The sequence below is a fragment of the Ruegeria sp. BHSC043 genome, from assembly GCF_059612985.1.
Genome location: NZ_JBXWRS010000004.1, coordinates 1 through 54571 on the forward strand (window position 1 = coordinate 1; position 54571 = coordinate 54571).

Annotated in this window: 62 protein-coding genes and 1 pseudogene (1 of these 63 cut by a window edge); 37 read left to right on the forward strand and 26 right to left on the reverse strand. The window is 62.9% G+C overall.

Annotation, left to right across the window (positions count from 1 at the left end; all coding sequences use genetic code 11):
• The 4 genes from hflC to rpiA form a co-directional block, all read right to left on the reverse strand.
• Window positions 1–721, reverse strand: a 721-nt coding sequence (gene hflC, locus AC2FMM_RS08485; RefSeq protein ID WP_496796319.1) for a protease modulator HflC, incomplete at its 3' end; no start/stop codon positions are given.
• A gap of 3 nt (window positions 722–724) precedes the next feature.
• The gene (hflK, locus tag AC2FMM_RS08490) at window positions 725–1873 is read right to left on the reverse strand and encodes an FtsH protease activity modulator HflK (RefSeq protein WP_496680296.1); all 1149 of its coding nucleotides are present in this window, start codon (window positions 1871–1873) and stop codon (window positions 725–727) included.
• Between the two features lie 72 nt (window positions 1874–1945).
• Entirely contained in the window at window positions 1946–3304 is a 1359-nt protein-coding gene (gene gor / locus AC2FMM_RS08495) for a glutathione-disulfide reductase (RefSeq protein ID WP_496796320.1), read from the reverse strand.
• A gap of 109 nt (window positions 3305–3413) precedes the next feature.
• The gene (gene rpiA, locus AC2FMM_RS08500) at window positions 3414–4199 is read right to left on the reverse strand and encodes a ribose-5-phosphate isomerase RpiA (protein WP_005982205.1); all 786 of its coding nucleotides are present in this window, start codon (window positions 4197–4199) and stop codon (window positions 3414–3416) included.
• 125 nt (window positions 4200–4324) lie between these two features.
• Here rpiA and AC2FMM_RS08505 point away from each other — a divergent pair, with 125 nt between their 5' ends.
• The 4 genes and pseudogenes from AC2FMM_RS08505 to AC2FMM_RS08520 all read left to right on the forward strand — a co-directional run bounded on the left by AC2FMM_RS08505 (window position 4325) and on the right by AC2FMM_RS08520 (window position 7827).
• Entirely contained in the window at window positions 4325–5122 is a 798-nt protein-coding gene (locus AC2FMM_RS08505) for a methyltransferase domain-containing protein (protein WP_496713504.1), read from the forward strand.
• A gap of 80 nt (window positions 5123–5202) precedes the next feature.
• Window positions 5203–5415, forward strand: a pseudogene (locus AC2FMM_RS08510) (thioredoxin domain-containing protein); the annotation flags it as partial.
• Between the two features lie 74 nt (window positions 5416–5489).
• Window positions 5490–6863 carry an L-serine ammonia-lyase gene (locus tag AC2FMM_RS08515; RefSeq protein WP_496680292.1) on the forward strand — a complete coding sequence of 458 codons (1374 nt, stop codon included), beginning with the start codon at window positions 5490–5492 and terminating at the stop codon, window positions 6861–6863.
• 49 nt (window positions 6864–6912) lie between these two features.
• Window positions 6913–7827, forward strand: a complete 915-nt coding sequence (locus tag AC2FMM_RS08520) for a DMT family transporter (protein WP_496796321.1) — start codon at window positions 6913–6915, stop codon at window positions 7825–7827.
• On the opposite strand, the gene AC2FMM_RS08525 is transcribed toward AC2FMM_RS08520, so the two are convergent.
• Window positions 7772–8479 (reverse strand): thiamine diphosphokinase, encoded by a 708-nt coding sequence (locus AC2FMM_RS08525; RefSeq protein ID WP_496680288.1) that lies wholly within the window; start codon window positions 8477–8479, stop codon window positions 7772–7774. The two genes, AC2FMM_RS08520 and AC2FMM_RS08525, sit on opposite strands and share 56 nt — an antisense overlap.
• Before the next feature lie 122 nt (window positions 8480–8601).
• On the opposite strand from AC2FMM_RS08525, the gene AC2FMM_RS08530 reads away from it, so the two are divergent.
• On the forward strand, window positions 8602–10311 hold the full coding sequence (locus tag AC2FMM_RS08530) for a hypothetical protein (protein ID WP_496713510.1): 1710 nt from the start codon (window positions 8602–8604) through the stop codon (window positions 10309–10311).
• Between the two features lie 130 nt (window positions 10312–10441).
• On the opposite strand, the gene AC2FMM_RS08535 is transcribed toward AC2FMM_RS08530, so the two are convergent.
• The 5 genes from AC2FMM_RS08535 to nthA form a co-directional block, all read right to left on the reverse strand.
• Window positions 10442–10684, reverse strand: a complete 243-nt coding sequence (locus AC2FMM_RS08535; RefSeq protein ID WP_496713512.1) for a DUF2842 domain-containing protein — start codon at window positions 10682–10684, stop codon at window positions 10442–10444.
• On the reverse strand, window positions 10684–11979 hold the full coding sequence (locus AC2FMM_RS08540) for an adenylosuccinate synthase (protein WP_496775302.1): 1296 nt from the start codon (window positions 11977–11979) through the stop codon (window positions 10684–10686). The genes AC2FMM_RS08535 and AC2FMM_RS08540 overlap by 1 nt, the downstream gene beginning before the upstream one ends.
• Before the next feature lie 212 nt (window positions 11980–12191).
• Window positions 12192–12527, reverse strand: a complete 336-nt coding sequence (locus tag AC2FMM_RS08545) for a nitrile hydratase accessory protein (protein WP_496796322.1) — start codon at window positions 12525–12527, stop codon at window positions 12192–12194.
• The gene (nthB, locus tag AC2FMM_RS08550) at window positions 12524–13201 is read right to left on the reverse strand and encodes a nitrile hydratase subunit beta (protein ID WP_496796323.1); all 678 of its coding nucleotides are present in this window, start codon (window positions 13199–13201) and stop codon (window positions 12524–12526) included. The genes AC2FMM_RS08545 and nthB overlap by 4 nt, the downstream gene beginning before the upstream one ends.
• A complete protein-coding gene (gene nthA / locus AC2FMM_RS08555; RefSeq protein WP_496796324.1) occupies window positions 13198–13812 on the reverse strand; it encodes a nitrile hydratase subunit alpha in 615 nt (204 codons plus the stop codon). Before nthA ends, nthB begins: the two co-directional genes overlap by 4 nt.
• Window positions 13813–13961: 149 nt before the next feature.
• Here nthA and secG point away from each other — a divergent pair, with 149 nt between their 5' ends.
• From secG to AC2FMM_RS08605, 10 genes are all read left to right on the forward strand, one after another.
• Window positions 13962–14327 carry a preprotein translocase subunit SecG gene (gene secG / locus AC2FMM_RS08560; protein ID WP_496680278.1) on the forward strand — a complete coding sequence of 122 codons (366 nt, stop codon included), beginning with the start codon at window positions 13962–13964 and terminating at the stop codon, window positions 14325–14327.
• A 158-nt stretch (window positions 14328–14485) separates the two neighbouring features.
• A complete protein-coding gene (gene pyrG / locus AC2FMM_RS08565; RefSeq protein WP_496796325.1) occupies window positions 14486–16129 on the forward strand; it encodes a CTP synthase in 1644 nt (547 codons plus the stop codon).
• A gap of 78 nt (window positions 16130–16207) precedes the next feature.
• Complete coding sequence (locus AC2FMM_RS08570) at window positions 16208–16501, forward strand: DUF1330 domain-containing protein (protein ID WP_496711860.1); 294 nt, start codon at window positions 16208–16210, stop codon at window positions 16499–16501.
• A 42-nt stretch (window positions 16502–16543) separates the two neighbouring features.
• Window positions 16544–16993: a tellurite resistance TerB family protein gene (locus AC2FMM_RS08575; protein ID WP_496680273.1), complete on the forward strand. Its 450-nt coding sequence runs from the start codon at window positions 16544–16546 to the stop codon at window positions 16991–16993.
• Window positions 16994–17013: 20 nt separating this feature from the next.
• Window positions 17014–17451 (forward strand): tellurite resistance TerB family protein, encoded by a 438-nt coding sequence (locus AC2FMM_RS08580; protein WP_496688894.1) that lies wholly within the window; start codon window positions 17014–17016, stop codon window positions 17449–17451.
• A gap of 5 nt (window positions 17452–17456) precedes the next feature.
• Complete coding sequence (locus AC2FMM_RS08585; protein WP_496742361.1) at window positions 17457–18200, forward strand: phosphate/phosphite/phosphonate ABC transporter substrate-binding protein; 744 nt, start codon at window positions 17457–17459, stop codon at window positions 18198–18200.
• A gap of 128 nt (window positions 18201–18328) precedes the next feature.
• Window positions 18329–19105 (forward strand): ABC transporter ATP-binding protein, encoded by a 777-nt coding sequence (locus tag AC2FMM_RS08590; protein ID WP_496680271.1) that lies wholly within the window; start codon window positions 18329–18331, stop codon window positions 19103–19105.
• Window positions 19106–19137: 32 nt separating this feature from the next.
• Window positions 19138–19887, forward strand: coding sequence for a transporter substrate-binding domain-containing protein (locus AC2FMM_RS08595; RefSeq protein ID WP_496680270.1), 750 nt, complete (start codon window positions 19138–19140; stop codon window positions 19885–19887).
• A gap of 81 nt (window positions 19888–19968) precedes the next feature.
• Window positions 19969–20856: an ABC transporter permease gene (locus tag AC2FMM_RS08600; protein WP_480633320.1), complete on the forward strand. Its 888-nt coding sequence runs from the start codon at window positions 19969–19971 to the stop codon at window positions 20854–20856.
• Window positions 20853–21659: an ABC transporter permease gene (locus AC2FMM_RS08605; RefSeq protein WP_496680269.1), complete on the forward strand. Its 807-nt coding sequence runs from the start codon at window positions 20853–20855 to the stop codon at window positions 21657–21659. Before AC2FMM_RS08600 ends, AC2FMM_RS08605 begins: the two co-directional genes overlap by 4 nt.
• Window positions 21660–21670: 11 nt before the next feature.
• Here the strand turns inward: AC2FMM_RS08605 and AC2FMM_RS08610 are convergent, their stop codons facing one another.
• Window positions 21671–22060 carry a MerR family transcriptional regulator gene (locus AC2FMM_RS08610; RefSeq protein ID WP_496742354.1) on the reverse strand — a complete coding sequence of 130 codons (390 nt, stop codon included), beginning with the start codon at window positions 22058–22060 and terminating at the stop codon, window positions 21671–21673.
• Between the two features lie 88 nt (window positions 22061–22148).
• On the opposite strand from AC2FMM_RS08610, the gene AC2FMM_RS08615 reads away from it, so the two are divergent.
• The 7 genes from AC2FMM_RS08615 (at window position 22149) to AC2FMM_RS08645 (ending at window position 28835) form a co-directional block, all read left to right on the forward strand.
• On the forward strand, window positions 22149–22481 hold the full coding sequence (locus AC2FMM_RS08615; protein WP_496711863.1) for a hypothetical protein: 333 nt from the start codon (window positions 22149–22151) through the stop codon (window positions 22479–22481).
• A gap of 4 nt (window positions 22482–22485) precedes the next feature.
• A complete protein-coding gene (locus AC2FMM_RS08620; protein ID WP_496711864.1) occupies window positions 22486–22710 on the forward strand; it encodes a GDCCVxC domain-containing (seleno)protein in 225 nt (74 codons plus the stop codon).
• Window positions 22711–22775: 65 nt separating this feature from the next.
• Entirely contained in the window at window positions 22776–24095 is a 1320-nt protein-coding gene (locus AC2FMM_RS08625) for a glutamine synthetase family protein (RefSeq protein WP_496796326.1), read from the forward strand.
• A gap of 58 nt (window positions 24096–24153) precedes the next feature.
• Window positions 24154–24834, forward strand: a complete 681-nt coding sequence (locus tag AC2FMM_RS08630) for a type 1 glutamine amidotransferase (protein WP_496796327.1) — start codon at window positions 24154–24156, stop codon at window positions 24832–24834.
• Window positions 24834–26192 carry a glutamine synthetase family protein gene (locus AC2FMM_RS08635; protein WP_496688905.1) on the forward strand — a complete coding sequence of 453 codons (1359 nt, stop codon included), beginning with the start codon at window positions 24834–24836 and terminating at the stop codon, window positions 26190–26192. The genes AC2FMM_RS08630 and AC2FMM_RS08635 overlap by 1 nt, the downstream gene beginning before the upstream one ends.
• Before the next feature lie 12 nt (window positions 26193–26204).
• Window positions 26205–27509 (forward strand): NAD(P)/FAD-dependent oxidoreductase, encoded by a 1305-nt coding sequence (locus AC2FMM_RS08640; RefSeq protein ID WP_496796328.1) that lies wholly within the window; start codon window positions 26205–26207, stop codon window positions 27507–27509.
• A gap of 111 nt (window positions 27510–27620) precedes the next feature.
• On the forward strand, window positions 27621–28835 hold the full coding sequence (locus AC2FMM_RS08645; protein WP_496743584.1) for a DegT/DnrJ/EryC1/StrS family aminotransferase: 1215 nt from the start codon (window positions 27621–27623) through the stop codon (window positions 28833–28835).
• A 48-nt stretch (window positions 28836–28883) separates the two neighbouring features.
• Here the strand turns inward: AC2FMM_RS08645 and phaR are convergent, their stop codons facing one another.
• From phaR to AC2FMM_RS08660, 3 genes are all read right to left on the reverse strand, one after another.
• The gene (phaR, locus tag AC2FMM_RS08650) at window positions 28884–29438 is read right to left on the reverse strand and encodes a polyhydroxyalkanoate synthesis repressor PhaR (protein WP_496680260.1); all 555 of its coding nucleotides are present in this window, start codon (window positions 29436–29438) and stop codon (window positions 28884–28886) included.
• Window positions 29439–29573: 135 nt separating this feature from the next.
• Window positions 29574–30020: a phasin, PhaP gene (locus AC2FMM_RS08655; RefSeq protein ID WP_490361999.1), complete on the reverse strand. Its 447-nt coding sequence runs from the start codon at window positions 30018–30020 to the stop codon at window positions 29574–29576.
• A 130-nt stretch (window positions 30021–30150) separates the two neighbouring features.
• Complete coding sequence (locus tag AC2FMM_RS08660) at window positions 30151–31953, reverse strand: PHA/PHB synthase family protein (RefSeq protein ID WP_496711869.1); 1803 nt, start codon at window positions 31951–31953, stop codon at window positions 30151–30153.
• A 111-nt stretch (window positions 31954–32064) separates the two neighbouring features.
• Between AC2FMM_RS08660 and phaZ the strand changes: the two genes are divergently transcribed.
• Together phaZ and AC2FMM_RS08670 are read left to right on the forward strand one after the other, a co-directional pair.
• On the forward strand, window positions 32065–33336 hold the full coding sequence (gene phaZ / locus AC2FMM_RS08665) for a polyhydroxyalkanoate depolymerase (protein WP_496688913.1): 1272 nt from the start codon (window positions 32065–32067) through the stop codon (window positions 33334–33336).
• Complete coding sequence (locus tag AC2FMM_RS08670) at window positions 33336–33920, forward strand: DUF6151 family protein (protein WP_496742191.1); 585 nt, start codon at window positions 33336–33338, stop codon at window positions 33918–33920. The genes phaZ and AC2FMM_RS08670 overlap by 1 nt, the downstream gene beginning before the upstream one ends.
• On the opposite strand, the gene AC2FMM_RS08675 is transcribed toward AC2FMM_RS08670, so the two are convergent.
• The 4 genes from AC2FMM_RS08675 to AC2FMM_RS08690 all read right to left on the reverse strand — a co-directional run bounded on the left by AC2FMM_RS08675 (window position 33917) and on the right by AC2FMM_RS08690 (window position 37111).
• Window positions 33917–34627, reverse strand: coding sequence for an alpha/beta fold hydrolase (locus tag AC2FMM_RS08675; protein WP_496796329.1), 711 nt, complete (start codon window positions 34625–34627; stop codon window positions 33917–33919). The genes AC2FMM_RS08670 and AC2FMM_RS08675 overlap by 4 nt on opposite strands.
• An 81-nt stretch (window positions 34628–34708) precedes the next feature.
• Window positions 34709–35323: a hypothetical protein gene (locus AC2FMM_RS08680; RefSeq protein WP_496689015.1), complete on the reverse strand. Its 615-nt coding sequence runs from the start codon at window positions 35321–35323 to the stop codon at window positions 34709–34711.
• A gap of 46 nt (window positions 35324–35369) precedes the next feature.
• Window positions 35370–36362, reverse strand: coding sequence for an alpha/beta hydrolase (locus AC2FMM_RS08685; protein ID WP_496796330.1), 993 nt, complete (start codon window positions 36360–36362; stop codon window positions 35370–35372).
• The gene (locus tag AC2FMM_RS08690; protein WP_496796331.1) at window positions 36362–37111 is read right to left on the reverse strand and encodes an alpha/beta fold hydrolase; all 750 of its coding nucleotides are present in this window, start codon (window positions 37109–37111) and stop codon (window positions 36362–36364) included. The genes AC2FMM_RS08685 and AC2FMM_RS08690 overlap by 1 nt, the downstream gene beginning before the upstream one ends.
• Window positions 37112–37331: 220 nt before the next feature.
• Between AC2FMM_RS08690 and thrS the strand changes: the two genes are divergently transcribed.
• The 5 genes from thrS to AC2FMM_RS08715 all read left to right on the forward strand — a co-directional run bounded on the left by thrS (window position 37332) and on the right by AC2FMM_RS08715 (window position 42032).
• Window positions 37332–39290, forward strand: coding sequence for a threonine--tRNA ligase (thrS, locus tag AC2FMM_RS08695; RefSeq protein ID WP_496796332.1), 1959 nt, complete (start codon window positions 37332–37334; stop codon window positions 39288–39290).
• 222 nt (window positions 39291–39512) lie between these two features.
• The gene (locus tag AC2FMM_RS08700; RefSeq protein WP_496680247.1) at window positions 39513–39815 is read left to right on the forward strand and encodes a BufA1 family periplasmic bufferin-type metallophore; all 303 of its coding nucleotides are present in this window, start codon (window positions 39513–39515) and stop codon (window positions 39813–39815) included.
• Between the two features lie 77 nt (window positions 39816–39892).
• On the forward strand, window positions 39893–40747 hold the full coding sequence (bufB, locus tag AC2FMM_RS08705) for an MNIO family bufferin maturase (RefSeq protein ID WP_496680320.1): 855 nt from the start codon (window positions 39893–39895) through the stop codon (window positions 40745–40747).
• Window positions 40744–41508, forward strand: a complete 765-nt coding sequence (locus AC2FMM_RS08710) for an HvfC/BufC family peptide modification chaperone (RefSeq protein WP_496711875.1) — start codon at window positions 40744–40746, stop codon at window positions 41506–41508. The genes bufB and AC2FMM_RS08710 overlap by 4 nt, the downstream gene beginning before the upstream one ends.
• On the forward strand, window positions 41505–42032 hold the full coding sequence (locus AC2FMM_RS08715) for a DoxX family protein (RefSeq protein WP_496711876.1): 528 nt from the start codon (window positions 41505–41507) through the stop codon (window positions 42030–42032). The genes AC2FMM_RS08710 and AC2FMM_RS08715 overlap by 4 nt, the downstream gene beginning before the upstream one ends.
• Window position 42033: 1 nt before the next feature.
• Here the strand turns inward: AC2FMM_RS08715 and AC2FMM_RS08720 are convergent, their stop codons facing one another.
• Complete coding sequence (locus AC2FMM_RS08720; RefSeq protein WP_496680243.1) at window positions 42034–42402, reverse strand: hypothetical protein; 369 nt, start codon at window positions 42400–42402, stop codon at window positions 42034–42036.
• 42 nt (window positions 42403–42444) lie between these two features.
• Window positions 42445–42762 (reverse strand): ArsC/Spx/MgsR family protein, encoded by a 318-nt coding sequence (locus AC2FMM_RS08725; RefSeq protein WP_496688930.1) that lies wholly within the window; start codon window positions 42760–42762, stop codon window positions 42445–42447.
• A gap of 214 nt (window positions 42763–42976) precedes the next feature.
• On the opposite strand from AC2FMM_RS08725, the gene AC2FMM_RS08730 reads away from it, so the two are divergent.
• Entirely contained in the window at window positions 42977–43183 is a 207-nt protein-coding gene (locus AC2FMM_RS08730; RefSeq protein WP_496680240.1) for a cold-shock protein, read from the forward strand.
• Between the two features lie 156 nt (window positions 43184–43339).
• Here AC2FMM_RS08730 and thyX read toward each other — a convergent pair whose 3' ends face one another.
• Window positions 43340–44251, reverse strand: coding sequence for an FAD-dependent thymidylate synthase (thyX, locus tag AC2FMM_RS08735; RefSeq protein ID WP_496796333.1), 912 nt, complete (start codon window positions 44249–44251; stop codon window positions 43340–43342).
• A 175-nt stretch (window positions 44252–44426) separates the two neighbouring features.
• On the opposite strand from thyX, the gene AC2FMM_RS08740 reads away from it, so the two are divergent.
• From AC2FMM_RS08740 to AC2FMM_RS08750, 3 genes are read left to right on the forward strand one after another with little or no spacing between them, the layout of a single operon-like run.
• Complete coding sequence (locus AC2FMM_RS08740) at window positions 44427–44855, forward strand: VOC family protein (protein ID WP_496796334.1); 429 nt, start codon at window positions 44427–44429, stop codon at window positions 44853–44855.
• The gene (locus tag AC2FMM_RS08745; protein WP_496680236.1) at window positions 44852–45553 is read left to right on the forward strand and encodes a DUF1194 domain-containing protein; all 702 of its coding nucleotides are present in this window, start codon (window positions 44852–44854) and stop codon (window positions 45551–45553) included. The genes AC2FMM_RS08740 and AC2FMM_RS08745 overlap by 4 nt, the downstream gene beginning before the upstream one ends.
• Window positions 45550–46275, forward strand: coding sequence for a DUF1194 domain-containing protein (locus AC2FMM_RS08750; protein ID WP_496796335.1), 726 nt, complete (start codon window positions 45550–45552; stop codon window positions 46273–46275). The genes AC2FMM_RS08745 and AC2FMM_RS08750 overlap by 4 nt, the downstream gene beginning before the upstream one ends.
• Here AC2FMM_RS08750 and AC2FMM_RS08755 read toward each other — a convergent pair.
• From AC2FMM_RS08755 to AC2FMM_RS08765, 3 genes are all read right to left on the reverse strand, one after another.
• Window positions 46269–46766 (reverse strand): MarR family winged helix-turn-helix transcriptional regulator, encoded by a 498-nt coding sequence (locus AC2FMM_RS08755; RefSeq protein WP_496688938.1) that lies wholly within the window; start codon window positions 46764–46766, stop codon window positions 46269–46271. The two genes, AC2FMM_RS08750 and AC2FMM_RS08755, sit on opposite strands and share 7 nt — an antisense overlap.
• A 78-nt stretch (window positions 46767–46844) precedes the next feature.
• Complete coding sequence (locus AC2FMM_RS08760; protein ID WP_496680230.1) at window positions 46845–47102, reverse strand: succinate dehydrogenase assembly factor 2; 258 nt, start codon at window positions 47100–47102, stop codon at window positions 46845–46847.
• On the reverse strand, window positions 47099–47488 hold the full coding sequence (locus AC2FMM_RS08765) for a helix-turn-helix domain-containing protein (RefSeq protein ID WP_496796336.1): 390 nt from the start codon (window positions 47486–47488) through the stop codon (window positions 47099–47101). The genes AC2FMM_RS08760 and AC2FMM_RS08765 overlap by 4 nt, the downstream gene beginning before the upstream one ends.
• 91 nt (window positions 47489–47579) lie before the next feature.
• Here AC2FMM_RS08765 and AC2FMM_RS08770 point away from each other — a divergent pair, with 91 nt between their 5' ends.
• Window positions 47580–48782, forward strand: a complete 1203-nt coding sequence (locus AC2FMM_RS08770) for a pyridoxal phosphate-dependent aminotransferase (RefSeq protein WP_496796337.1) — start codon at window positions 47580–47582, stop codon at window positions 48780–48782.
• Window positions 48783–48795: 13 nt separating this feature from the next.
• Window positions 48796–49197 carry a hypothetical protein gene (locus AC2FMM_RS08775; protein ID WP_496680225.1) on the forward strand — a complete coding sequence of 134 codons (402 nt, stop codon included), beginning with the start codon at window positions 48796–48798 and terminating at the stop codon, window positions 49195–49197.
• 4 nt (window positions 49198–49201) lie between these two features.
• On the opposite strand, the gene AC2FMM_RS08780 is transcribed toward AC2FMM_RS08775, so the two are convergent.
• Entirely contained in the window at window positions 49202–50566 is a 1365-nt protein-coding gene (locus AC2FMM_RS08780; protein ID WP_496796338.1) for an MATE family efflux transporter, read from the reverse strand.
• An 80-nt stretch (window positions 50567–50646) separates the two neighbouring features.
• On the reverse strand, window positions 50647–51576 hold the full coding sequence (gene ppk2 / locus AC2FMM_RS08785) for a polyphosphate kinase 2 (RefSeq protein WP_496680221.1): 930 nt from the start codon (window positions 51574–51576) through the stop codon (window positions 50647–50649).
• A 133-nt stretch (window positions 51577–51709) separates the two neighbouring features.
• Here ppk2 and AC2FMM_RS08790 point away from each other — a divergent pair, with 133 nt between their 5' ends.
• Together AC2FMM_RS08790 and parE are read left to right on the forward strand one after the other, a co-directional pair.
• A complete protein-coding gene (locus tag AC2FMM_RS08790; protein WP_496796339.1) occupies window positions 51710–52588 on the forward strand; it encodes an alpha/beta fold hydrolase in 879 nt (292 codons plus the stop codon).
• 166 nt (window positions 52589–52754) lie between these two features.
• A protein-coding gene (gene parE, locus AC2FMM_RS08795; protein WP_496796340.1) for a DNA topoisomerase IV subunit B crosses the window boundary here: on the forward strand, window positions 52755–54571 show its 5' portion. The gene runs 142 nt beyond the window's last position; the window shows 1817 of its 1959 coding nt (coding positions 1–1817); the start codon lies at window positions 52755–52757; its stop codon lies beyond the right edge, outside the window.

Consider the following 54571-nt stretch of genomic DNA (forward strand, 5'->3'; position numbering starts at 1 on the left):
CAAAAATTGCGTTGCGCTGCGCATCGGCCTCACCGCGGACGATCTCGGCCTCGCGGCGTGCTTCTGACACCAGTTCGACCACGGTCCGATCGGCCTGAGCGCGGATCCGCTGTGCGGCTTCCTCACCACGGGCCACTTCGTCGGCCGCCTCGCGTTCCCGCTCGGCGCGCATCCGGGCGAAGGTCGCCTCGAGGTTGGCCTGCGGCAGGTCGGTGCGTTTCAGGCGCACGTCGATCACCTCGAGGCCCAGATCGCGGGCCTCGGCGATCGCGCCGTTGCGGATGCGCAGCATCAGCGCCGCCCGGTCCGAGCTGAGGATGTCATTCGAGCTGACCGAACCCAGAACCTCGCGGGTTTTGGCGCGCAGGATCGAGTCCAGACGCTGCTCGGCAGTGTCGATGCCACCGGCACCCACGGCCTCGCGGAACTGGCGCACATCGGCGATCCGATAGCGCGCGAAGGCGTCGACCACCAAGCGGCGGTCATCCAGCGGCGTGACTTCCAGCGGCCCGACCTCGCGGCTGAGGATACGGTCGTCATAGCGCACGACCTCCTGGATGATCGGAATCTTAAAGGCCAGGCCCGGCTCTTCCTTGACGTCGACCACCCGGCCGAATTGCAGAACCAGCGCCTTTTCGCGCTCGTCCACGATGAAGATCGCCGACAGGGCGATCACCAGAACCACGAAAATGGCCGGCAGGAGAAAGGATGATTTACGCATGTCTTAGTTCCCCTCGCCCGAATTGCGGCGCAGTTCGTTCAGCGGCAGATAGGGCACGACGCCCTGCCCCTGTCCGGTCGCGCTTTCGTCCAGGATGATCTTGTCCACGTCGCCAAGAACCTGCTCCATCCGTTCCAGGTACAGACGTTTGCGAGTCACGTCCGGCGCCTTGGAATATTCTTCCAGAACCGCGCTGAATCGGCTGGCCTCACCCTGGGCTTCGTTCACGACCTGGGCGCGATAGGCCTCGGCCTCTTCCAGCACCTGCGCGGCTTCACCGCGCGCACCGGCCAGAACCCGGTTGGCATAGGCATCGGCTTGCTTCTCGAGCCGGTCCCGTTCCTGTCCGGCCGACTGGACCTCGCGGAAGGCGTCCTTGACTGGCTCTGGCGGGTCGGCCCCGTCAAAGTTCACACGGACGATGTTGATGCCCGAATTGTAGCTGTCCAGCGTTGACTGGATCAGCTCCTCGAGCCGCTCGGCGATGACCGCACGGTCGCGGTTCAGGATCGGCGCCAGGTCCGACTGCGCGATGATCTCGCGCATGGCCGATTCAGACACCGCACGGATGGTTTCGCGCGGATCGCGGAGGTTGAACAGGAAGTCCGCCGGGTTCGAGATGTTCCAGACCACCTGGAAATCGATGTCGACGATGTTCTCGTCGCCGGTCAGCATCAGCCCTGCATCGGTGCCGCGACCGCCCGAGCCGATGGTCTCGGTCTGTTCGACCTTCACCGGGATGACTTCGGCCGTGACCACGGGCCACGGGGCAAAGTTCAGACCTTCGGTGCCGATCCCGGAAAAGCGGCCGAACAGCAGTTCAACCGACTGTTCTTCGGGCTTGACCGTATAGGCGCTGGCAAAGCCCCACAGAACCAGGGCGGCAACCCCACCCAGCAGGATCGTGCCCTTGGTGATCGCCGGGCCGCCACCGCCTCCCTGGCCGGACCCGTTGCTGCCGCGACCACCGCCGCCGCGCCCGCCCATCAGCACGCGCAGCTGCTCCTGGCCCTTTTTCATCAATTCATCGATTTCGGGGATCTGCGGCCCGTCGCCTTCGGGCGGACGTCGCCCGCCGCCATTGTTTCCCCGGTTTCCTCCGCCACCGGATGAGCCTCCGCCCCCCCAGGGGCCTCCGCTGTTGCCCGCCATGTGTTTCATTTCCCTTGTTTTGGCCCGTGAGCTCACGGGATCACTTGTAACCTGTGTGCGCGCGCTTGCAAATCAAGCGGTACGCACGGGTTGCCGCATGGTTACCAGTTCTTCAGCCATTACTGGATGAACCGCAACCGTGCGATCGAAATCTTCTTTTGTCGCCCCCATCTTGACCGCGATGCCAGCCAACTGGATCATCTCGCCCGCGCCGGGGGCGACGATGTGACACCCCAGCACCTTGCGGGTGGCCTGACTTACGATCAGCTTCATCAACACCCGTTGCGTGCTGCCTGCGAACGCCTTCTGCATCGGTTTGAACGAGGTCGCATAGACCTCGATCGGCTCCTGCTCGGCGGCGGCCTCCTCGCTCAGCCCAACGGTGCCCATCTCGGGCTGGGTGAAGATTGCGGTCGGGATCAGTTCATGATCCACCGGGGTGGGGTTGCCCTTGAACACGGTCTCGACAAAGGCCATCCCTTCGCGGATCGCGACCGGCGTCAGGTTCACCCGGTCGGTCACGTCACCGATGGCAAAGATCGAGGGCACCGCCGTTTGGCTGTATTCGTCCACGATGATCTCGCCCTTGCGGCCACGTTCGACGCCCAGACCTTCCAGCCCCAGATCGTCGGCATTGGGCGCCCGGCCCGTGGCGAACATGACCACGTCGAACAGCAGTTCCGACCCGTTGGTCGCCTTGACCCAAATCTTGTCGCCCTGCTTTTTCATCTCGAGCACATTGGTGCCCAGATGCACGTCGATACCGTTCTGGCACATCTCTTCGCAGATCAGCCCGCGCGCCTCGTCATCGAACCCGCGCAGGATCTGCGCCCCGCGATAGAATTGCGTGGTCTTAACGCCCAGGCCGTTCATGATCCCGGCGAACTCGCACGCGATATAGCCGCCGCCGACGATCAGCATGGTCTCGGGCAGCTTATCCAGATGGAAAATCTCGTTCGAGGTAATCGCCAGTTCCGAACCCGGAAACTCGGGCACCACGGGGCGGCCGCCGGTTGCGATCAGGATGTGCTTGGCGGTCTTGCGGGTGCCATCGGCCAGTTCGACCGTGTGCGGATCGACCAGTTTCGCGCGCTGGTCAAAGGTTTCGACGCCGTTGTTCTTGAGGATATTGCGATAGATCCCCTCAAGCCGGTCCAGCTCGGCATGCAGCTTGCTGCGGAACTGCTGCCAGTCGAAAGCGCCCGGCTGGATGTCCCAGCCATAGGCGCGAGCGTCTTCAACCATGCCCGAATATTCGCTGGCGAACACCATCAGTTTTTTGGGCACACAGCCCCGGATCACGCAGGTTCCGCCATACCGGTCCTCTTCGGCCAGCGCGACCTTGGCGCCGGTTTCACCCGCCGCCACCCGCGCCGCGCGGACCCCGCCCGAGCCGCCGCCGATGACGAATAGATCATAGTCAAAGCTCATGCCGCGTTCCTTCTGTCAGCCTGCCTCGAAGTGTCTTGGATATGTGGGGGCGCAGGACAACCTGCCAAGCCCCGGGCATTGATACCACACGGGCGCGTGAACGCCCCGGTCAGTCGGCCAGGTCCGAGAACAGGTTGTCGTCGCCCTCGCCAAGACGATCCAGCTGGATCGTGCCTTCGTTGATGTCGCGCAGCTCGACCCGGCCATCGCCGAACCCGATCACCACCTTGTCGCAGATGTCGATGAACAACCCGTTTTCCACCACGCCGGGGATCTGGTTCAGGGCCAGCGCCAATTGCCGCGGGTTGCCGATACGCTGCAGGTGCAGGTCCAGGATGTGGTTGCCCTCGTCGGTGACGGTCGGGGCCTCGCCGTTCATCCGCAACGTAGCCGACGTGCCCAGAACATCCATCGAATCCAGCAGTTCCTCGACCAGCGTCCGCGTGGTCTGCCAGCCAAAGGGAATCACCTCGATTGGCAGGGGAAAGGCACCCAGAGTCTCGACCTCTTTGCCGGCATCCGCGATCACCACCATCAGGTCGCTGGCCGTGGCCACGATCTTTTCCTGCAGCAAGGCCGCGCCGCCGCCCTTGATCAGGTTCAACTCGCCGTCGAATTCGTCGGCCCCGTCGATGGTCAGGTCCAGCCACCCGGCCTGATCCAGCGATACCACCTCGATGCCCACCTCGCGCGCCAGCTGCGCCGTTGCGGTCGAGGTCGGAACGCCCCTGATCTTCAGGCCCTCGTTCTTCACGCGCTCGCCCAGTCGGCGCACCAACCAGGCCGCCGTCGACCCGGTGCCCAGCCCCACGCGCATTCCGTCCTCGACCATCTCGGCCGCCCGATAGGCGGCGACGCGCTTGGCAGTGTCGATCGGTGACAGTTTCTGGGTCATTGCAACCTCGCAAAGTTCAAAATTCGACCCCTTATAGGCAATCCCTGCTGCGGGTGCGAGGGGGAAGGGCGCGGTTTCCTTCGTCTGCACAAGAATTTCGGCTACGATGGCCCGAAGGGGGCACCATGCTGAAATTCGGAAAATCCACGGCGCAACTGCTGGACATGGCCTATCAGGGCGCGGATGTATCGCGCCGCCGTCGCGCCAATTTCGACGCCCTCGCCCCCGCCCCGGGTGAGGCGATCCTGGATCTTGGCTGCGGTACCGGCCTGCTGACCGCCGAACTGGCCCGTGCGGTGGGGCCACAGGGGCAGGTTACCGGCCTCGACACCAGCCCGGACATGCTGGCCGCCGCGCGCAGCCGATGCAGCGCGTTTGATCACGTTGACCTGGTCGAGGGCTCGGCCTTTGACATGCCGATCCCCAACCAGCATTTCGACAAGGCCGTGTCCGTACAGGTGTTCGAATATTTCGCCGACCCGGCGCCTGCGCTGAGCGAACTCAACCGCGTCCTGCGCCCGGGCGGGCGTCTGGTGATCGGCGACACGCACTGGGACAGTTTGACATGGCACAGCGACCACCCTGAACGCATGCGCCGCATCTGCGAAATCTGGGACGCCCACCTGGCCGACCGCTGCGTTCCGGCCGCGCTGCCCGCGGCCCTGCGGGGCTGCGGGTTTCAACCGGACCACGTGAATCCGGTGACGTTCTGCGACACCACCCTGCGCCCCGACGGACTAGCCCTGATGATGATTCGGCTGATGCAGGACTTTGCCATCCAGTCTGGCGAAATCCTCGAGGCCGAGGCAACGGCCTGGGCCGACGAGCAAAACGCCCTTGCCGACGCGGGCCGGTTTTTCATGTCGATCACCCATTTCGTCTGGGTGGCGCACAAAAGCCGATCCTTGCCATTGACGATTTGATGTGTCGGAAATACGCGTTTCCTATCGGAAACGTCGCAATCGTATGTTCGCGCAACAGGCGGGCTGGATATTTTGGCTCCATGACTGAACGGTATGCCCTGCACTACGCCCCCGACAACGCCGCGCTGGTGATCCGGCTGGCGCTGGAAGAGATGGGCCTGCCCTACCGCACGGAACTGGTCGACCGCGCCCACAATGCGCAGGACAGCGCCGCCTGTCGCGCGCTCAATCCCAACGGGCTGATACGGGTTCTGGGAACCCCGCAGTGCCCGATCTTTGGAACCGCCGCGATCACGGCCGAAGGGCTGGGCACCGCACCGTTTACCGCACCCACCTATGCAAAGCCTCCAGAAGGGTCTGCCACCTGATGTTTCTTTCCGTCTTCGACATGTTCAAAGTGGGCATCGGCCCGTCCTCGTCCCACACGATGGGACCCATGGTGGCTGCCGCCCGGTTCCTGGATCTGATGCGCGCCTCGCCGTTCGAATTCGCGGGGCTGCGCGCCTCGCTGCACGGATCGCTGGCCTTTACCGGGGTCGGCCACGCCACCGACCGGGCCACGATCCTGGGCCTGGCCGGGTTCACCCCCGACACCTATGACCATGACAAGGCCGAGGCGACCCTGGCCGCCATCGCCGACGCCCGCAGCGTTTCGCCCGAGGGCCTGCCCACGCTGCGCTTCGACCCCAAGGCGGACCTGATCTTTGACTATGACAACGCGCTGCCGGGCCACGCCAACGGCATGATCCTGATGGCCACCGACGCGCAGGGCGACGTGATCCTGCGGCAGGTCTATTACTCGGTCGGCGGCGGCTTTGTCCTGACCGAAGAGGAACTGGCCGAAGGCAAGGACACCAACGATGGTCCCCCCGTGCCCTACCCGTTCAAGACCGCAGCCGAGATGCTGGAGATGGCCCGCGCAAGCGGCAAGTCCATCGCCGAAATGAAACGCGCCAACGAGATCGCGCGCGGCTGCGCCGACAGTTTCGCCAAGGGCACCGCCCGCCTGTGGGAGGTGATGAACGCCTGCATCGAGCGCGGACTGAGCACCGACGGCATCCTGCCCGGCGGCCTTAAGGTACGGCGCCGCGCCAAGGCGATCCACGATGCGCTGATGGCCGAACGGGGCATGAACCTGAATGCGCCGCACACGATCAACGACTGGATGAGCGTCTATGCGATGGCGGTGAACGAGGAAAACGCCGCTGGCGGTCAGGTCGTCACCGCCCCCACCAACGGCGCGGCAGGCGTGCTGCCGGCGGTGCTGCGCTATTACCTCGACCACGTTCCCGGCGCATCGGAAAGCCATATCGAGGATTTCCTGTTGACCGCCGCCGCCATTGGCGGGCTGGTGAAGTACAACGCCTCGATCTCGGGCGCCGAGGCCGGGTGTCAGGCCGAAGTGGGCAGCGCGGCCGCGATGGCCGCGGCGGGCCTCTGCGCAGTGATGGGCGGCACGCCCGAACAGGTGGAAAATGCCGCCGAGATCGCGCTGGAGCATCATCTGGGCATGACCTGCGACCCGGTCGCCGGGCTGGTGCAGGTTCCGTGCATCGAGCGCAACGGGCTGGGCGCGATCAAAGCGGTTTCGGCGGCGTCGCTGGCCCTGCGCGGGGACGGGCAGCATTTCGTGCCGCTGGACGCGGTGATCGAGACCATGCGCCAGACCGGCCATGACATGCACGAGAAATACAAGGAAACCTCGCTGGGCGGACTGGCCGTCAACGTGCCGAACTGCTGAGACGCATTAGACCTTTCACCGGCCCGCCGCTTGACCTAGCGTGCGGGCCATGACCCAGGATCGCCCCGTCTTTGGCATCTTCCTGATGCTTGGTTTCTGCGTGCTGGCCCCGCTGGGCGACGCGCTGGCCAAGCTGTTGGGCGAGACCATGCCGCTGGGCCTGCTGGTCCTGGCGCGTTTCGCGGTGCAGGCTGCGCTCCTGATCCCTCTGGTGGCACTGACCGGCCGGCCGTGGCGGATGCGCGGGCGCGTCCTGCGGCTGACCGCGCTGCGCACGCTGCTGCATATCATCGGCATCAGCGCGATGTTCAGCGCGCTGCAATTCCTGCCGCTGGCCGATGCGGTGGCCATCGCCTTCGTCATGCCGTTCATCATGCTGCTGCTGGGGCGCTACGTTCTGGGCGAAGAGGTAGGCCCCCGCCGCCTGATCGCCTGCATCATCGGCTTTGCCGGCACCCTGCTGGTGATCCAGCCAAGCTTTGCCCAAGTGGGCGCCCCCGCACTGCTGCCGTTGATCGTTGCGGTGGTTTTCGCCCTGTTCATGCTGGTCACGCGGCAGATCGCCAAAGAGACCGATCCGATCGCCCTGCAAGCGGTATCGGGTCTGATGGCAACGCTGTTGCTGCTGCCGGTCCTTCTGATCGGCGCATCCGCAGACCTGCCTGCCCTGACGCTGACTCTGCCGGCCAACGCCCCCTACGGTCTGCTGCTGTCCATAGGGGTATTGGGCACGGTCGCGCACCTGTTGATGACGTGGTCGCTGCGCTATGCGCCGTCGGCCACGCTGGCCCCGATGCAGTATCTGGAAATCCCCGTCGCCACGTTGATCGGCTGGCTGATCTTCCGCGACCTGCCCAACGGTCTTGCCGCCTTGGGGATCGCGATCACCGTGGGTGCCGGCCTCTATGTCATTCTGCGCGAGCGGGCCACCGCCCTGTCTGCCCGGACGCAAACGCCTGCATGACCTGATCCAGCGCGCCGCGCGGCACCATCACGATCAAGCCCGGCCCGTCCACCGTGAGCGTGACATCCGACAGCGCCCGGTTCGACGTGCCCACACGCCCGTCGGGTTCCAGCACCAATCCGTCGATGGGCCATTCCAACCCCAAGCTTCGCCCGGTCACCCGCCGGAACGGAAACAATGACACCGTGTCGCCTGGCGGGATCTGCAAGGTGACATGCGGCGGCGCGTGGAACACCACCTCTTGCGACCCAAGAAGGATGCAGGGTCGATCCGGCCAACGCACCATGGTATTGAACACCGCCAGCTGGTGATCCAGCCGCCCGCCCAGGAATCCGACACCCAGCACCACCGGTGCTCGAATATTGCGCAGGGCCTTGTCGAAATCGGTGCTGTCCTGTTCGCGGATCGGAAACAGCCGCTCGGCCGGCACCTGCGCACGATGGCGGCTGGAAAGCGAGTCGAAATCGCCGATCACCGCATCCGGAACGCGCCCCGAATCGATCAAACCCGCCGCGCCCCCATCCGCAGCAACGGCCAGCCTGACGCGGCTCAGCGCCAGATCCAGATCGCCGGGGCCGATTTCTCCGCCACCAAACAGCCCGATTGGCCAATCAGAATGAACAATTTCGCCGTTTTTTCCAAGATTGACCATTTTTCCCGCTTTTGGACACATTCAGACCACAAAATGATAGGTTCATCAGAACAGTTGCTTGAGCCGATTCTGCGCCGCGGTTGCGAGTTTGGCTGTGTTATTGTGTAAAGGACGTGCGTCTGATGGTACAGAACAACAAGGTATTGACCGTTTCCTACGGGACTTTTTCCTGCACGCTGGAAGGGTTCGACGATTCCTTCGAAACGATGAAGGCGATTGCGGAATATTTCCGCGATCTCGCCGCAGAAGATCGCTATTTCGGTTCTGAACCTCCGCAACCCGACGCCGAGATGCTGGCCCGCATCGCGCAACGAGACACCGCGCGCCACGTCGAGGCCCGCCCCGGCGAGAACGGGTTGCTGCTGCGCGCCTCGGATCGCCCCCCTTCGGCCGCACCGCACCCCATGACTGCTGACACCCGGACCCCCTCCATGACCCCTCCCCTGTCTGACCCGCAAGACCCAGCCGCGCGCCCTGCGGCGCCGCCCCCGGCTGCGGACAGCATCGCCGCGAAACTGCAGCGTATCCGCGCGGTGGTTTCCCACGGCGACCACCCCCCCACGCCTTACGCAGAAGAAGATGAGACCGGCTTTCTGGCTGCAACCGAACCCCAGGTCGACGCCATTTCGGCTGCTTTTGAAACGGGCGCCTTGGCCCCGGACGATCTGGAAACGGTGGCCGGTTCGGATCCGGCGGCAGCCAGCCCCCGGCAGCCCGACACCCCGTCCACCGCCGGTGCGGAACCAATCTTGGCCCAGCCGGACGACCATGTGGAAAGCGCTGCAGAAACCGGTGCCTCCGTTGAGTTGGTCGATCAGACTGACGTGGAACCCGACCTGCCGCCTCAAGCCACAGATGCCGACGACGATTTGTCCGTTGAACCGCCCCAGGCCGAGGCGGCAGAGACCGAGGACAACGGGTCTGACGAGATGGCGCCCGCGGCGCCTTCCACCCCGATCGAACCGGAAGCAGCGGCCGAAGAAGCCCTGTTCGAGGATATCGAGGACGACGCCCAGCCCGATGTCGACGACATCCTCAACATTCTGGGCGAAGACGACAACTCGGATGACACCAAAGAGGCAAACGGCACCCTGACGGTCGAGGATGAGGAAAACATCCTGCGCGAAATTTCCGCGATCGAGTCCGAAATGGAAGCGCCGGCCGACCACGCGGACGACGACGAACTGGACACGGATGTTCTGCGCCTGCTGCAGAAGGCGGATGCCGAACTGGGTGACCCGGCCACTGCCGACACGCGAGAAACCTATTCGCACCTGCGCACGGCTGTCGCGGCCACCGAAGCCGAGCGCGAGGCGACCGGTGACAATGCGGCTTCCGAGGACGAAAAATACCGCGGCGATCTGGCCTCGGTCGTCAGCCCGCGCCGCCCCGAGATTCGAGTAACCAGCATGCGCCCGGAATCGGATACGGCCGCCCCCCTCAAGCTGGTGGCCGAGCAGCGGGTCGACAAGGACGCCCCAGAGGCGGGCCCGGTGACCCCGCGCCGCGTGACCGCCGAACCGGCGGACTCGTCACCCGATGAAGGCGGGTTTGCCCGGTTCGCGCAAGAACAGGGCGCACAGTCACTGCCCGAACTGCTCGAGGCCGCGGCCGCCTACCTGTCGTTCATCGAGGGCCAGGAACAGTTCTCGCGCCCTCAGTTGATGAACAAGGTTCGCGCCCTGAAGCAAGACGAATTCAACCGCGAGGAAAGCTTGCGGTCGTTCGGCCAGCTGCTGCGCGACGGCAAAATCGAAAAAGCCGGCGGAGGGCGCTTTGCCGCCTCGAACCAGATCGGCTTCCGGCCCGAGGACAAACGCGCCGCGGGCTGACAAGACCCCCACAACTGACCAATCGGGCCGGAGACATTTCTCCGGCCTTTTTTGGTGCGGCTGACATGGGTTCTTTTGGGAAGCCGGTCGCGCCCCGATCACGCGGCTTTGATCAGGGCCAGTGGTGCACTTACTCCTGCTCTTGGTCGGGGTCGGCCTGCCCCACCCCCCTGAACACGAATTTGAACGGAAGCGCCCACAGGATCCCAAGCCCGACATAAACCAAAAGTTCCAGCCAGATCGGAGGACGGTCCAGCCAGTTCAACACGGTGACGACGGCCACGATGTAGAGCGGCAGCCCCACCAGCAGCAGCACCAATGACCACCGCCTGCGCGCCTTGTAGCTGAGACCGGTTTCTCGTTGCCTGCGCATCAGTCTGCAAACGGGTCGGTCACCAGGATGGTGTCGTCCCGCTCCGGGCTGGTGGACAACAAGGCCACCGGGCACTCGATCAGTTCTTCGACCCGACGCACGTATTTGATCGCATTGGCCGGAAGATCCGCCCAACTGCGCGCACCTTCGGTGGACTCGCTCCAGCCCGGCAACTCCTCATAGATCGGCTTGCAGCGCGCCTGCTGCTCGGCGGCCGTGGGCAGATAGTCCAAGCGCTGCCCATCCAACTCATAGCCAACACAGATCTTCAGCGTGTCAAAACCATCCAGAACATCCAGCTTGGTCAGCGAAATACCGTTGACCCCGCTGGTTGCACAGGTCTGGCGCACCAGACAGGCGTCGAACCAACCGCAACGCCGCTTGCGTCCAGTGGTGGTCCCGAACTCGTGCCCGCGCTCACCCAGGCGCTGCCCGTCCGCATCATGCAACTCGGTCGGGAAAGGCCCTTCACCCACCCGGGTCGTATAGGCCTTGACGATACCCAGAACGAAATCGATGGATCCGGGTCCAATGCCTACGCCCGTCGCGGCCTGGCCGGCGATCACGTTTGACGATGTCACGAACGGGTAGGTGCCGAAATCAATGTCCAGCAACGCACCTTGTGCGCCCTCGAACAGGATGCGCTTGCCCGCCTTGCGCTTTTCGTTGAGCACTTTCCATACCGGGGCGGCAAACGGAAGAATCTGCTGCGCGACATCCTTCAGTTGAGCGATCAGGGCATCGCGATCGACCGGAGCAATACCCAAACCCCTGCGCAGGGGGTCATGATGCTGCAATGCCCGGTCGACCCGGGCCTCCAGTGTCGCATCATCCGCAAGATCGGCCACCCGCACCGAGCGGCGCCCCACCTTGTCTTCATAGGCCGGCCCGATTCCACGGCCAGTCGTGCCGATCTTGGTCCCTTTGCTTGCGGCCTCTTCGCGCGCCCGGTCCAACTCTCCGTGAATCGGCAGGATCAAGGGTGTATTCTCGGCAATCATCAACGTTTCGGGCGTGATCTCGACCCCCTGCCCGCGAATCGTCTCTATCTCTTCCAAGAGGTGCCACGGATCCAGCACGACCCCGTTGCCGATGACACTCAGCTTGCCGCCACGCACCACTCCTGACGGCAGGGCGTGCAGCTTGTAGACCTTGCCGTCGATAACCAACGTATGCCCGGCGTTGTGCCCGCCCTGAAAACGCGCGATCACGTCTGCCCGCTCGCTCAGCCAGTCGACGATCTTGCCTTTTCCTTCGTCGCCCCATTGGGCGCCGACAACAACAACATTGGCCATATCCGGTCCTTTTGTGCTGATTTTCCAAACTCGGCCCGTATAACGAGGCACAGGCAGCAGGGAAACCGGTATTTCGACGCAGTGTTCGATCGCGCTGGCGCGCGATGCCTCCGGTGGGGATATTTTGGGCCGGATGAACATTGGCCGCAAATTTCATCTGGCCATAAATATCCTGGGGGAGTCGCCCGGAACGGGCGGCGGGGGCAGAGCCCCTATTCGCGAGTAAGTCGAACTGGGTGCCCGTGTGGAGTGCTCAGAAACGCAACCCTCCAAGCCTCGAACACAGCATCAAGTTCATTGCGCTCGGCGGTACCTGAGAATACCAAAAGTGTCTCGAGCGTTTCTAGCCAAGCTAGGAAATAGTCATTGCCGCCATCCAGTTCGCGGGCGACACCGTGCCGCGTCAAAGTGGTCGAAAAGGCATTCGTCCATTCAGCCCAGGAAAACCTCCCCGCCTCGTTCAGCGCAACCGTGGTGGCGAACAACTGTGCGTGCCAGGGTTGCTCGAACACCATGTCGGGCCGGATTGGTGGTGGGCATGTGGTCATGGCGGCTCCAGATAGCTTTGCCAAAGGTCAAGGATGACCTCGTCCTGTGGGCTTTCGGGGTGCGTCCAAAGTTGCGAGGCCCGAAACGCGACGGCGTAGAGCGGCTCAGGCGCTTCACCCAGTCCGTGGGCGCTGGAATCCGGCAGCACGTGACACCCGTGAACGCGCAAGATCCGCCCCTGCGCTCCGGCGGCATATTTCGGCAATCGGGTATGACCGCCATCGACCAATCGGTTCCCCGCCGGTCGGCGCGTACGCACCACCTGACCAACCTTGAATTCGACCTCGACGTTCGAAGGACGGTCGGCCGGACCACCCATGGCCAGAACTTTTTCCACAGCGCCGGCTTGCAGCGCCCGAACCGCCAACGGATGTTCCACCTTGGTGTCCACCCCGCGCAGCTCGTCCAGGCTGAGCACACCCGTTTCGACCAACAGGTCAGCCAGGGCCGAGATCCATTTTTCGTAATAGGAAAACCGCGCATAGTCTTGCGGCGACAACCGCTCGCGCGCATGGCGCGCGGTGTCAATGTTCCATTGCCCCAACGCGCCCGCGGCCAGCGTGACGGCAAGCGCCCGGGCGTGCCACTCCTCGGCGAAAACCGGGGCCTCCTGCGGCTCGGGCCGGACCCTGCCATCCCCGAACCGGCCACCCATATCATGCGCGCGTGTCATGCCGGCACCTTGGGCAGCCCGGTGCCGATCATGCTGTCGCGGGTCACCAGCGCCGTAAGCTCGTCCTCGCTCATCCCCTCAGTGCCCGGCGGCCTCATCGGAAGGACGAGGTAGCGTATCTCGGCTGTCGAATCCCACACGCGTACCGCCGTCTCAGACGGCAGATTTACGCCGAACTCTGCCAAAACCTTTCGCGGCTCGCGCAACGCGCGGGCGCGATAGGCGTCTGACTTGTACCAGGTGGGCGGAATCCCCAGCAGCGGCCACGGATAGCAGCTGCACAGGGTGCAGACGACCATGTTGTGCTGCTGCGGCGTGTTCTCGACCACCACAATGTGCTCTCCTTGCCGCCCGTAATAGCCCAGTTCGGCGATCAGCGGCGTCGCATCCTTCAGCAGCCCGGATTTGAACTCTGGATCGGCCCATGCCTTTGCAACAACGCGCGCACCATTCTGCGGACCAATCCGGTTTTGATAGATGTCAATGATCTCATCCAGAGCCGCCGGGTCGATCAGGCCCTTGCGGATGAGAACCGTTTCCAGCGCTTTCACGCGCAGGGCGGGTTCGGGCGGCAGCAGGGCGTGCGGATGATCGGGGTGGTCATGTGGCATGGCCAAAGCCTGCGCGATGCACCGCGTCCTGTCCACATCTTTCGATGCAAAATCGCGGATCGATCCGGCTGCGGGAAACTAGTGACTTGCCCCCGCCCCCAAACTTGCTTAAGTACCCGGCGATACACGCCACGCCGTACAGGACCACCATGGAAAACGTCGTTCTCATCATCCACCTTCTTCTGGCCCTTGGCCTGATTGCCGTTGTCCTGATGCAGCGGTCCGAGGGCGGCGGCTTGGGGATGGGCGGCGGTGGCGGCGGCGCCATGACCGGCCGCGCAGCCGCGACGGCGCTGGGCAAACTGACCTGGATTCTTGCGGCCTGTTTCATCGTCACCTCGATCACGCTGACGATTCTGGCGGCGCAGAAATCGGCTGGCACGTCGGTCATCGATCGTCTGGGCGTTCCGGCTCCGGTGGAAACCGAAGAAACCACACCGTTGGTTCCGCCGGCCGAAGATCTGCTGCCTCCGGCGCAGGGCGACAATGCCCCGCTGATCCCGCAGGCCGACTGATCCACAAAACCTAGAAATCTGAAAGAGAACGGCAACAGCATCTTGCGGTTCTCTTGCGCTTTTGGCGCGAATCCTTTATATGTGAAGTCCCGTGATGCTGCGGTTTTTCAGGCCGCCGGGCAGTTGGTAATGACGTCTCACGGGAGCAGCCGAAAAACATGGCGCGTTTTATTTTCATCACTGGTGGTGTTGTTTCGTCGCTGGGCAAGGGGCTGGCCTCGGCCGCACTGGGCGCGTTGCTGCAGGCACGCGGATATTCGGTGCGTCTACGCAAACTCGACCCCTACCTGAACGTCGATCCCGGCACCATGTCGCCGTTCGAACATGGCGAGGTCTTCGTCACCGATGACGGCGCAGAAACCGACCTGGACCTGGGTCACTATGAACGCTTCACCGGCGTTCCGGCACGCAAGACCGATTCCATTTCCTCGGGCCGCATCTACATGAACGTGCTCGAGAAGGAGCGCCGCGGCGACTATCTGGGCAAGACCATCCAGGTGATCCCGCACGTCACCAACGAGATCAAGGATTTCATCGCCATCGGCGAGGACGAGGTCGATTTCATGCTTTGCGAAATCGGCGGCACTGTCGGCGACATCGAAGGCCTCCCCTTCTTTGAAGCGATCCGCCAGTTCAGCCAGGACAAGCCGCGTGGCCAGTGCATCTTTATGCACCTGACCCTGCTGCCCTACATCAAGGCCAGCGGAGAACTGAAAACCAAACCCACCCAGCACTCGGTCAAGGAACTGCGCTCGATCGGTCTGGCCCCCGACATCCTGGTCTGCCGTTCCGAAGGTCCGATCCCGCAGAAAGAGCGCGAAAAGCTGGCCCTGTTCTGCAACGTCCGCCCCGATGCAGTGATTGCCGCGCTGGATCTCTCGACCATCTATGACGCGCCGCTGGCCTACCACAAGGAAGGGCTGGATCAGGCGGTGCTGGACGCTTTCCAGATCAGCCCGGCCCCCAAGCCCGACCTGTCGAAATGGGAAGACGTCAGCGACCGCATCCACAACGCCGAAGGCGAGGTGAAGGTGGCCATCGTCGGCAAATACACCCAGCTGGAAGACGCCTATAAATCGATTGCCGAAGCGCTGACCCACGGCGGCATGGCCAACCGCGTCAAGGTCAAGGTCGAATGGGTCGATGCCGAGATCTTCGACACCGAGGACCCCGGTCCGCATCTGGAAGGCTTCCACGCCATTCTGGTGCCGGGTGGATTCGGCGAGCGTGGCACCGAGGGCAAGATCAAAGCGGCGCAATACGCCCGCGAACATCAGGTTCCCTATTTGGGCATCTGCTTGGGTATGCAGATGGCCGTGATCGAAGCCGCCCGCAACGTTGCCGGCATCTCCGGCGCGGGGTCCGAGGAATTCGACCACGAGGCCGGCCAGAAACGGTTTGAACCGGTGGTCTATCACCTCAAGGAATGGATCCAGGGTAACGCCAAGATCGAACGCAAGGTTGGCGATGACAAGGGCGGCACTATGCGGTTGGGCGCCTACAATGCGGTTCTGACCGAAGGCTCCAAGGTGGCCGAGGTCTATGGCACCACCCAGATCGAGGAACGCCACCGCCACCGCTATGAGGTGGACACCAAGTATCGCGAACAGCTTGAGAAAGCGGGCTTGAAATTTTCGGGGATGTCGCCCGACGGGCGCCTGCCGGAAATCGTCGAATGGTCGGATCACCCGTGGTTCATTGGCGTGCAATATCACCCAGAATTGAAGTCCAAACCCTTCGACCCGCACCCGCTGTTCCGCGATTTCGTGCGCGCTGCGAAGGAAAGCTCGCGCCTGGTTTGACGCGCCCCTTCGGCTTGGGCTTGCTTTGCATTCCGTTCCGGGTCAATTTGACCCGGAAAAACCGCAGGGGGCAGTTTCATGGCCAAAGGATATTGGGTGGCGCATGTCGACGTGAACGATATGGAGGCCTACAGGAATTACATCGCCGCAAACGCCGAACCCTTCGCCGCCTATGGCGCGCGGTTCCTGGTGCGCGGGGGTCAGCGCGAGGTCAAGGAAGGTGCAGCCCGCGCCCGCACCGTGGTGATCGAATTCCCAAGCTACGAGGATGCGCTGGCCTGCTATGAAAGCGCGGGTTACCAGAAAGCCAAGGCCTTGCGCGATCCGGTCTCGCTGGGCGATCTGGTGGTCATCGAAGGCTATGACGGGTAGCCCGGGCTTGGCGGACCACAAAATACGGAATAGTCTGCGCCAATGTTGAAAAAGTTCTTTCAAGCGTTTCGCCCGCAGCAACAGACCACCCTGCCCGATCCGGACACGGAACTGGCTCTAGGCGCGTTGCTGGTGCGCGTGGCTCAGGCCGACCGCGACTACAAGCTGGAAGAGATCCGGTTGATCGATCGCATCCTGGCACGCCTGTACCAGCACAACGCGATCGAGGCCGCCCAGGTCCGCGCCACCTGCGAGAAGCTGCACGCCGCAGCCCCCGACACCGACACGTTCGGCAAGCTGATCCGCGAAACGACGGACTTGCAGGAGCGGCTGGCCGCGATGGAGGCCCTGTGGGAGGTGGTGCTGGCCGACGGAAACTCGGACGAGGGCGAGATCAAGATTGTGGAAGAGGCACGCATCGCCATGGGGCTCAGCTACAATGACAGCCAGGCCGCGCGCGAACGCGTGCAAAGCCGCTTGGACGCAGACTGAGCCGCCGCTATATCTGAGGCATGTTCAATGCCTTCCTGTCCCGGCTTACCCAGCCGCAGCCCGACCCACTGACCGATGACGACGCCCGGCTAGCGCTTGCCGCCCTGCTGGTGCGCCTTGCCCGGTCCGACGATGACTATGCCGACAGCGAAATGTCGCGCATCGACAAGGTCCTGGCTGAACGCTATGACCTGTCGCCGTTCGAGGCCGCAGGACTGCGTGCGCGGGCCGAGGACCTCGAGGCAGAAGCCCCCGACACCGTCCGTTTCACCCGTGCCATCAAGGATGCGGTGCCCTATGATCACCGCCTCGGCGTGGTTCAGGCGCTGTGGTCGGTGGCGCTGGCCGACGGTCAGCGCTCGCAGGATGAGGATTCGCTTTTGCGGCTGGTGGTCAGCCTTCTGGGCGTCAGCGACGTGGATTCGGCACGGGCCCGGCAGAAGGCCGCCAAATCGTGACCGCAATGCTGGGCATGTACGACATGCCCGCCCTTCGGCCCGTCAATGATCGCTTTTGGAGCCTGATTCGCGCGCATTTGGGCGAAGGTCCGGGCCAACTGACCCGTGATCGCGATTTCTGGGAAATCTGGCAGGACCCTGACCTAGTCTTTGCCCAGACCTGCGGCATGCCCTATCGCACCCGACTGCATGGCAAGGTGCATCTGGTTGGCACCCCCGATTATGGCCTGCCGGGTTGCCCTCCGGGGCACTATTGTTCGGTCTTCGTGGCCCGGGCCAATGATGCGCGTGATCTGCCCGAACTGGCCGCCTGCGTCCTTGCCTATAACGAGGCCCTGTCCCAATCGGGCTGGGCCGCCCCGGTCACGCATCTGTCCGAACTGGGCCTTGCACCGGCGCGCCTGCTGGAAACCGGTGGACACGCCCTGTCAGCGCAGGCCGTGGCCGACGGACATGCCGATTTTGCATCGCTGGACGCGCTGACATGGGTGCTGCTGCAAGAGCACACCGATCTGGGCCAGCGCCTGCGCCAAGTGGCAACCACGCGCCCCACCCCGGCGTTGCCCTACATCACCGCGATCACGCGCGATCCGGCCGCGGTCGCCGCCGCGGTTCGCGCCGCGATCTCAGACCTTTCCCCGGCCGATCGCGCGGCGCTGCACATCCACGGGTTGATCGACATTGCTCCCGATCTCTACCTTGCCGTTCCCAACCCGCCACCGCCCGCGGCGGTGGTGCCCGAAAGCTGACCAATTTGACCACTGTCCTTGGCCGAATCGGAGATTTCAGGTCTTGAACTTGTCATTTGCGCATTGCATTGCTCTGGTTTTTCAGCCCTAGTACCGCACCAACGCACTCAACAACACCAGGACGACCCGTGACCGACAGCACTCCCGTCATCGAGATCAGGAACCTGCACAAAAGCTTTGGCAATCTCGAAGTCCTCAAAGGAGTGGACATCACCGCCCATCGCGGCGACGTGGTGTCGCTGATCGGGTCATCGGGGTCGGGCAAATCCACCCTGCTGCGCTGCTGCAACCTGCTGGAAGACAGCCAGGAAGGCGAGATCCTGTTCAAGGGCGAGCCGGTGCGCTGGACGGGAACCCGCGACCATCGCCGCCCCGCCGATCCCAAGCAGGTGCTGCGCATTCGCACCAACCTGTCGATGGTGTTCCAGCAGTTCAACCTTTGGGCCCACATGACCATCCTGCAAAACGTGATGGAGGCCCCGATCACCGTGCTGGGCCGTGACCGGCACGAGGTCGAGGACAGCGCCCGCAGATATCTGGACAAGGTTGGCATCGGCGACAAATGCGACGCCTATCCGGCGCAGCTCTCGGGTGGCCAGCAACAGCGCGCCGCCATCGCGCGCGCGCTCTGCATGGAGCCCGAGGCGCTTCTGTTTGACGAACCGACCTCGGCGCTGGATCCCGAGCTGGAACAGGAAGTGATCAAGGTAATCAAGGATCTGGCCGCCGAAGGCCGCACCATGATCATCGTCACCCATGACATGCAGATGGCCGCCGACATCTCGAGCCACGTGGTGTTTCTGCACCAGGGCCTGATCGAAGAAGAAGGCTCGCCCGAAGATATCTTCTCCGCGCCCGAATCCGAACGGCTTCGGGGCTTTCTCTCCGCCACGATGGCGGCATAACATCAGAACAGAACCAAACAGGGGAGTTACCAATGAAAAACCTGATTCTGACCACCGCGGCACTGGCGCTTGGCGCCGGCATGGCCATGGCCGACACGGTCCGCATGGGCACCGAGGGCGCCTATCCTCCGTACAACTTCATCAACGACGCCGGCGAGATCGACGGCTTCGAGCGTGAAGTCGGCGACGAGCTGTGCAAACGCGCCCAGCTGGAATGCGAATGGGTCAAGAACGACTGGGATTCGATCATTCCGAACCTGGTGTCGGGCAACTACGACACCATCATCGCCGGCATGTCGATCACGGCCGAGCGTGACGAGGTCATCGACTTCACCCAGGACTACTACCCGCCGACCGCGTCGGCCTATGTGGCCACCTCGGCGGATGTTGACGTGACCGGTGGCGTTGTCGCTGCACAGACCGCGACCATCCAGGCCGGCCACGTGGCCGAGTCGGGCGCAACCCTGGTTGAATTCGCAACGCCCGAGGAAACCATCGCCGCCGTGCGCAACGGCGAAGCCGATGCCGTTCTGGCCGACCGCGACTATCTGGTGCCGCTTGTCGAGGAATCGAATGGCGAACTGGTCTTTGTCGGCGATCCAGTTCCGCTGGGCGGTGGCGTCGGTATGGGTCTGCGCGAAAGCGACACGGAGCTGCGTGAAAAATTCGATGCCGCGATTACCTCGATGAAACAGGACGGCACCCTGAACGAGATGCTGAAAAAGTGGTTCGGTGAGGATACCGCCACCTATGCACCTGACGGCTCGGTCGTCACCAACTAAGCATCCGGTCCTACGGTTCGGCGCCACGCGCGCCGAACCAATCCCGGCCTTGTGCTGGGCCTGACGTTCGAAAGACGCCTCATGTTTTCCTACTGCGCTGATCCCGACACGCTCGGCACTTTCCGCTGGTTTTCATGCTATCTGACCAACGGCGTGCACTGGTCGTTCTACTTGTCGTTCATCAAGGTTCTGGCCTTGCTGGCGGTGACGGCCCCGGTGGCGTTGGCCTTCGGTTTTGCGGGGGCCATGGCGGCCCGGTCGCACGTCCCGCCGCTGGGCTGGCTGGGCAAGGGCTATATCGCCATCGTGCGCGGGGTGCCCGACATTGCGTTTTTCCTGTTCTTCGTGATCGCCCTGGACCAGGGTTTCGAATGGATGCGGCACCAGGTGCTGTGTCCCGACTGGACCGATCCGATCCGTCAGGGCAACGATTTCCTCGTCTGCCCCGCCGCCAAGCTGCCGCTGGGCACCGCACCAGAATGGGTGCACGAAACCTACGGCTTTTTCCTGGCCGTCATCACCTTTTCGATCGTTTTCGGCGCCTTCGCCGCCAACGTGCTGTTCGGCGGCATGCGCGCCGTGCCGCTGGCGCAGCTTGAAACCGCCGAGGCCTATGGCATGACCCGCCGCCAGACCTTCTGGCGCATTCTCGTGCCGCAGATGTGGGTCTATGCTCTGCCCGGCCTGTCGAACCTGTGGATGGTGCTGATCAAGGCCACGCCCCTGCTGTTCCTGCTGGGGGTCGAGGACATCGTCTATTGGGCGCGCGAGTTGGGCGGCACCAAGACCTCGAAATTCACCGCCTATCCGCATGGCGACTGGCGCATGTGGTACTTCCTGTTCCTGCTGGTTTTTTACCTTGGCATGACCCGCGTTTCCGAGATTGGCCTTGAACGGCTGATGCGCCGCCTGTCGCATGGCCAGGCGACCTCGGGCGGAGAGCTGCTGCGTAAGGAGACCACCGCATGAGCTGCCTGCAGACCATCCAAGATTACGGCCTGCGCTCGATCGGCATCGGCGAGCGCCTGCTGCCGCGCAGCGATTTCACCCTATGCGAACAGTTCACCCTGATCGGTTCAGGGATGATCTGGAACATCTATTTCGGCGTGATGGCGCTGGCCACCGGGTTCTTCCTGGCCACGGCCGTGGCTCTGGGCAAGGCGTCCAGCCGCAAGTGGCTGCGAAAACCGTCCGAGTGGTTCATCTTCATCTTCCGCGGTTCGCCGCTGTTCATCCAGTTCTTCTTTGCCTACTTCCTGTTCCTGTCGCTCAAGAAGACCTACCCGATGTTTGACGCCTTCACCTCGGCCTGGCTGGGGGCGCTGATCGTGCTGTTCCTGAACACCGCCGCCTATTCCGGCGAGATCTTCTATGGCGCGCTGCGGTCGATTCCCAAGGGTGATATCGAGGCCGCCGATGCCTATGGCATGTCGGGTTGGTCGCGCTTCCGCCGGATCGTGTGGCCTACCATGCTGCGGTTGGCCTGGCCCGCCTACACGAACGAGGCGATTTTCCTGTTCCATGCCACAACGCTGGTCTTCTTCTCGGCCTTCCCGGCCTGGCAGCAACGCGGGGACGCGCTGTACTATGCCAGCTATTTCGCTGACAAGACGTTCAACCCGTTCGTCCCCTACCCGATCTTGGCGTTCTACTTCATCCTGCTGACGCTGGTGATCGTGGGCATGTTCGGCCTGATCAACAAGCGGCTGAACCGGCACCTGCCGGTGGCGCGCAAGGCCAAGATGCGGTTCCGCCTGAACCTGGCGCGCTGAGGCGCCGGGGCTCAGGCCATCCGCAACTGGCCCAGCATCCTGCAGTCCACCGACCCTTCGGCGCAATTGGCGGTCAGCTCGTCCAGGGCGGCTTGCAACCGTTGCAACTCGGCGATCTTGCGGCGTACGCTTTCCATGTGACGTTGCGCCAATGCGATGACCTCGGCGCAATCGGCCGCGCCGCCCTCGGACAGGTCCAGCAATGCCTTTGCGTCGCCCAGCGAAACCCCCAGGTCACGGCAGCGTTTCAGAAACCGCAACCGCCCAACATCCTGCGCGGAATACAGCCGCCGATTGTTGGTGGCCCGCGCCGGGCGCGGCACGATGCCTTCGCGCTCGTAATACCGGATGTTCTCAATCCCCACGCCGCTTTGACGGGCCGCTTCGCCGATCGCAATCACGTGACCTCTTTCGCTTGATCCTGTAGTGACTACAGGATTTAGACCTCTGCCCACGCGATGCGGCAATGCCGCAGGCCTTGAATAACGGATGAACAAGATGCGCGGATTTCTCGGCCTCAGCTTCGCCGGATCCCTGTCGGCCCTTAGTGTGGGCGCGTGCTGCATGCTGCCGATGACGATGATGTTGCTGGGCCTTGGCGGCAGTTGGCTGGCCGTCTTTGGCCAGATCATGGCGGTCAGCTACCATGTTCAGGCGGCCTCGACGGCACTGATCGCGACTGCGTGGCTGGTGGCCTGTCGGCGCAATGCTGTGCGCCATCTGGAATGGGGCTTGGCGGCCAGCACCGCGATGACTGCCGTCGCCTGGGTTGTCGTGTTCCACGAGGCCCGCATCAACGTATTTCTGATCCAGCCGATGTGAGACAATGACAGACAAGACCGTAACGCTTGAAAGCACCCTGACCTGCCCGGTCTGCGGCCACGCCCAGTCCGAGACCATGCCCACCGACGCCTGCCAGTGGTTCTATGAATGCAGCGCCTGTCACACCGTACTGAAACCCAAGCCGGGCGATTGCTGTGTCTACTGCTCGTACGGAACCGTGGCCTGCCCGCCCATTCAGCAGGGCGACAGCTGCCGTCGGATAATTTGATCAAATATCGTGACAAGGGCAAAAAGCTCGACTAGGTTTGCCGAAGCACAGCTACGGAGCCCCGGATGGACCTTGCCGCCCTGCACACATTTCGCGTCGCCGCATGTGACCTGAACGGCCAGATGCGCGGCAAACGCGTGCCCCCGTCTTACGCCGACAAGCTGGGCAGCGGCGCGGTGCGCATGCCGTTTTCGGCGCTGAACGTCGATCTGTGGGGCGCCGATATCGAGGGCAGCCCGCTGGTGTTTGAAACCGGCGACGCCGATGGCGTGCTGCGCCCGACCGAGCGCGGGCCGGTGCCGATGCCCTGGCTGACTACACCCACGGCGCTGGTGCCGATGTGTCTGTTCGACGATCACGGCACGCCGTTTGCCGGCGATCCCCGCCATGCGCTGGCCGCGGTCCTGTCGCGCTATGTCCAGCGCGGGTGGAAAGTTGTTGCCGCGACCGAGTTGGAATTCACCCTGCTTGATTCCTCGGATGCGCATCCAAAGCCCCCACATAACCCGGTCACTGGCCGTCGGCTGCGCGGCGAGGCGGTGCTGTCAATGGCCGAAATGGACGCCTTCGACGCCTTCTTCACCGAGCTTTATGACGGGTGCGCCGAAATGGGGATCCCCGCCCAGACGGCAATTTCCGAGAGCGGCATCGGCCAGTTCGAGATCAACCTGAACCATCAGGACGCCATGCGCTGCGCCGATGATACGTGGCTTTTCAAGGCATTGACCCGTGGGCTGGCTCGCAAGCACGGCTTTACCGCGACCTTCATGGCCAAACCCTATGCTGATGATGCGGGGAACGGAATGCATGTGCACTTCTCGGTGCTTGATGGCCAGGGCCGCAACGTCTTTGACAATGGCGGGCGTGAAGGAACCGAAATCCTGCGCTCTGCCGTCGCCGGATGTCTGGCCGCCATGCCCGGCAGCACGCTGATTTTTGCTCCGCATGGCAATTCTTACACGCGGCTCGTGCCCGGAGCCCATGCCCCCACAGGCGCGGCTTGGGCCTATGAAAACCGGACCGCCGCGATCCGCATTCCGGGCGGAGCGCCCGCCGCCCGCCGGATCGAGCACCGCGTGGCCGGCGGCGACATCAACCCCTATCTGATGCTGGCTGCGGTTCTGGGCGCGGCCCTCGTGGGCATCGAGGACGGCCTGCACCCCCCAGCCCCGATCACCGGCAACGCTTACGACATCGACGGCCTGCCGCAATTGGCCGCTGACTGGGACACGGCCGTGACTGCGTTCGAGACCGACCCGATCGTCGCGCGCATCTTTCCCGCTGATCTGATCCGCAACATGGCCATGACCAAGCGGCAGGAGATCGCGCGCTTCGAGCAGATCCCGGCAGATCAGCACTGGCTCAGTTATCTCGAGGCCGTCTGACCCCCTTGCCCGTTCGGCGGGACTCAGCTAGATTAAATTTGATCAAATTTGGTGACTCATGAAAATCGGCATTTTGCAGACCGGCCACGCGCCCGAACCGCTGGAGAAGAAATTCGGCGACTATGACGCCATGTTCCGCACCCTGCTGGATGGCAACGGTTTTGAATTCGTGACCTACGCCGTGGTTGATGGCGAATTTCCCGATGATCCCGATGATGCCGATGGCTGGCTGATCACCGGGTCGCGTCACGGTGCCTATGAGGATCATCCGTGGATACCGTCGCTCGAAGAGCTGATCCGACAGATCCAGGCGGCCGGCAAACCCCTGATCGGCGTCTGTTTCGGCCACCAGATCATCGCGCAGGCCTTGGGCGGCAAGGTCGAGAAATTCAAAGGCGGCTGGGCCATAGGGCGCACCGAATACGACTATGACGGTGAAACCGTCAGCCTGAACGCCTGGCATCAGGATCAGGTCACGCAACGCCCCGAAAGCGCGCACCTGCTGGGCAGCAACCCGTTCTGCGAAAACGCGATGCTAGCCTATGGCGACACGATCTGGACCGTGCAGGCCCACCCGGAATATTCCAACGACTTCATCCAGGGGCTGATGGAAACGCGCGGCAAGGGTGTGGTGCCCGATGCGCTGATGAAAGACGCGAAGACCCGCGAAGCCGCCCCCGATGACAACGAACGGATCGGCCGCCTGATGGCCGATTTCCTGAAGAAAGAGAGGGCCTGATGGCCGAATGGACAGAGCAGCTGCCACAGGCGGCGCGCGATTACATCGAAGGACACCGGCTGGACGAGGTGGAATGCATCATCTCGGACCTGCCCGGCATTGCCCGGGGCAAAGCGGTTCCGGCCTCGAAATTTGCCAAGCAGTCCTATTTCCATCTGCCAGACAGCATCTTCTACCAGACCATAACCGGAGACTGGGGCGAAGCCGCAGGCGAGGATGGTTTCATAGAGCGCGACATGATCCTCAAGCCCGATTTTTCCACCGCCACCGCGGCACCGTGGACGGGCGACTGGACGTTGCAGGTGATCCATGACGCCTACGACCGCGACGGCGATCCGATTCCGTTCAGCCCGCGCAACGTGCTGAAACGCGTGGTCCAGCTGTACAAGGACAAAGGGTGGAAACCGGTTGTCGCGCCCGAGATGGAGTTCTTCCTGGTTGCCCGCAACGTGGACCCGGCCAAAGGGATCGAGCCGATGATGGGCCGCTCGGGCCGCCCGGCTGCCGCGCGGCAGGCCTATTCCATGACCGCGGTCGATGAATTCGGCCCCGTGATCGACGACATCTACGATTTCGCCGAGGCGCAAGGGTTCGAGATCGACGGCATCACCCAGGAGGGCGGCGCTGGTCAGCTTGAGATCAACCTGCGCCACGGCGACCCGGTCAAGCTGGCCGACGAGGTGTTCTATTTCAAACGCCTCATCCGCGAGGCTGCGCTGCGCCACAACTGCTTTGCCACCTTCATGGCCAAACCGATCGAGGATGAGCCGGGATCGGCCATGCATATCCATCACTCGATCATCGACATGGAGACGGGCAAGAACCTGTTCTCGGGGCCTCAGGGCGGCGAGACGGACGCGTTCTACAACTTCATCGCCGGTCTGCAACTGCACCTGCCCGCCGGGCTGGCGGTGATGGCACCCTACGTCAACTCGTACCGACGCTACGTCAAGGACCACGCCGCCCCGATCAACCTGGAATGGGCGCGCGACAACCGCACCACGGGGATCCGCGTGCCGCTGTCGGGTCCCGACAGCCGCCGGGTGGAAAACCGCATTGCCGGGATGGACTGCAACCCCTATCTGGGCATCGCCGTGTCGCTGGCCTGCGGCTATCTTGGCCTTGTCAACCAGGACCGGCCGCGCCGTCAGTTCTATGGCGACGCCTACGAAGGTGACGGCGACATCCCGCAGGTCATGGGCAACGCGCTGGATCTGTTCGACGAGGCCGAAGCCTTGCATCAGGTTCTGGGCCCCGAGTTCGCCCGCGTCTACAGCATCGTGAAACGCGCCGAGTACGAGGAATTCCTGCAGGTGATTTCGCCGTGGGAGCGTGAACACCTGCTGCTGAACGTCTGAGCCATGTGCGCCATGAATCTGCTGTACAGCAATGACAAACGCGGCACTTACCCACCCAGTTGGTATGCCGCCACCGCGCACCCGCGAACCCCAACCGAGTCGCTGCGCGGCGATGTCACAGCCGACGTGTGCATCGTCGGTGGAGGGTATACGGGTCTGTCGACCGCGCTGCATCTGGCCGAGGCCGGGTTCAGGGTGGTCTTGCTTGAGGCGCATCGCGTGGGTTTCGGCGCTTCGGGGCGCAACGGCGGGCAACTGGGCAGCGCCCAGCGCATGGATCAGGAAGATCTGGAAAAACTGGTCGGGCGCGACGACGCGGCCAAGCTGTGGGATCTGGCCGAAGACGCCAAGACGCTGGTCAAATCCTTGATCGAACGCCACGGCATCGATTGCGACCTGAAACCGGGCATCGCCACGCTAGGCTTCAGCGACGGCGAACGGGGCGAATTGCACGCCCACGCCAAGCACCTGAAAACCGCCTATGGCTATGACCAGATCGAGCTTCTGGATGCCGAATCCGGGCGCGCGCTCTGCCCCTCGCCGGCCTATGCGGGCGGCTATCTGGACAGGGGCGCGGCCCATCTGCACCCGCTGAACTTTGCGCTTGGCCTGGCCGAGGCCGCCTTAGCCGCCGGTCTGATGCTGCACGAAAACACCGAGGTTCTGGGCATCGAAGAAGGCCCGCGCGTCACCGTTCGCACCGAACAGGGTTCGGTCACGGCCGACCATCTGGTTCTGGCCTGCAATGGCTATCTGGGCAACCTGAACCGCAAGCTCGCGGCGCGGGTCATGCCGATCAACAATTTCATCGCCGCAACAGAGCCCCTGGGCGCCGAGGCTGCAAAGGTTCTGACGCAGGATGTGGCGGTTGCCGACACGAAATTCGTGGTGAACTATTTCCGGCTCAGCGCCGATGGGCGGCTGTTGTTCGGCGGTGGCGAGAGCTATGGCTATCGCTTTCCATCCGACATCGCCGCCAAGGTCCGCAAACCGATGACCGAGATCTTTCCGCATCTGCGCGACGTTCGGATCGACTATGCCTGGGGCGGCACGCTGGCCATCACAATGCGGCGGATGCCCTACCTGACACGCCTGGCGCCGAACATCCTGTCTGCCTCGGGCTATTCCGGTCACGGGGTCGGCACTGCAACCCATGCCGGTCAGTTGATGGCGCTGGCCATACAGGGTCAGGCCGAAGGGTTCGACACGATGGCCCGCGTGCCCGCTCTGCCTTTTCCCGGCGGCTCGGCCCTGCGCAGCCCTCTGCTGGTGCTCGCAATGACATGGTATGCCCTGCGTGATCGGCTGGGCCTTTGACCCGAGACTTGTGACAGTTCGGTGAAATTTCGCCCAACAGGCGAATGAAGGCTTGGTTTGCGCGATCTTTCATTTTATCTTTTCCACAGATAACCTTTGGAATTTTCAAATATGACGCTGCCACCCAACGTCCACGACGCCGAACCCATCCCTGCCGCTGCCAAAGACGCGATCGAGTCCCTGATGCAATCCGGGGACCTGTTCCGCTATACCGCGCCGCAGGACGCGCCGGTTGCCCTGCTCGAGTCAGAGTTCGCCGAATTGCTCGGCAGCAAATTCGCGCTGGCTGTGTCGTCCTGTTCGGCCGCACTGTTCCTGTCGCTCAAGGCGCTGGGGCTGCCGCGGGACGCGCGGGTGCTGATCCCCGGCTTTACCTTTGCGGCGGTGCCCTCGTCGGTGGTGCATGCCGACTGCGTTCCGGTCCTGTGCGAGGTGGGTGAAAATTACCGCATCGACATCGACGATTTTGCGACCAAGCTCGACGGCGTTCAGGCGGTTATCATCAGCCACATGCGCGGCCATACCTCGGACATGGACGCGATCATGGCGCTGTGCGACATGCGCGACATCCCGGTGATAGAGGACGCAGCCCACTCGCTGGGCACGACCTGGCATGGCCGCAACATCGGCACAATCGGCAAGGTGGGCTGTTTCTCGTTCCAGTCCTACAAGATGATCAACGCGGGCGAAGGCGGCATCCTTGTCACCGACGACGCCGACCTCGTCGCCCGCGCCGTGATCATGTCGGGCGCCTACGAGCACAATTGGAAGAAACACAAAGGCCCGCATGGCCAGAATACGCCCGACCTAGAGCAGGCTTTTGCCCGATGGCAGAACAAGCTGCCGCTTTACAATCTGCGTATGAGCAACCTCAGCGCGGCAGTGATCCGGCCGCAGTTGCCCGAATTGGCGCGGCGGGTGCGCGACGGGCTGGCCAACCACGACTATGTGGCGCAGCGCCTGAACAGCTCGCCGCATATTCACGTACCCGACCCGCTGACACCGGAACGACGTGCGCCGGATTCGATCCAATTCAACCTGGTCGACCTGAACAAAGACCAGATCAAGGCATTTGCCGCTGCAGCCGAGGGCCGTGGCGTCAAGGTGCAGGTCTTTGGTCTGAGCGAGGACAATGCCCGCGCCTTCTGGAATTGGCAGTTTCTGCCCGAGCAGGTCGAGCTGCCTCGAACGCGCGCAATGCTGATGTCGGCCTGTGATGTGCGCCTTCCCGTGCGCCTAACCCGCGCGGAACTGGATGTAATCGCCGACATCATCCTGGCCTCGGTCGGCGAGGTTACCGCGCCCGAAGTGGCCTTCGGCACCTGAGTTCAACGCCAGAGACCAAAGGCCCGGGTCATCCGGGCCTGTCTGGTATCAGCTGAGCTTGGACAGTTTCTGCTGCAGCTCGGCCAGTTGTTTCTTGATGTCGTCCAAGTCTTCTTTGGACTCGGGCTTGGCGTTCTCGTCCTTTTCAGGCCCCGACCATCCGCCTGACAAACCGCCTGTCATGGCCTTCAGAAACGCCTGCTGCTGCGCCTGAAGCGCCTCGAACCCCGGCATGTTGCTCATGGGGTTCATGGCGTTCATGTTCTCCATCATTTTGGTCTGACTTTCGCGAAGCATCTCAAAGCTGGACTGCAGGAATTGCGGCATCATGCCCCCGCCCGGCAGCATGTAGCTGCGCACCAGATCGTTCAACACGTTCACCGGCAGCACGTTTTCGCCGCGGCTTTCATGTTCGGCAATGATCTGAAGCAGATACTGGCGGGTCAGGTCATCCCCGGTCTTCAGGTCGATGATCTGCACTTCGCGCCCGTCGCGGATGAATCCCGCGATGTCCTCGAGCGTGACATAGTCACTGGTCTCGGTGTTATACAGCCGACGGCTGGCATAGCGCTTTATCAGCAGAGGTTTTTCTTTGTCCGACACCGTTTGCCCTCCCCAAGGATGATGCGTTGCAGCAGAGGTTATGCGACCGCAGCACAAAAAGAAAGGGCAGGTCACAGGACCTGCCCCTAGCGATTGCACCGGTTGGGAGGGATGGGTGCGTTTCGCGGGTCTTGCTTACTTGGCGGCCGTTGCTTTCTTAGCGGCAGCGGTCACTTCGTTGGTGGCTTTCTTGACGGCCGCGGTGGTTTCTTCCGCAGCTTCCTTGCCGGCAGCCATCAGAAGCTCGACGGTTTCCGACTGCAGCTTCTTGGCGATTTCAGCGAAAGCGGCCAGGTTCTCAGCCGCGACTTCGGCCGAAGCGCTGGCGAAGTCGGTTGCCGCTTTTGCGTAGTCAGCCGGCTCGGCCTTGGCTTTCGACATCTCGGCCAGCTTGGCCAGGGTGTCCTTGGTCCACTTGCTCGAGATCTCGGCCGATTTCTCGGCGGCTTCCAGCGCAACGCCGGACAGTTTCTCGTTCAGGGTCGCGGTCGATTTGAACGCATTTTCCATTGCGGTGGTATCCACCGGGAAAGCACCCATCATTTCCTTCAGGGTCGCGGTAAAGTCTTGGGTCTTTGCCATTGGTCTAATCCTTTCAGCCAGTCCGGGCCCACCCCGGGTTCTTCAGCTTGAGGACAATATGAATGCCGCAACGCAGCATTTCAAGCATTTTTTGCTGCGTCGCAGAAATATTTTAGGTTTCAGAATGAAATCAGACCTTTGGCTTGGCCACGACATAGGTGCCGGGCGCCGGGGCCAGCGGTGGATGGTCCGAATCAGCAGGCGTACGCGCGGGAACCTGCTTGCCTGAACGCTTTTTCAACCACGCCTCCCAGCGCGGCCACCACGAGCCCTCGTGGAAGGAGGCTTCTTTCATCCAGGTGTCGGCATCCGCCTTCAGGTCGTCATTGGTGTAGTGACCGTATTTCTTCTTGCTGGGCGGGTTCACGATGCCCGCGATATGGCCGGATTCGGACACCACGAAGCTCTTCGACCGAGACCCCATCTGCTGGACCCCCCGGTAGCAATCCTTCCAAGCGGCGATGTGGTCGGTCTCGCAGGTGATTGCCATCAGCGGCACATCCACGTCGCGCACATGCAGCTTGTGGCCCATCAACTCGAACCCGTCGGTGACGAACTCGTTGCGCTGACACAGGCCCCGCAGATACTGCACCACCATCTTGGCCGGCAGGTTGGCCCCATCGCCGTTCCAATACAGCAGGTCGAATGCTGGCGGCGTTTCCCCCATCATGTAACTGCGCACCGCAGGGGCATAGACCAGATCACGCGCCCGCAGAAAGGACATGGTCCGAGCCATGATCCATGACCGCAAAACGCCGATGCGGTTCACCTCCTCTTCGATCTCTTCAATGAAGTCCTCCTGCAGGAACGGCGTGAACTCGCCCTGATCGGAAAAATCCGTCAGCGCGGTAAAGAAGGTTGCGGATTTTATCGATTTGTCACCCCGCTGTTTCAGCAGCGACAAAGTCAGGCCCAGCGTGGTGCCCGCAATGCAATAGCCGACAGCGTTCACTTGCTTGACCTTGCAGATCTTCTTAGCCTCTTCGATCGCGGTCAGGTAGCCGTCCTGAATATAGTCCTCCATGCCGGTTTCGGCATAGCTGGCATCGGGATTGACCCAACTAACCACGAACAGGGTATAACCCTGCTCGGTGATCCATTTGATCAAGCTGTTTTCGGGTTTCATGTCCAGAATGTAGAATTTGTTGATCCACGGCGGGAACAGAACGATCGGGATCTCGTGCACCGTTTCGGTGGCTGGCGCATATTGGATCAACTCCATCATCCGGTTGCGATACACTACCTGGCCCGGTGTGGTTGCCAGGTTGCCCCCCACCTCGAATGCTTTTTCGTCGGCCAGTTTCACCACCAGCGCGCCGTCATTGGCCTCGAGATCGGCCACCAGGTTCTCAAGCCCCTGAATCAACGACTGGCCGTCGGTCTCGATCGCCTTTTGCAGGGCGTCTGGGTTGGTCGGCAGGAAATTGGTGGGCGACATCATGTCGACGATCTGCTGCGCCATGAAGCGCAGGCGTCGCTTGTCTTTTTCGTCCAGATCCTCGACGGAATCGACGGCCTGTGCGATCGCCTCGGCATTGGTCAGGTATTGCTGAAGCACCAGACGGAAATAGGGGTTCTTGTCCCACAGCGGATTCGCAAACCGCTTGTCACGCGGCGCGCCGGTTTCCACGTCGTCGTCTCCGTTCAGCAACGCTTGCTGCGCTGCAGCAAAATTCAAAACGGACTTGCCCCAGTATTCGATCTGCTGTTCCAGCAGCTTGGCCGGGTTCTGCAGCGCCTCGGTCCAGTAAGCCGTTGCCGCCTTTGCCAAAACTTCGTGATTCGGGACATCCAGCGCGGGATTGTGAGGTTTTCTGGACGCCATAACCTCGACCAGTCGCTTCGACAGCGCCTCGACTTTCATCATGTTTTCTTGAAGCCGTTCAAGGTGTTCGTCGGTCATTTCCGGCATCTTGCCTTCGCTTGTTGTCATTTAAACAAATCCCCCCTAACCTCGCTGCTGTGCAGAATATCGTCGTGGGAACCGGGGGGCAAAGCGGCGAATGGTCCGAACTTTCAGGCTGACATTCAGGAGGCCAAATCCATGCGCTATATGATGACCTACGACCTGATGGAGTCGATGCGGAACACCAATCAATGGCTTGGTGCAACCGCAAGCACATTTGCCTCCTACCCCGCCTTTGCGATGGTTCCCAATCCGGTGTTCAACTGGATGGCGGCCTGGGGTGAAGTCACGGAACGCACCTTCAAACGCATGGTCGCCAAGCCCGACTGGGGCATCCGAACATTTACCTGCGAGGACGGCAAAGATCATCTGGTGGAAGTCACCTCCGTGCTTGAACGCCCCTTCGGCGATCTCATCCACTTTCGCGTGAATGGCCGCGAAGAGCAACCGCGCAAGGTGCTTTTGGTTGCGCCGATGTCGGGGCACTACGCCACGCTGCTGCGCTCGACCGTCAAAAGCCTGCTTGTCAATTGCGAAGTCTACATTACCGATTGGCATAACGCGCGCGACATCCCCGTGTCCGAAGGCAAGTTCGATATCGAGGACTACACCCTCTACCTTGTCGATTTCATGAAGGAGCTCGGGCCCGACACCCATGTGGTGGCCGTCTGCCAACCCGCGCCGCTGACCTTGGCCGCCACCGCCTACCTCGCCGAGAAGGACCCCAAGGCGCAGCCCAGCACCCTGACCTTGATCGGCGGCCCCGTCGATCCTGACGCCACGCCGACCGAAGTCACCGATTTCGGCCGCCGCGTGACCATGGGCCAGCTTGAGGAAACGATGATCCAGCGCGTGGGCTTTAAATACAAAGGCGTCGGCCGGATGGTTTATCCCGGCCTGTTGCAGCTGGCATCTTTCATGTCGATGAATGCCGAGCGCCATGGCAAGGCTTTCTCGGACCAGATCCACCGCGTGATGCGTGACGAAGCATCGGACCACGACGCCCACAACCGGTTTTATGATGAATATCTCGCCGTGATGGACATGACCGCCGAATTCTACCTTTCCACAGTCGAGCGTGTTTTCAAGAACCGCGAAATCGCGCGGAACGAGTTCGTCGTGGATGGCCACAAGGTGGATATCGGCAAAATCACCGATGTAGCGGTCAAAACGGTGGAAGGCGCCAATGACGACATCTCGGCGCCCGGCCAGTGCATCGCGGCGCTGGATCTGTGCACCGGCCTGCCCGACAGCAAGAAGGCCAGCCATGTCGAACCCGGCGCCGGGCATTACGGCATCTTCGCCGGGCGCAGCTGGCGCGACAACATCCGCCCGCTGGTCATTGAGTTCATGAACGAAAACAGCCGCAAGCCGAAACGCCGCGCCGCCAACAGCAACAAGGTCGCGTGATACCCGGCGCCACAGCCACGTCGCTGACCTTCGCCTGCACCTGCGGCGGGCTGAGCGGCGAGGTCAGCGCCAAAGGCTTGGCCACGGGCACCCATGTCGTCTGCTATTGCCCCGATTGCCGGGCCGGGCAGCTGTATTTCGGCCAGCCCGATCCCGCGCCCGGCCCGGTGGACATATTCCAGATGTCTCCAGAATACATACACATCTCCAAGGGGGCCGAGAACCTGGCGGTGATGCGCCTTGGCCCCAAAGGGTTGTTTCGCTGGTACGCTAAATGCTGCAACGCCCCGCTGGCTACCACCACCAGCAGCCCGAAACTTCCGTTTGCCGGCTTTGACGTGGCCCGGTTTGCCGACCCTGAACCGCTGGGTCCGGTAAAGACCCGCGCCTATGTTCCGCAGAGCAACGGCAAGTGGAAACATGAAAAACCGGGCCCGGCCGTTCTGGGCATGATCCGGCGCGTGCTGGGCGCGCGCCTATCCGGTCGTTGGCGGCAGACCCCGTTTTTCGATACCGAGACAGGCGAACCGGTCGCGCTGCCGCATGTGATCACCCGCGAAGAACGCGCGGCCCTCTACGACTAGAAAATCCGCAACGGAATATTCAACCAGTCGATCAGCGCGGCAGTCGTTTCCTCGGGCGCCTCAAGCGTGGGCAGATGCCCGGAGTCATTCACAACGTGCAAGACGGCTTCGGGGATCAGTTCGGCCATAAAGCTGTGCTTGCGTACCGGCGTCAGCGTGTCATGCGCCCCGCACAAAACCAGCGTCGGCACCTTGATCCGGCGCAGGGTACCCTGCTGATCCGGGCGCCGTTGAAGCGCACGCATCTGGCGCACGAACAGGTCCGGCCCCAGTTCGGTCGCCATCTGCAGCATGTCGTCCAGTATGGGGAGGCGCTGCGGCCCCGGCGCCAAGATGTTGGTTCCGATGACCTTGCGCATCACTTCCTGCAGGCGTCCGGCCTGCGCCCCAACGATCAACTCTTCGCGGTTCGCGGCGATCTGGGGGGTGTCGGCCTGCGCATCGGTGGCCATCAAGCACAGCCGCGTCACCCGGTCGGGCGCCCGCCGCACCAATTCCAGCGCGACAACGCCGCCCATACTCAGCCCGGCTAGCGCAAAGCGGTGAGGCAACTGGTCCAGTAACCCCGAGGCGATTTCCTCGATCCGATCCCCGCCGCCGATGGGCGCGACCGTCACCGCCCGATCCCGCGACAGCTGGGCGATCTGCGGCTGAAACAGTCGGGCATCACCCATCAGACCGGGCAAAAGCACCAGCGGCTCGATCACGCGGGGCCTCCTTTTGTCTGCCGAATGCGTCGGCGTTTTCGTCAGGATGAAAGGTTGCGCATCGCCGGGCAAGGCCAAAAATCACGGGTAGCAGATACCCCGGAACGGCGGGAAATCGGCATACCGCGCACGCCGTGCGTCGGGTGGCTCGTCCGGCTCCGCTCCGGCCCGCAACAGGCTGCCGCGCGGAGCGATGTAACTGTCGATCCGGCGCAGCGGAACGGGCCGCCACACGAGGTTGAACGCGCAAAGCTTGGGAAAGAACCAGATCTCGGAATAATCCAGATGATCGTGCATCCACCACGCCAGATCGCGCCAATCGCGGCCCTGCGCGTACCGGTCCGCGAACCATGGGATCACTACCGACGCCCCCGCGATCCGCGCATCCCCCCGTCCCCGGTCCCAGATGTGGCATTCCAACGGATGATCGTTGCGGGCGCAGTTCAGCTTGTTCTCGTTGCCGAAGCGGTTCAGCGAGGGCGAGCGATAGCCCGAGCGCACGGCAACCCGGCCAAAGGTCTCCTCGAGCGGGTCCAGCAAGGTTTCGCACAGCGCCCGCCCCGTTTCGATTGCAAGGTCGGGATCCTCGGGAATGTTCTGCCGGGCGTGAAAATTCCCGATCTCGGAATACAGGAAATCGCGCATGAAGAAATGCCGAGACAGCCGCACCCGGCCCAGCGTCTCAAGGCTCCACATGCTGCCCGGCTTGCGCATTCTCCACCTCTGTCCGCTGGCCAATGGCCTATTCGACCCCCAGCGCCCCGAGCCAGTCCAGAATACCCTGCACCGTGGCCGCGTCCTGCCCGGGCGAGGTCAGCCGCCCCGCAACCACATGCGAATAGGGGTCGTCACCCGGCCCCATTGTCACTGTGTGCACGGTTGCAGGCACGCCCCATGCAGCGGCGACTTTGCGCGTTAGGTCCGGCCGCACGATCTTGTCCTCATCCGAAAACCAGAACAGCGCCGGCACCAACGCCCTGGAGAAATCCAGCACCCGCACCCGGTCGACCAGCACCGACATCGGCACCACGGCCTCCCACGGATAGACCAACGTCCAGTACGTGTTCCGTTCGGCATCGTCGCCCGACACGTCGCGGGTTTCCCCCATCAGCAACGGCAGCCAACTGCGCGCCCAAGGCAGTGACGGTATCCAGGATCCGGCCGCCTGCACCCCGAAATTGGGCGAGATGAACACCATCCCGACCACATCCTTGCTCAGTTCGGGGTCCAACGCCGCGGCTGCCGCCAGGGTCCCCCCGGTCGAGGTCGAGATCACGATGACCTCCTCGCCCACGGCGCGGGCGGCGGCCAGACCTTCGGCCATGTCCCGCATCCAGCCCGAGGCCGTCCCCTCGGCCATCGCATCCGACCCGCGCCCGTGCCCCTGCAGGCGCGTATAGACCAGATTGGCCCCCAGCGCGTCGGCGATCCTGTCGGGCACCGGGCGGATTTCCTCGGACGAGGCCGAGAACCCGTGCACATAGAGCACCGAATAAGGCGTGCGCCGTTCCTTGAATCCGTCCTGCCAGATGACCCGCTTTTCGACACCCGGCACGATATCGTCATAGGCGGACTCGATGCTTTCGAAATAGACCTGAACCCCCTCGCCGAACTTGCGCGGATCGAACCGCGGGTGCAGATCTACCTCTTCGCGCGGGCCGAACCAGTAGATCAACCCGCCGACCACCACCAACGCCAGCAAGGCCCGCCCGAGAAACCGCCCCAGCCGCCACATCAATTGGCCCCCATCACGTCGCGAACCGCATCCTCGATCAGCCCCAGGCACGGCCCGTCCGAGAACCGGTGATCCGCATCCTTGACCAGCAACAGCCGCATGTCCGGCCCGCTGGCATGGTCGAGCAGCCGTACAGCGGTGTCGACCGAAACCGCCGTATCAGCCGTGCCCTGCAGGAACCGCACCGGAAACGGCAGGTTCAATGGCGACCGCAACACCAGCCGCGTCCGGCCATCCTCGATCATCCGCTTGGTGATGATGTAGGGCTCCATGTAATCCGAGGGCAACTCAACATGCCCCACCGTCTCCAGCGCCTGTTTCTGTTCGTCGCTGAACGAGGCCCAATAACCGTCCTCGGTGAAATCCGGCGCCGCCGCGATCGTGACCATACCCGCGATCCGCTCGGGCATGGCCTTGGCCAGCAATAGCGCCTGCCACCCGCCCATGGACGAACCCACCACGATCAGCGGCCCCTGGGTCAGCGCTGAAACCGCCGCAACCGTGTCCTCGTGCCAATCCCCGATACAGCCCTCCTCGATCCGGCCGGAACTTTCGCCATGCCCGGAGTAGTCGAACCGCAGATAGGCCTGCCCACGCGCCCGCGCCCAGTCCTCCAGATGCACCGCCTTGGTGCCCTCCATGTCCGACTTCAGACCACCCAGAAAAACGACCGTGGGCCCCACCCCTTCGCTCTTGTGATAGGCCAGCCGCCGCCCCTGCGGCGTTTCCAGAAATGTCGTCGCTGCCATGAAACCCTCACTTGCTTTTCCAGCATCATGCACGCGCCGCGCCCAAGTGCAATTCCCCGCCCCCCTCTTCATCTGGCCTCAAATATCCCGGGGAGCGCGAGGGGCAGCGCCCCTCGCCCCTCACCCTTGACACAGACACCACCACCTGCCACACGGGCCCGACACCATAACCCGCAACCGGGCGTTCTGTGGGCGCCAAACCGACGAGGAGAGCCAGATCATGGCCCTGGATTCAAAATCCGTCTCTCTTACCTTCCCAGATGGCAATTCCCGATCCTACGCGGCAGGCGTGACGCCGGCCGAGGTCGCTGCCGACATCTCCACCTCGCTGGCGAAAAAGGCCATCTCGGCCACCGTCAACGGCCAGCACTGGGACCTGCAGTGGCCCATCGAACAGGATGCCGAAATCGCCATCCATACGATGAAGGACGAGGCCCAGGCCAACGAACTGATCCGCCACGACTTTGCCCACGTGATGGCCCGCGCGGTGCAGGAAATCTGGCCCGCCACCAAGGTCACCATCGGCCCGGTCATCGAAAACGGCTGGTACTACGACTTCGACCGCGAAGAGCCGTTCACGCCCGAAGATCTCGGCCTCATCGAGAAAAAGATGAAAGAGATCATCAACAAGCGCGACCCGGTCACCACCGAGATCTGGGAGCGCGAGCGCGCCATCGAATTCTACAAGGCCAACAACGAGCCCTACAAGGTCGAGCTGGTCGAGGCGATCCCCGGTGACGAGCCGGTGCGCATGTACTGGCACGGCCATTGGCAGGATCTCTGCCGCGGCCCGCACCTGCAACATACCGGCCAACTGCCCGGCGACGCCTTCAAGCTGATGTCCATCGCTGGCGCCTACTGGCGCGGCGACAGCAACCGCCCGATGCTGCAGCGTATCTATGGCGTGGCCTTCACCGGCAAGGAAAAGCTCAAGGCGCACCTGCACATGCTGGAAGAGGCCGCCAAACGCGACCACCGCAAGCTGGGCCGCGAGATGGACCTGTTCCACATGCAGGAAGAGGCCCCGGGCCAGATCTTCTGGCACCCCAACGGCTGGACGATCTACACCCAGTTGCAGGACTACATGCGCCGCCAGCAACGCCGCGGCGGCTATGTCGAGGTCAACACCCCGCAGGTGGTCGACCGTAAGCTGTGGGAACGCTCGGGCCACTGGGACAAGTACCAGGAGAACATGTTCATCGTCGAAGTCGACGAGGAACACGCCCGCGAAAAGGCCGTGAACGCGCTCAAACCGATGAACTGTCCCTGCCACGTGGAAATCTTCAAGCAGGGTCTGAAATCATATCGCGACCTGCCGCTGCGCATGGCCGAGTTCGGCTCGTGCAACCGGTATGAACCCTCGGGCGCCCTGCACGGCATCATGCGCGTGCGCGGCTTCACGCAGGACGACGCGCATATCTTCGCCACCGAGGACCAGATCGAATCCGAGACCGCCGAGTTCATCCGCTTCCTCAGCGTGATCTACAAGGACCTGGGCTTCGAGAACTTCTCGGTGAAATTCTCGGACCGCCCCGAAACCCGCGCCGGCTCGGACGAAGTCTGGGACAAGGCCGAAGAGGCGCTTCTGTCCGCCACCCGCGCCGCCGGGATCGAACCCGAGTTGAACCCCGGCGAAGGCGCCTTCTATGGTCCGAAACTGGAATTCGTCCTGACCGACGCCATCGGCCGCGACTGGCAGTGCGGCACCTTCCAGGTCGATTTCGTGCTGCCCGAGCGGCTGGACGCCACCTATATCGGCGCCGACGGCGCCAAACACCGCCCGGTCATGCTGCACCGCGCGACGCTGGGCTCGTTCGAACGGTTCATCGGCATCCTGATCGAGGAACACGCCGGCAAGCTGCCCTTCTGGCTGGCGCCCCGGCAGGTCGTTGTCGCCTCGATCACCTCCGAGGCCGACGACTACGTGCACGAGGTGGTGGACGCGCTCAAGGCCGCCGGTGTCCGCGCCGAGGCCGACATCCGCAACGAGAAGATCAACTACAAGGTCCGCGAGCATTCGGTCGGCAAGGTCCCGGTGATCCTGGCCGTGGGCCACCGCGAGGTCGAAGAGCGTACCGTCAGCGTCCGCCGCCTGGGCGAGAAGCAGACCCGTGTCCAGTCGCTCGAGGATGTAACAAAAGAGCTGGCGCGCGCGGCCACGCCGCCCGATCTTCTGTAACAATCGGCTCCGCCTTGCAGAAAATCCGGCCCCCAGCACGGGGCCGGACTGAAACATTTATGGATTTCCTAATTTATTACAGTGCGTTAACTTGCAAGGGGCATTAACGTTCCCTGACACAGCCGTGAGACACGGGCTCGTGAATTCAACAGAGAGGTGTCAGCCGTTACCTTTGTCAATGTCACAAGCAGACATACGCAATCACGAAAAGGATTACCTGAGATGTCGAACACCGCCAAAACCCTCGTAATCGCAAGCGCCGTTGCAGCAGCCGTTGCCGGCACTGCCACCACCGCAGCCGCACAGGCCAAGGAAAAGTGCTATGGCATCTCGAAGGCCGGTCAGAATGACTGTGCCGCTGGTCCGGGCACCACTTGCGCCGGCACCTCGACCGTCGATTACCAGGGCAATGCCTGGACGCTGGTCGATGCAGGCACCTGCACCGATATCGAACTGCCCAAAGCTGCGGACGGAACACCCCGCAAGGGCTCACTGGAACCGCTCGAGCGTGACCTGCCCGCATAAGACTGCCTGACGGTTTACAAGGGCGGGCGTTTTCAAATTGCCCGCCCTCTTTTTTGCCGGAAAGGATCAGGCCCTTGTTGGATGACGCCCGTAAAGTAAACCATTTGCCCGCCGCGCCCGGTGTTGGCTACAAGCCTCAGCACTTTGCCGACCTTCTGGCGCAGCCCGGTCCAGTCGGCTGGCTGGAAATTCACGCCGAAAACTACATGGGCGACGGCGGTCGCCCCCTGGCGCAACTGCGTCACCTTGCCGAACGGTTTCCCATCTCGGTGCATGGCGTGGGCCTGTCGATCGGCGGCGAAGGACCGCTGGACGCCGAGCACCTGGACCGATTGAAACACCTTGTGGGCTGGCTGAACCCGGCCAGCTTTTCAGAACATCTGGCATGGTCCACCCATGACAGCCAGTTCCTGAACGATCTGCTGCCCCTGCCCTATACAGACGCCACACTGGCGCGCATCTGCGATCATATCGATCAGGTACAAGAGACGGTGGGCCGGCAGATGCTGCTGGAAAACCCGTCCAGCTATCTCGCTTTTGCCGAAAGCACGTGGTCTGAACCCGACTTCTTGCGCGAGGTCGCACGCCGGACCGGATGTGGCCTGCTGCTGGACGTCAACAATGTTTTCGTCTCGGCCACCAATCTGAATTACAGCCCGCAGGCCTATATCGACGCCTACCCTGTGGACCAGGTTGGCGAGATCCACCTGGGTGGCCACGACGAGGACGAGGACGACCATGGGCAACCCCTGCTGATCGACAGCCACGGCCGCGCCGTCGTCGACCCGGTTTGGGCTTTGCTGGATTATGTGCTCGACCAATCAGGCCCCAAACCCGTGCTGATCGAATGGGACAATGACGTGCCCGACTGGCCCACCCTGCGCGCCGAGGCTGAACGCGCGCAATCCGCGCTGGACCGGATCCCGGCATGAGCGTTTCGCAATCGGAATTCCGGGCGGCCTTGCTGGACCCGGCAGCCCCCGTGCCCGACGGGTTGCTGGACGACCAGGCCCGCCCCGCCGGACGCCGCTTCAGCGTCTATCGCAACAACGTAGCCGTGTCGCTGACCGAAGCAATGCACCAGGCATTTCCGGTCATAACCAAGCTGCTGGGTCCGCAGAACATGGACGGTCTGGCCGGGATCTATCTGCGTCAGCACCCGCCGACCTCCCCGCTGATGATGTTCTATGGCGAGAGCTTCCCCGAATTTCTCGCCGACACCAAGCAACTGGCGCATCTGGGCTATCTGCCTGACGTGGCGCGGCTGGAGCTCGCCCTGCGCCGGTCGTACCACGCCGCCGACAGCCAGCCGATCGCGCCCGACGTGCTGGCCACCCTGCCGCCTCAGGACTTGATGCAGGCCCGGCTGGGCATTGCCCCGGCCATGCAACTGATCCGGTCCGACTGGCCCATTTACGCCATCTGGTTGTTCAACACCGAAGACGGCGCGCCAACGCCCGAGCCCGGTGCGCAGGACGTGCTGATCACGCGCCCTGAATTCGACCCGTCGCCGCACCTGCTGCCCCCCGGCGGGCTCGACTGGATCACCGCCATTCAGGCCGGCCGGACCATTGGCCAGGCCTTCGAGGCAACCACCGCTCGGACGCCCGCATTCGACCTGGGTGCCACCCTGGCACTGCTGCTGCAGGGCAATGCGATCACTTCTGTCACCATCGAAAGGCCGGAAACATGACTGCCCTGATTTCTCTGCACAATTCCGCATTCGGTAAGCTGGACCACGCCTCGAACTGGCTGACGCCGACAGTGGCGCGGCTGACCTTTGCTGCGGTTCTTCTGGTCTATTACTGGAACTCGGCCATGACCAAGCTGGGCAGCGGCTTTTTTGGGTTCCTTTTCCCTTCGGACGGGGCCTATGTGCAGATCTTCCCCAAGGCGATGGAGGCCGTCGGCTATGACAGCTCGCAGCTTGGGTTCTTTACCTGGCCCGTTGCCGTCGCCGGCACGTGGGCCGAGTTCATCCTGCCAGCATTGCTGCTGGTGGGGCTTTTCACTCGCCTTGCCGCCCTGGGCATGATCGGGTTCGTCTGGGTGCAGACATTCACCGATGTCACCGGGCATGGGGTCAAGCTGGGCAGTCTGTTCGACAACACCATCACCCTGATGGATCAGCGGGTTATGTGGACCTTCCTGTTCGTGGTTATCGTGATCAACGGCGCGGGCCCGCTCTCGCTCGATCGGGTTCTGCGCCTGAAATGACCTAGAAATGCGCCTTGGGTTCGTCCGGCTTGCCCGCGGCGATCCCAAGCAGCCCCGCGACGCCGGCGAAGGCAATGGGGAACATGGTAAACACGCCAAAGCCAAAGGCGTAGTACATTCCCGCCGCGGAAATCAGCAGCAAGACCCCCGCCACCAAAGCCCGGGCGTGCGCCATCGCACCCCCGGCAATCGCCAGCATCGGCGCAAAGATCGAGGCCGTCTTGATCAGTTCCGGGTTCTCCACCTGCTCGGCCAGACCTTCAATCTCGCCATAGCGATCCACCAATTCGACGAACCCGTATCCGAAAAACCCGACGATCATTCCGACCAGCCCGGCGATGACCCCCAGGATCATGGCTGCGTTTCGCATGCTGTCTTCCTTGCTGTTGCGTCGTGACAGATAGGCACCCTTTCAGACAATGCCAAGGCCGGCTTGGGTCTGCGGGGTCCAGCCCAGATACATCTCGGCCCCGTTTTCGATCAGCGGCCGCTTCATCAGCGTGGGGTGGTCAGCCAGCAGTTCCAGAACCGGACGCGCGCGCGCGGCCGCGTCCAATCCGCGCCAGGTCGTTGAACGGGTGTTGAGCAAGGTGTCGCCGAAACGCGCAAATGCCCGCGCCAGTACATCGGCCGGCACGCCTTGCGAGCGCACATCTACAAACTCGGCATCCGGAAGCGATTTCAACGCCTTGCGGCAAGTGTCACAGGTCTTGAGACCATAAAGGCGCATGGCCGGTCCTCTTTGGTTTTTGATCCAATTTCGGGCAAAACGCAGTGCCTGGCCCAGTATTCCTTGATTTTTTACCGCACCGTGCAATGTTGAAAAAGGCGAAACACATAATTTACGCCGTCTCGTTCGCTCGGAACTGCGTCGATTGGTGGTCGCTTTGACTATGCCCTGTCATTTCGCAGGGTGACGCGCAAGGAGAAGGAGACACGGAATTATGCCTACCGGCACCGTGAAGTGGTTCAATACGACCAAAGGCTATGGTTTTATTGCCCCTGATGAGGGTGGCAAGGATGTGTTTGTTCATATCTCGGCCGTAGAACGATCCGGCCTGACCGGACTCGCCGACAATCAGAAAGTCTCGTACGAGTTGCAGGACGGACGCGACGGCCGCCAAATGGCGGGTGATTTGAAGCCCATGTAATCGGTCCGCCCGTCAGGGCGGCGCCCTGAAACAAGGTCGACGGCCAATTTGCGGGCCGTTGACCGCTCCCCTACCGCCCGCTATCCCCTGTGCCGGTTTTTGACCGGGTCGGCTGTTTGAGAAGCGGTCATGACGTTGCCCAGACAGGCTGCGTGGCTAGGTGTTGCGGATCACCGCCTCGAACTCCCGCCACTCGCGCGCGGTCATGCCCGAGTTCTCCTGTGTCACCGCCTCACCTTGCAGCATGCGCCGCAGTGCTTCGACCATCTGCGCTGACAAGTTGACCGCACCCAGGCGGTAGTCCTCGAACGCCTTGTAGGCGAACGGAACCCAGTCAGCCACGATTTTGCACATGGTTTCGGCATAGACCCGGATTTCGTATTGCGCATGCGGGTCGGCCCGCAACCGCAGGAAATGGAACAAGTTATGCAAGTCCACCTTCCAGTACCACTGCGTGTAGATGTTGGCCGGCAGGTTCATCCGCGCCAGTTCGCGCGCCAGCCCCTGCTGGCCGTCCTGGCGGATCATCGCTTCGTAATTGTCGTAGCAGCGGGCGCTGTCGGCCTTGAGAATGTCCAGCACGCGGGCAGCTTCTTCACCCTGCAACGCCTCTCCCCGGCCCTGATTGTTGACCGCCGACTGCGCCGCCAATTGATCCGGCGCGGGAATGTAGAATTCCCGGTCAAGGATCGAATAGCGGGCGGAGTATTCATTTACATTCGCCGTGCGGTGCCGGATCCACTGTCGTGCTACGAAGACCGGCAGTTTGACATGCAGCTTGACCTCGCACATCTCAAACGGGGTCGAGTGCCAGTGCCGCATCAGATAACGGATCAACCCCTCGTCATTCTGCACCGATTTGGTGCCCTTGCCGTACGAGACCCGCGCCGCCTGGCAGATCGCCGCGTCGTCGCCCATATAGTCGATCACCCGCACGAAACCGTGGTCCAGAACCGGGTGTGCGGTGTACAGATGCTCTTCCATGCCGGGCGCCACGACTCGACGGGTCGGCTGCGTCTGGGCGCGTTGTTCTTCGATTTCGGCCAGTTGTTCGGCAGACAGCGGCATGAAATTTCCCTCTCCAGCATTGAGTCGTCTAACACTATATATCGGCAGCACTGGCATCGAAACCGCGATATGTACGGCGCCTTGTGCATTTTTCGTATGGAGCCCTGCCCGCCCCTCGACACCCACCGACAGCGCGCTAAGCTGACGCAGATCATCTTGAAAAAAGGAAAACACGATGGGGCTGAAATACCTCCACACGATGGTTCGGGTGAAGGACCTGGACAAATCCATGGCGTTCTACAAGCTGCTGGGGTTGCAGGAAACCCGCCGTTATGACAGCGAAGAGGGGCGGTTCTCGTTGATCTTCATGGCGCCTCCGGGGCAGGAGGACGCACCGATTGAACTGACCTACAACTGGGACGGCGATGATGGTCTGCCCAGCGACAGCCGCCATTTCGGGCACATCGCCTATGGCGTCGACAATATCTATGAAACCTGCCAGCACCTCGCCGACAACGGCGTCGTCATCAACCGCCCGCCGCGCGACGGGCGCATGGCCTTTGTGCGCTCGCCGGACAACATCTCGATCGAACTGTTGCAGAACGGCGAACCGCTGCCCCCGGCCGAGCCCTGGGTCAGCATGGAAAACACCGGCCACTGGTGATCCGCTGGTTGACAGCCCTGGGGTTGGCCGCCTTGGCCGGCCCCGTTCAGGCCGAGCAATGCCGCCTGGCACTGCTGCTTGCACTCGACATCTCGGTATCGGTCGATGCAACCGAGGACGCGCTGCAGCGTCAGGGCCTGGCCGCCGCTCTGGTCGCGCCCGAGGTCGAACGGGCGTTCTTTTCGTCGCCCATGCCCGTGGCCTTGGCCGCCTATGAGTGGAGCGGGCGAAACACGCAGCATGTCATCCTGCCCTGGCAGATGATCGAAACCCGGGCCGATCTGCTCGATGTGGCCCGGCGCATCGGTCGTTCCACCCGCTCCGATGCCGGGTCCGCCACAGCCATGGGCCACGCGCTGGGGTACGGTGCAACCTTGATGCGCCAAGCCCCGCCCTGCCTGTTCCAGACCATTGATCTGTCGGGGGACGGATCGAACAATGACGGCTACGGCCCGCAGATCGCCTATCGCCATTTCCCCTTTGAAAACGTCACGGTCAACGGGTTGGTCATCAACGCCGCAGATTTCGAAGGCGAGCTGTTCCTGATTCCGTTCTTTGAAAACAACGTCCTGCACGGCCCCGGAGCCTTTCTGGAAATCGCCCAGGGATTCGAGGACTTCGAACGCGCCATGCGCCGCAAACTGGAGCGCGAGTTGACCAGCCTGCAGATCGGCGCGCTGGAGAGGGCCGTCCGATGATCGTCCGAGCGCTGGCGTTGTTGATGTGCCTGGTCGCGACCCCGCTTGCCGCCCAATGCCGACAGGCACTGGCGCTGGGGCTGGATGTTTCGGGCTCGGTCGACAGCCGTGAGTACCGATTGCAACTGGACGGGCTGGCGGCAGCCCTGCAGCGGCCCGAAGTGCAAGACCTCATCCTGTCGGACCCGAGCACACCGATCCGGCTTGCCGTCTTCGAATGGAGCGAAACCAGCTTTCAACGCGTGCTCATCGACTGGACCACTCTGCGCAGTTCGTCCGACCTGCAGGCCATCGCCGAACGCCTGAAAGCCACCAGCCGCTCGTCGGCGCCACAAGGCACCGCGGTGGGGGCTGCGATGCAGTTCGGCGCCGGGCTTCTGGCTGGGCAAGCGGATTGCTGGAAGCGCACGCTTGATCTGTCGGGGGACGGCAAGCACAATGTCGGCCCACATCCGCGAACGGCCAAGTCAGCGCTGCGCAGCGCTGGCCTCACGATCAACGGTTTGGTGATCGGCGCCGACGATCCCGGCAACGGCGACGCTCGCTTTGTCCAGATCGGAGAGCTTTCAGCCTATTACAATGCCTGGGTCATCCTGGGCCCCGGCGCGTTCGTAGAAACGGCGCTGGGGTTCGAAGCCTACGAGGACGCCATGACCCGTAAGCTGATCCGCGAGCTTGACGCGCTGGTGATGTCGCAGGGCCTGCCCGCCACCGATCAGTAGATATAGCGGATCTGGTCCGTCCAGTACCGCTCAACCCGGCGCAGCGCGCTGGTGATGTCTTCGATTCCGTCCGCGCCCAAGACACCTTTGCTCTGCAGCCCGTCCGCGTGGCGTGCAAACAGGTCGGCCACGATATCGCGAATCTCGCGCCCGCGTTCGGTCAGCCGAACCCGGACCGAGCGCCGATCGATCTCGCAACGCTGATGGTGCATATACCCCATCTCGACCAGTTTCTTGAGGTTGTAGCTGACATTGCTGCCTTGGTAATAGCCGCGGCTTTTGAGTTCACCCGCCGTCACCTCGTGATCGCCGATGTTGAACAACAGTAGAGCCTGTACGGCGTTGATCTCCAGCACACCGACCCGCTCGAACTCGTCCTTGATGACATCCAGCAGCAGCCGATGCAGGCGTTCGACCAGGGCCAGCGCCTCCAGATAGCTGGACATGAACCCCTTGGCCCCCGGCGCGGAGACCTGCATTTCCAAACTCATCCGATCCTCCGATTCAGTCGCGCTGTTCTCGAAACTTTGGCGCGAAATCCCGAATAATCGGTTAAATCCGGATTTTCCTCATTTTTGAAAGGTTTGCGCGATTTCCGAGATCAAATCCTCAAACGGAGCGGGCGGCGCAACCTGTCCGGTGACCCACTGGTAGAGATCCTGATCGTTCTCATGCAACAGCGCGTCGTAACGGTCCAGCCCAGCATCGTCCATCGCATCCAGATTGCGCTCGGCATAGGCCTGCAGGATGATGTCCATCTCTTTGATGCCACGTCGCATCGACCGCATCTTCATCCGTTTGATCCGGGTTTCGCGCGTTTCGGTCATTCGCCTTTCTCCAGCTTCAAACGCAAGGCCTTTTCCACCCGCGCTAGCCGCTCGGAACTGGAGCGCATCTCACCGCGGATCGCACGCAGCTCGGCAACCAGCGGAGCCAGCTCGGCATCTCCTTCTACAAGATCGGGCACGCCCGCGCCCTCGCCTTCGCCGGTCAGCAACCACATGATCGACACGTTCAGCATGCCCGCCATCATCGACAGCTTGTTTGCCCGCGGCTCGGACATGTCGTTTTCCCACCCGACCACGGTCGCCTTCTTGACACCCAATCTCCGCGCCAGTTGGGCTTGGGTCATGCCGGCGGCTTCGCGTGCGCCGGCCAGACGATCTCCGAACGTCGCCGCCTCGGGTCCGAACCAGTCGGTTTCGTCGCTCATCAAACTCTCCAGTTCTGCAAATGCATATCGCTTGATCGTGTTTCGGGCGCACCCTATGACAGTCGGGACCAACATACAAACGGGGCCGTCCATGAGCTTTCTGTCTGCGACACTGTCGCGCGTCAAACCTTCGCCCACAATCGCCATGACGGCCAAGGCCGCCGAGTTGCGGGCCGCCGGGCGCGACGTCATCGGCCTGAGCGCGGGCGAGCCCGATTTCGACACCCCGCAGAACATCAAGGACGCCGCCGTCGCCGCCATCGCCGCGGGCAAGACCAGATACACCGCCCCCGACGGCATCCCCGAGTTGAAACAGGCCATCTGCGCCAAATTCAAGCGCGACAATGGGCTGGACTACACGCCCGCGCAGGTCTCGGTCGGCACGGGCGGCAAGCAGACGCTCTACAACGCGCTGATGGCCACGCTGAACCCGGGCGACGAGGTGATCATCCCCGCCCCCTACTGGGTCAGCTATCCCGACATGGTGCTGCTGGCCGGGGGCACCCCGGTGCCGGTGGAAACCACGCTGGAAAACCGCTTCAAGCTGACCGCCGAACAGCTCGAGGCCGCGATCACGCCCAAGACCAAGTGGTTCATCTTCAACTCGCCCTCGAACCCCACCGGCGCGGGCTATTCGTGGGACGAGCTCAAGGCCCTGACTGATGTTCTGATGCGTCACCCCCATGTCTGGGTCATGTCCGACGACATGTACGAACATCTGGCCTATGACGGGTTTCAGTTCTGCACGCCCGCGCAGGTCGAACCGGGGCTCTATGATCGCACGCTCACCTGCAACGGCGTGTCCAAGGCCTATGCCATGACCGGCTGGCGCATCGGCTATGCCGCTGGCCCCGTCGAGTTGATCGCGGCCATGCGCAAGATCCAGTCGCAATCCACGTCGAACCCCTGTTCGATCAGCCAGTGGGCCGCGGTCGAGGCACTGAACGGCACGCAGGAATTTCTTGCGCCGAATAACGGGATGTTCAAACGCCGCCGCGATCTGGTCGTGGACATGCTGAACCAGATCGAGGGCATCACCTGCCCCACCCCCGAGGGCGCGTTCTACGTCTACCCCTCGATCGCCGGGCTGATCGGCAAGACCACGCCCGCAGGCACGGTCATCGACAGCGACGAGGCCTTTGCCACGGCCTTGCTGGAAGAGGCCGATGTGGCCGTGGTGTTTGGCGCGGCTTTCGGCCTGTCGCCGAATTTCCGCGTCAGCTACGCGACCTCGGACGAGGCCTTGACCGAGGCCTGCACCCGCATCCAGCGGTTCTGCGCTTCCCTGAAATAACCCCGAGACCCCCATGTCCGCGACCCTGCCCGAATACTATTTCCGCGTCCGCGAGAACGGCGCCGCAGTCTATCGGATCGACACGGAAAACCGACAGCGCCGGATCGAAATGGATCAGATCGCGGTCGTCAACATCCGCAATGGCGAGGTCAAGCCACACGGCCAGCGCACTTTGACCGAGGCCGACAAGGCCGAGATCGCCCGCTGGATGGAGGACCGCAAGGCGCTGTTGGCGCAGCGTGACATCGACGACATCCACCGAACCATCGACCATCTGAACCTGACGGCGCAATGGGCCCAGTCCAAGGCGACTGACAACCAGTTGGAACAGGTCACCGACCGGCTGCTGCTGGCGATGCATGACTTGCGTTCGGTCTTGGTGCGCAAGAAGGCCGACCGCCAGCCCAAGAGCTGAGAGGCTATTCGGCCGGCTTGCCCACCGCCTTGACCGAGCGCGTCCAGAACCGTGTCATCAGCAGGACGGCGGCCGAGGCCAGCCCCAGCACCAGCCCCAACCAGACTCCGATACCGTCCATCCCGCGGATGAAGCCGAAATAGTACGAAGCCGGGATCCCCACGACCCAATAGCTGAGCCCGGCCATCACCATCGGCACCTTGGCGTCCTGCAGCCCGCGCAGCAGGCCCAGCGCGATTACCTGCGCTCCATCCACCAGTTGGAACAGCGCGGCCATAGCCAACAGCCCGGCCCCGATCGCCAGGATCTGCGGGCGCTGCGGGTCGTCCGATTCGACGAATACCGAGATCAGCGGCTCGGCGCAGGTCAGGAACAGGATGATCGTCATCACCGAAACCACCAGCGACATACCCGTGACCGCGATTGCGCCTTTTTCCAGATGCGCGCGGTCCTTCCGGCCCAGCGCATTGCCGGCGCGGATCGTCGCCGCGTTGGACAGGCCCAGATGCACCATAAAGGTGGCCGAGGCCAGGTTCAGCGCGATCCCATGCGCCGCCAGCGGCACCTGCCCGATCCAGCCCATCATGAAGGCCGAGGTCGCAAACAGCGACACCTCTGCCAGAAGGGTCAGGCCAATCGGCACGCCAAGCTTCAGCACGCTGAAGAACATCTCCCAGTCCGGGCGCCAGAACCGCTGGAACAGACTGTGTTCCGGCAGGACCTTCACCGCGTAGATGATGACCGCCACCAGGGACACGGTCTGGGTCACCACCGAGGCGATCGCCGCCCCCATCACGCCCAGCTCCGGCGCGCCCCAGTTGCCGAAGATCAGCGCATAGTTGGTCAGGCCGTTGACCACTGCCGCCGCGACGGTGATCCACAGCACGATCTGCGTGCGCTCGAGCGCGGCCAGATAGGATTTCAGCACCATCACCACCAGCGCCGGAAACAGACCCCAGCCCGCGACCCGCAGATACTCGGACGCGGTCTGCGCCACTTGCGGATCCTGATCCGTGGCGATCAGAATCGGGTAGGACCACCACAGCAGCGGCATCACCAGCATGCCATACAGCAGCGACAACCACAGACCCATGCGGGTGCTGCGGCGAATGCTGGTTTCATCCTCCTCGGCAGCCGAGGTGGCAACCATCGGCATCACCGCCAAGCCGAATCCGCCCCCGAACAGGAACAGCACGAAATAGAAACTGCCGGCCAGCGTCACCGCGGCCAGCGCCTCGACATCGTACCGGCCCAACATGATCGTATCGGTCAGGCCGATGGCAAACTGGGCCAGATGACCCCCGATCAAGGGCAGCCCCAGCACCGCAATCGCCCGGACATGGGCAGGATAAGTCATCACCTTGCTCATCCCGCCAGCCTTATGCCCGGCCCCGACACGGGGCAAGGGCTCATCTGGAAAATCTCGATCCGAGACCAGCTGCCCGCCGATCAGCTCGCCCGGGCATCAGGATGCAGGGCCGTGCCCAGGATGTGATCCGACCGGTGGACCACATGATGCGCCTGACCCACGATCAACGGATCGGGCTGGCCCACGACGTCATGATCCTTGTCCGGATAATCCAGCGTCGACAGGAAATGCCGCATGCAGTTCAGCCGGGCGCGTTTCTTGTCGTTCGACTTGACGATGGTCCAGGGCGCGTCGGCGGTGTCGGTATAGAAGAACATTGCCTCTTTCGCCTCGGTGTAGTCGTCCCATTTGTCCAGACTGGCCTTGTCGATGGGCGACAGCTTCCACTGCTTCAGCGGGTCGGTCTCGCGGCTCTTGAAACGGCGAAGCTGTTCGTCCCGCGTGACCGAGAACCAATACTTGTAAAGTTGGATCCCGGACCGCACCAACATGCGCTCCAACTCGGGCGTCTGGCGCATGAACTCGAGGTATTCGTTGGGGGTGCAGAACCCCATCACCCGCTCGACTCCAGCCCGGTTGTACCAGGATCGATCATAGAACACCATTTCGCCGACGGTGGGCAATTCCTGAATGTAGCGCTGATAATACCACTGGCCCTTCTCCTCCCAGGTCGGTTTGTTCAGCGCGACCACGCGGGCCTGACGTGGGTTCAGATGCTCCATGAACCGCTTGATCGTGCCGCCCTTTCCAGCGGCATCACGACCCTCGAACAGCAGAACGAACTTCTGCCCGGTCTCCTGTGCCCACAGCTGCACCTTCAGCAACTCGGCCTGCAATTGGGCCTTTTGCTTTTCATAGACCGAGCGGGACAGCTTGGTGCGATAGGGGTATTCGCCGCTTTCGAAAGCCTGCCGGATCTTTTCGCGGGTCGGCGCCTCCGGATCCGCCTTCGGCTTGGCCGCGGCGGCCTCGGGCGTTGAGTTCGGTTTCTGCTGGGTCACTGCATCCATGCGATCACTCCGGTTTTGCTGTTCACCGAAACACCTAGCAAATTTGTATCTTTTTCGCGTTGATCCGTATCAAGTTGACTTCGCTCTCAGGTCCGAAAATGCTGGGCCAAGCGGCATCACCCAGGAATTGTGCATGAAAACCGAATATCTCGACCTGAACGGCCAGCCGTTCTTCGTCCGTCGCTGGGGCAATGCAGACCTTCCACCATTGCTGATGCTGCACGGCTTCCCGGAATACGGGGGTGCCTGGTCCGACCTTGCCCCGCACCTGGCGGACCATTTCCACTGCATCGCCCCCGACCAGCGCGGCTATGGCCAAAGCTGGGCGCCCGAAGGCACCGAGCATTACGTCCTCTCACAGCTCGTCTCGGACATGGCCGCCCTGATCGAACAGATCGGCGCGCCGATCACCGTTCTGGGCCACGACTGGGGCGCCTCGGTGGCCTTCGGCCTCGCCATGTTCCGCCCCGACCTGGTCAGCCGCCTGATCATCGCCAACGGCGTCCACCCCTACCCCTTCCAACGCGAGATGGCCAAGGGCGGCGCGCAATCCCAAGCCTCGCAATACATCAACCAGCTCCGCGCGCCCAACTCGGCCGACTGGCTGTCCGCGGACAATTTCGCCAAACTCGAACAGTTCTTCCGGCACGGCATGGGCACCGACTGGCTGACGCCCGACCAGATGCAATCCTATCGCACGGAATGGGCCCGCCCCGGCCGCCTCGACGCCATGCTGAACTGGTACCGCGCCTCGCCCCTGCAGGTCGCCGACCCCGGCAAGCCATTAGCCGACCCGCCGCAACTGCCAACCGAGCGGCTGCGTGTGGCCTGCCCGCACCTGCTGATCTGGGGCCCCGAGGACAAGGCCCTGCTGCCGGAAACCACCGAAGGGCTCGAGGATTTCGCCCCTGACCTCACCCGCGTCACCATCCCCGGCGCCGACCACTGGCTGCACCACCAGCACCCCCAGAAGGTCGCGCAAGCCATCCTCGACTGGACCGACAAGACCTGACCCGACCCTTCATCTGGCCTCAAATATCCCGGGGAGCGCGAGGGGCAGCGCCCCTCGCTCGCACAACGCCCGCCCCCGACTTTACCCACAACACCTCGCCCCCCTCTTTCCCAGACCCACATCACCTGCCATAATGGGCCCAAACCCAAGAACAAGAGCAGCCCCCATGCCCGACGACCTGTTGACGCCCGAATCCGCCACCACCTACGACGCCTCCTCTATCGAGGTCCTCGAAGGTCTGGAGCCAGTCCGCAAGCGACCGGGCATGTATATCGGCGGCACCGACGAACGGGCGCTGCACCACATGGTGGCCGAGATCCTCGACAACTCGATGGACGAGGCCGTCGCCGGCCATGCCAACCGGATCGAGGTGGAACTGCACAAGGATTACGCGGTCACCATCCGCGACAACGGCCGCGGCATCCCGATCGACCCGCACCCGAAATTCCCCGACAAATCCGCGCTCGAGGTGATCCTGTGCACCCTGCACGCGGGCGGCAAGTTCTCGGGCAAGGCCTACCAGACCTCGGGCGGCCTGCACGGCGTGGGCGCCTCGGTGGTCAACGCGCTGTCGGATTCGATGGTCGTGCAGGTGGCCCGCAACAAGGAACTCTACGAACAGCGATTCTCGCGCGGCATCCCGCTGGGCCCGGTCGAAAAGGTCGGCGCCGCCCCCAACCGGCGCGGCACCACCGTCACCTTCCACGCCGACGACCAGATCTTCGGCCACCACCGGTTCAAGCCCGCGCGCCTGTTCAAGTCGATCCGCTCCAAGGCCTACCTGTTCTCGGGCGTCGAGATTCGCTGGAAATCCGCCATCGACGACGGCGAAACCCCCACCGAGGCCACCTTCCACTTCCCCGGCGGCCTGTCGGACTATCTCAAAGAGACGATGAACGGCTCCTCGACCTATGCCGACCAGCCATTCGCCGGAACCGTCGATTTCAACGAGAAGTTCGGCACCCCGGGCAAGGTCGAATGGGCGATCAACTGGACGCCCTCGCGCGACGGCTTCATCCAGTCCTACTGTAACACCGTTCCCACGCCCGAGGGCGGCACCCATGTCGCCGGCTTCTGGGCCGCGATCCTCAAGGGCATCAAGGCTTACGGCGAGCTGATCAACAACAAGAAGGCCGCCCAGATCACCCGCGAAGACCTCATCACCGGGGGCTGCGCGCTGGTGTCGTGCTTCATCCGTGAACCCGAATTCGTCGGCCAGACCAAGGACCGCCTCGCCACGGTCGAGGCGCAGCGGCTGGTGGAAAACTCGGTCCGCGACCATTTCGACAACTGGCTGGCCGCCGACACCAAATCGGCCGGCGCGATCCTCGACTTCCTGATCCTGCGGGCCGAGGAACGCCTGCGCCGTCGGCAGGAAAAGGAAACCGCCCGCAAGACCGCCACCAAGAAACTGCGCCTGCCCGGCAAGCTGGTCGATTGCTCGGCCACCAACCGCGAGGGCACCGAGCTGTTCATCGTCGAGGGCGACTCGGCCGGCGGTTCGGCCAAGATGGCCCGCGACCGCAAAACCCAGGCCCTGCTGCCCCTGCGCGGCAAGATCCTGAACGTGCTGGGCGCGGCCTCGTCGAAACTGGGCTCGAACGCCGAGATCAACGACCTGACGCAGGCGCTGGGCGTCGGGCTGGGCAGCAAGTTCAACCTCGACGACCTGCGCTATGACAAGGTCATCATCATGACCGACGCCGACGTGGACGGCGCGCATATCGCCTCGCTGTTGATGACCTTCTTCTTCACCCAGATGCGTCCGATGATCGACGCGGGCCACCTATATCTCGCCTGCCCGCCGCTCTACCGCCTGACCCAAGGCGCGAAACGCGTCTATTGCCTGGACGAGGCCGAGCGCGACATGTGGCTGGAGAAGGGCCTGGGCGGCAAGGGCAAGATCGACGTCAGCCGCTTCAAGGGGCTGGGCGAGATGGACGCCAAGGACCTGAAGGAAACCACCATGGACCCAAAGTCGCG

Coding starts and splice junctions, on each gene's coding strand:
- hflK (WP_496680296.1), bottom strand. CDS start 1,873: ATGGCGGGCAACAGCGGAGGCCCCTGGGGGGGCGGAGGCTCATCCGGT.
- gor (WP_496796320.1), bottom strand. CDS start 3,304: ATGAGCTTTGACTATGATCTATTCGTCATCGGCGGCGGCTCGGGCGGG.
- rpiA (WP_005982205.1), bottom strand. CDS start 4,199: ATGACCCAGAAACTGTCACCGATCGACACTGCCAAGCGCGTCGCCGCC.
- AC2FMM_RS08505 (WP_496713504.1), top strand. CDS start 4,325: ATGCTGAAATTCGGAAAATCCACGGCGCAACTGCTGGACATGGCCTAT.
- AC2FMM_RS08515 (WP_496680292.1), top strand. CDS start 5,490: ATGTTTCTTTCCGTCTTCGACATGTTCAAAGTGGGCATCGGCCCGTCC.
- AC2FMM_RS08520 (WP_496796321.1), top strand. CDS start 6,913: ATGACCCAGGATCGCCCCGTCTTTGGCATCTTCCTGATGCTTGGTTTC.
- AC2FMM_RS08525 (WP_496680288.1), bottom strand. CDS start 8,479: ATGGTCAATCTTGGAAAAAACGGCGAAATTGTTCATTCTGATTGGCCA.
- AC2FMM_RS08530 (WP_496713510.1), top strand. CDS start 8,602: ATGGTACAGAACAACAAGGTATTGACCGTTTCCTACGGGACTTTTTCC.
- AC2FMM_RS08535 (WP_496713512.1), bottom strand. CDS start 10,684: ATGCGCAGGCAACGAGAAACCGGTCTCAGCTACAAGGCGCGCAGGCGG.
- AC2FMM_RS08540 (WP_496775302.1), bottom strand. CDS start 11,979: ATGGCCAATGTTGTTGTTGTCGGCGCCCAATGGGGCGACGAAGGAAAA.
- AC2FMM_RS08545 (WP_496796322.1), bottom strand. CDS start 12,527: ATGACCACATGCCCACCACCAATCCGGCCCGACATGGTGTTCGAGCAA.
- nthB (WP_496796323.1), bottom strand. CDS start 13,201: ATGACACGCGCGCATGATATGGGTGGCCGGTTCGGGGATGGCAGGGTC.
- nthA (WP_496796324.1), bottom strand. CDS start 13,812: ATGCCACATGACCACCCCGATCATCCGCACGCCCTGCTGCCGCCCGAA.
- secG (WP_496680278.1), top strand. CDS start 13,962: ATGGAAAACGTCGTTCTCATCATCCACCTTCTTCTGGCCCTTGGCCTG.
- pyrG (WP_496796325.1), top strand. CDS start 14,486: ATGGCGCGTTTTATTTTCATCACTGGTGGTGTTGTTTCGTCGCTGGGC.
- AC2FMM_RS08570 (WP_496711860.1), top strand. CDS start 16,208: ATGGCCAAAGGATATTGGGTGGCGCATGTCGACGTGAACGATATGGAG.
- AC2FMM_RS08575 (WP_496680273.1), top strand. CDS start 16,544: ATGTTGAAAAAGTTCTTTCAAGCGTTTCGCCCGCAGCAACAGACCACC.
- AC2FMM_RS08580 (WP_496688894.1), top strand. CDS start 17,014: ATGTTCAATGCCTTCCTGTCCCGGCTTACCCAGCCGCAGCCCGACCCA.
- AC2FMM_RS08585 (WP_496742361.1), top strand. CDS start 17,457: ATGCTGGGCATGTACGACATGCCCGCCCTTCGGCCCGTCAATGATCGC.
- AC2FMM_RS08595 (WP_496680270.1), top strand. CDS start 19,138: ATGAAAAACCTGATTCTGACCACCGCGGCACTGGCGCTTGGCGCCGGC.
- AC2FMM_RS08600 (WP_480633320.1), top strand. CDS start 19,969: ATGTTTTCCTACTGCGCTGATCCCGACACGCTCGGCACTTTCCGCTGG.
- AC2FMM_RS08605 (WP_496680269.1), top strand. CDS start 20,853: ATGAGCTGCCTGCAGACCATCCAAGATTACGGCCTGCGCTCGATCGGC.
- AC2FMM_RS08615 (WP_496711863.1), top strand. CDS start 22,149: ATGAACAAGATGCGCGGATTTCTCGGCCTCAGCTTCGCCGGATCCCTG.
- AC2FMM_RS08620 (WP_496711864.1), top strand. CDS start 22,486: ATGACAGACAAGACCGTAACGCTTGAAAGCACCCTGACCTGCCCGGTC.
- AC2FMM_RS08625 (WP_496796326.1), top strand. CDS start 22,776: ATGGACCTTGCCGCCCTGCACACATTTCGCGTCGCCGCATGTGACCTG.
- AC2FMM_RS08630 (WP_496796327.1), top strand. CDS start 24,154: ATGAAAATCGGCATTTTGCAGACCGGCCACGCGCCCGAACCGCTGGAG.
- AC2FMM_RS08635 (WP_496688905.1), top strand. CDS start 24,834: ATGGCCGAATGGACAGAGCAGCTGCCACAGGCGGCGCGCGATTACATC.
- AC2FMM_RS08640 (WP_496796328.1), top strand. CDS start 26,205: ATGAATCTGCTGTACAGCAATGACAAACGCGGCACTTACCCACCCAGT.
- AC2FMM_RS08645 (WP_496743584.1), top strand. CDS start 27,621: ATGACGCTGCCACCCAACGTCCACGACGCCGAACCCATCCCTGCCGCT.
- AC2FMM_RS08655 (WP_490361999.1), bottom strand. CDS start 30,020: ATGGCAAAGACCCAAGACTTTACCGCGACCCTGAAGGAAATGATGGGT.
- AC2FMM_RS08660 (WP_496711869.1), bottom strand. CDS start 31,953: ATGACAACAAGCGAAGGCAAGATGCCGGAAATGACCGACGAACACCTT.
- phaZ (WP_496688913.1), top strand. CDS start 32,065: ATGCGCTATATGATGACCTACGACCTGATGGAGTCGATGCGGAACACC.
- AC2FMM_RS08680 (WP_496689015.1), bottom strand. CDS start 35,323: ATGTGGAGCCTTGAGACGCTGGGCCGGGTGCGGCTGTCTCGGCATTTC.
- AC2FMM_RS08685 (WP_496796330.1), bottom strand. CDS start 36,362: ATGTGGCGGCTGGGGCGGTTTCTCGGGCGGGCCTTGCTGGCGTTGGTG.
- AC2FMM_RS08690 (WP_496796331.1), bottom strand. CDS start 37,111: ATGGCAGCGACGACATTTCTGGAAACGCCGCAGGGGCGGCGGCTGGCC.
- thrS (WP_496796332.1), top strand. CDS start 37,332: ATGGCCCTGGATTCAAAATCCGTCTCTCTTACCTTCCCAGATGGCAAT.
- AC2FMM_RS08700 (WP_496680247.1), top strand. CDS start 39,513: ATGTCGAACACCGCCAAAACCCTCGTAATCGCAAGCGCCGTTGCAGCA.
- AC2FMM_RS08710 (WP_496711875.1), top strand. CDS start 40,744: ATGAGCGTTTCGCAATCGGAATTCCGGGCGGCCTTGCTGGACCCGGCA.
- AC2FMM_RS08715 (WP_496711876.1), top strand. CDS start 41,505: ATGACTGCCCTGATTTCTCTGCACAATTCCGCATTCGGTAAGCTGGAC.
- AC2FMM_RS08720 (WP_496680243.1), bottom strand. CDS start 42,402: ATGCGAAACGCAGCCATGATCCTGGGGGTCATCGCCGGGCTGGTCGGA.
- AC2FMM_RS08725 (WP_496688930.1), bottom strand. CDS start 42,762: ATGCGCCTTTATGGTCTCAAGACCTGTGACACTTGCCGCAAGGCGTTG.
- AC2FMM_RS08730 (WP_496680240.1), top strand. CDS start 42,977: ATGCCTACCGGCACCGTGAAGTGGTTCAATACGACCAAAGGCTATGGT.
- thyX (WP_496796333.1), bottom strand. CDS start 44,251: ATGCCGCTGTCTGCCGAACAACTGGCCGAAATCGAAGAACAACGCGCC.
- AC2FMM_RS08740 (WP_496796334.1), top strand. CDS start 44,427: ATGGGGCTGAAATACCTCCACACGATGGTTCGGGTGAAGGACCTGGAC.
- AC2FMM_RS08750 (WP_496796335.1), top strand. CDS start 45,550: ATGATCGTCCGAGCGCTGGCGTTGTTGATGTGCCTGGTCGCGACCCCG.
- AC2FMM_RS08755 (WP_496688938.1), bottom strand. CDS start 46,766: ATGAGTTTGGAAATGCAGGTCTCCGCGCCGGGGGCCAAGGGGTTCATG.
- AC2FMM_RS08760 (WP_496680230.1), bottom strand. CDS start 47,102: ATGACCGAAACGCGCGAAACCCGGATCAAACGGATGAAGATGCGGTCG.
- AC2FMM_RS08765 (WP_496796336.1), bottom strand. CDS start 47,488: ATGAGCGACGAAACCGACTGGTTCGGACCCGAGGCGGCGACGTTCGGA.
- AC2FMM_RS08770 (WP_496796337.1), top strand. CDS start 47,580: ATGAGCTTTCTGTCTGCGACACTGTCGCGCGTCAAACCTTCGCCCACA.
- AC2FMM_RS08775 (WP_496680225.1), top strand. CDS start 48,796: ATGTCCGCGACCCTGCCCGAATACTATTTCCGCGTCCGCGAGAACGGC.
- AC2FMM_RS08780 (WP_496796338.1), bottom strand. CDS start 50,566: ATGAGCAAGGTGATGACTTATCCTGCCCATGTCCGGGCGATTGCGGTG.
- ppk2 (WP_496680221.1), bottom strand. CDS start 51,576: ATGGATGCAGTGACCCAGCAGAAACCGAACTCAACGCCCGAGGCCGCC.
- AC2FMM_RS08790 (WP_496796339.1), top strand. CDS start 51,710: ATGAAAACCGAATATCTCGACCTGAACGGCCAGCCGTTCTTCGTCCGT.